This window comes from Pengzhenrongella sp., assembly GCF_036565025.1.
Taxonomy (GTDB): Bacteria; Actinomycetota; Actinomycetes; order Actinomycetales; family Cellulomonadaceae; genus Pengzhenrongella.
Genome location: NZ_DATCNW010000139.1, coordinates 1 through 51,421, shown reverse-complemented (window position 1 = coordinate 51,421; position 51,421 = coordinate 1). Strand labels below are relative to the sequence as shown.

General features: G+C 71.8%; 49 protein-coding genes, 3 tRNA genes, 1 other RNA gene and 1 riboswitch. Of the genes, 25 read left to right on the top strand and 28 right to left on the bottom strand.

Going from position 1 to position 51,421, the window contains the following annotated elements; translation table 11 throughout:
- The first annotated feature begins 607 nt into the window (after positions 1-607).
- Positions 608-3,808, top strand: coding sequence for a glycoside hydrolase (locus tag VIM26_RS08225; RefSeq protein WP_331950009.1), 3,201 nt, complete (start codon positions 608-610; stop codon positions 3,806-3,808).
- Between the two features lie 55 nt (positions 3,809-3,863).
- Here VIM26_RS08225 and VIM26_RS08220 read toward each other — a convergent pair whose 3' ends face one another.
- Both VIM26_RS08220 and VIM26_RS08215 read right to left on the bottom strand, forming a co-directional pair.
- The gene (locus tag VIM26_RS08220) at positions 3,864-4,808 is read right to left on the bottom strand and encodes an NADP-dependent oxidoreductase (protein ID WP_331950007.1); all 945 of its coding nucleotides are present in this window, start codon (positions 4,806-4,808) and stop codon (positions 3,864-3,866) included.
- 73 nt (positions 4,809-4,881) lie between these two features.
- Positions 4,882-5,601 (bottom strand): GTP cyclohydrolase II, encoded by a 720-nt coding sequence (locus tag VIM26_RS08215; protein ID WP_331950005.1) that lies wholly within the window; start codon positions 5,599-5,601, stop codon positions 4,882-4,884.
- Between the two features lie 95 nt (positions 5,602-5,696).
- Here VIM26_RS08215 and VIM26_RS08210 point away from each other — a divergent pair, with 95 nt between their 5' ends.
- Entirely contained in the window at positions 5,697-6,179 is a 483-nt protein-coding gene (locus VIM26_RS08210; RefSeq protein ID WP_331950003.1) for a MarR family winged helix-turn-helix transcriptional regulator, read from the top strand.
- Between the two features lie 54 nt (positions 6,180-6,233).
- On the opposite strand, the gene VIM26_RS08205 is transcribed toward VIM26_RS08210, so the two are convergent.
- On the bottom strand, positions 6,234-7,793 hold the full coding sequence (locus tag VIM26_RS08205; protein WP_331950001.1) for a PQQ-binding-like beta-propeller repeat protein: 1,560 nt from the start codon (positions 7,791-7,793) through the stop codon (positions 6,234-6,236).
- A gap of 256 nt (positions 7,794-8,049) precedes the next feature.
- On the opposite strand from VIM26_RS08205, the gene VIM26_RS08200 reads away from it, so the two are divergent.
- Positions 8,050-8,196, top strand: a complete 147-nt coding sequence (locus VIM26_RS08200) for a hypothetical protein (protein WP_331949999.1) — start codon at positions 8,050-8,052, stop codon at positions 8,194-8,196.
- Here VIM26_RS08200 and VIM26_RS08195 read toward each other — a convergent pair.
- The gene (locus tag VIM26_RS08195; RefSeq protein ID WP_331949997.1) at positions 8,174-8,662 is read right to left on the bottom strand and encodes an ArsR family transcriptional regulator; all 489 of its coding nucleotides are present in this window, start codon (positions 8,660-8,662) and stop codon (positions 8,174-8,176) included. The two genes, VIM26_RS08200 and VIM26_RS08195, sit on opposite strands and share 23 nt — an antisense overlap.
- A 244-nt stretch (positions 8,663-8,906) precedes the next feature.
- On the opposite strand from VIM26_RS08195, the gene VIM26_RS08190 reads away from it, so the two are divergent.
- Positions 8,907-9,425 (top strand): DUF302 domain-containing protein, encoded by a 519-nt coding sequence (locus tag VIM26_RS08190; protein WP_331949996.1) that lies wholly within the window; start codon positions 8,907-8,909, stop codon positions 9,423-9,425.
- A 190-nt stretch (positions 9,426-9,615) separates the two neighbouring features.
- Here the strand turns inward: VIM26_RS08190 and VIM26_RS08185 are convergent.
- Both VIM26_RS08185 and VIM26_RS08180 read right to left on the bottom strand, forming a co-directional pair.
- Positions 9,616-9,688, bottom strand: a tRNA-Asn gene (locus VIM26_RS08185).
- 23 nt (positions 9,689-9,711) lie between these two features.
- Complete coding sequence (locus tag VIM26_RS08180) at positions 9,712-10,221, bottom strand: hypothetical protein (RefSeq protein WP_331949994.1); 510 nt, start codon at positions 10,219-10,221, stop codon at positions 9,712-9,714.
- Between the two features lie 90 nt (positions 10,222-10,311).
- Here VIM26_RS08180 and VIM26_RS08175 point away from each other — a divergent pair.
- Positions 10,312-10,385: transfer RNA gene (locus VIM26_RS08175), tRNA-Ile, on the top strand.
- A 47-nt stretch (positions 10,386-10,432) separates the two neighbouring features.
- On the opposite strand, the gene VIM26_RS08170 is transcribed toward VIM26_RS08175, so the two are convergent.
- A complete protein-coding gene (locus VIM26_RS08170; protein ID WP_331949992.1) occupies positions 10,433-10,990 on the bottom strand; it encodes a hypothetical protein in 558 nt (185 codons plus the stop codon).
- A gap of 456 nt (positions 10,991-11,446) precedes the next feature.
- Positions 11,447-11,520, top strand: a riboswitch (cyclic di-GMP riboswitch).
- Positions 11,521-11,543: 23 nt separating this feature from the next.
- Here VIM26_RS08170 and VIM26_RS08165 point away from each other — a divergent pair.
- The 3 genes from VIM26_RS08165 (at position 11,544) to VIM26_RS08155 (ending at position 13,021) form a co-directional block, all read left to right on the top strand.
- Positions 11,544-11,777 (top strand): BldC family transcriptional regulator, encoded by a 234-nt coding sequence (locus tag VIM26_RS08165; protein ID WP_331950013.1) that lies wholly within the window; start codon positions 11,544-11,546, stop codon positions 11,775-11,777.
- 139 nt (positions 11,778-11,916) lie between these two features.
- Positions 11,917-12,402: a peptide deformylase gene (gene def / locus VIM26_RS08160; RefSeq protein WP_331949990.1), complete on the top strand. Its 486-nt coding sequence runs from the start codon at positions 11,917-11,919 to the stop codon at positions 12,400-12,402.
- Positions 12,403-12,517: 115 nt separating this feature from the next.
- A complete protein-coding gene (locus VIM26_RS08155) occupies positions 12,518-13,021 on the top strand; it encodes a DUF3145 domain-containing protein (protein ID WP_331949988.1) in 504 nt (167 codons plus the stop codon).
- A 189-nt stretch (positions 13,022-13,210) separates the two neighbouring features.
- On the opposite strand, the gene fabF is transcribed toward VIM26_RS08155, so the two are convergent.
- The 5 genes from fabF to VIM26_RS08130 all read right to left on the bottom strand — a co-directional run bounded on the left by fabF (position 13,211) and on the right by VIM26_RS08130 (position 18,141).
- On the bottom strand, positions 13,211-14,458 hold the full coding sequence (gene fabF, locus VIM26_RS08150) for a beta-ketoacyl-ACP synthase II (RefSeq protein ID WP_331949986.1): 1,248 nt from the start codon (positions 14,456-14,458) through the stop codon (positions 13,211-13,213).
- Positions 14,459-14,561: 103 nt separating this feature from the next.
- A complete protein-coding gene (locus tag VIM26_RS08145; RefSeq protein WP_331949984.1) occupies positions 14,562-14,813 on the bottom strand; it encodes an acyl carrier protein in 252 nt (83 codons plus the stop codon).
- A gap of 62 nt (positions 14,814-14,875) precedes the next feature.
- On the bottom strand, positions 14,876-15,880 hold the full coding sequence (locus VIM26_RS08140; RefSeq protein ID WP_331949982.1) for a beta-ketoacyl-ACP synthase III: 1,005 nt from the start codon (positions 15,878-15,880) through the stop codon (positions 14,876-14,878).
- Positions 15,877-16,860, bottom strand: coding sequence for an ACP S-malonyltransferase (locus tag VIM26_RS08135; protein WP_331949980.1), 984 nt, complete (start codon positions 16,858-16,860; stop codon positions 15,877-15,879). The genes VIM26_RS08140 and VIM26_RS08135 overlap by 4 nt, the downstream gene beginning before the upstream one ends.
- A gap of 78 nt (positions 16,861-16,938) precedes the next feature.
- Positions 16,939-18,141 carry a helix-turn-helix domain-containing protein gene (locus tag VIM26_RS08130; RefSeq protein ID WP_331949978.1) on the bottom strand — a complete coding sequence of 401 codons (1,203 nt, stop codon included), beginning with the start codon at positions 18,139-18,141 and terminating at the stop codon, positions 16,939-16,941.
- 124 nt (positions 18,142-18,265) lie between these two features.
- Here VIM26_RS08130 and VIM26_RS08125 point away from each other — a divergent pair, with 124 nt between their 5' ends.
- Positions 18,266-18,952, top strand: coding sequence for a hypothetical protein (locus VIM26_RS08125; RefSeq protein ID WP_331949976.1), 687 nt, complete (start codon positions 18,266-18,268; stop codon positions 18,950-18,952).
- 288 nt (positions 18,953-19,240) lie between these two features.
- Here the strand turns inward: VIM26_RS08125 and aceE are convergent, their stop codons facing one another.
- Complete coding sequence (aceE, locus tag VIM26_RS08120) at positions 19,241-21,985, bottom strand: pyruvate dehydrogenase (acetyl-transferring), homodimeric type (RefSeq protein ID WP_331949974.1); 2,745 nt, start codon at positions 21,983-21,985, stop codon at positions 19,241-19,243.
- A 287-nt stretch (positions 21,986-22,272) separates the two neighbouring features.
- Here aceE and VIM26_RS08115 point away from each other — a divergent pair, with 287 nt between their 5' ends.
- From VIM26_RS08115 to VIM26_RS08100, 4 genes are all read left to right on the top strand, one after another.
- Positions 22,273-22,701 carry a DUF3052 domain-containing protein gene (locus VIM26_RS08115; protein ID WP_331949972.1) on the top strand — a complete coding sequence of 143 codons (429 nt, stop codon included), beginning with the start codon at positions 22,273-22,275 and terminating at the stop codon, positions 22,699-22,701.
- Between the two features lie 8 nt (positions 22,702-22,709).
- Positions 22,710-23,177 carry a peroxiredoxin gene (locus VIM26_RS08110; protein WP_331949970.1) on the top strand — a complete coding sequence of 156 codons (468 nt, stop codon included), beginning with the start codon at positions 22,710-22,712 and terminating at the stop codon, positions 23,175-23,177.
- Positions 23,178-23,213: 36 nt separating this feature from the next.
- A tRNA-Val gene (locus tag VIM26_RS08105) sits at positions 23,214-23,287 on the top strand.
- Positions 23,288-23,306: 19 nt separating this feature from the next.
- On the top strand, positions 23,307-24,653 hold the full coding sequence (locus VIM26_RS08100) for an acyltransferase (RefSeq protein ID WP_331949968.1): 1,347 nt from the start codon (positions 23,307-23,309) through the stop codon (positions 24,651-24,653).
- A gap of 99 nt (positions 24,654-24,752) precedes the next feature.
- Here VIM26_RS08100 and VIM26_RS08095 read toward each other — a convergent pair whose 3' ends face one another.
- The 3 genes from VIM26_RS08095 to VIM26_RS08085 are packed head-to-tail and all read right to left on the bottom strand — an operon-like array spanning position 24,753 to position 27,053.
- Positions 24,753-25,196, bottom strand: coding sequence for a hypothetical protein (locus tag VIM26_RS08095; protein WP_331949966.1), 444 nt, complete (start codon positions 25,194-25,196; stop codon positions 24,753-24,755).
- Positions 25,197-25,215: 19 nt separating this feature from the next.
- The gene (locus VIM26_RS08090; protein ID WP_331949964.1) at positions 25,216-25,803 is read right to left on the bottom strand and encodes a hypothetical protein; all 588 of its coding nucleotides are present in this window, start codon (positions 25,801-25,803) and stop codon (positions 25,216-25,218) included.
- Positions 25,800-27,053, bottom strand: a complete 1,254-nt coding sequence (locus VIM26_RS08085) for a serine/threonine-protein kinase (protein WP_331949962.1) — start codon at positions 27,051-27,053, stop codon at positions 25,800-25,802. Before VIM26_RS08085 ends, VIM26_RS08090 begins: the two co-directional genes overlap by 4 nt.
- 112 nt (positions 27,054-27,165) lie before the next feature.
- On the opposite strand from VIM26_RS08085, the gene VIM26_RS08080 reads away from it, so the two are divergent.
- The 3 genes from VIM26_RS08080 to VIM26_RS08070 are packed head-to-tail and all read left to right on the top strand — an operon-like array spanning position 27,166 to position 30,479.
- Positions 27,166-28,434: a Nif3-like dinuclear metal center hexameric protein gene (locus VIM26_RS08080; RefSeq protein ID WP_331950011.1), complete on the top strand. Its 1,269-nt coding sequence runs from the start codon at positions 27,166-27,168 to the stop codon at positions 28,432-28,434.
- Positions 28,431-29,180 (top strand): zinc ribbon domain-containing protein, encoded by a 750-nt coding sequence (locus VIM26_RS08075; protein ID WP_331949960.1) that lies wholly within the window; start codon positions 28,431-28,433, stop codon positions 29,178-29,180. The genes VIM26_RS08080 and VIM26_RS08075 overlap by 4 nt, the downstream gene beginning before the upstream one ends.
- Positions 29,181-29,183: 3 nt before the next feature.
- On the top strand, positions 29,184-30,479 hold the full coding sequence (locus VIM26_RS08070; protein ID WP_331949958.1) for a bifunctional RNase H/acid phosphatase: 1,296 nt from the start codon (positions 29,184-29,186) through the stop codon (positions 30,477-30,479).
- Positions 30,480-30,777: 298 nt separating this feature from the next.
- On the opposite strand, the gene VIM26_RS08065 is transcribed toward VIM26_RS08070, so the two are convergent.
- Positions 30,778-31,677: a peroxide stress protein YaaA gene (locus VIM26_RS08065; RefSeq protein ID WP_331949956.1), complete on the bottom strand. Its 900-nt coding sequence runs from the start codon at positions 31,675-31,677 to the stop codon at positions 30,778-30,780.
- A gap of 45 nt (positions 31,678-31,722) precedes the next feature.
- Positions 31,723-32,400 carry a TetR/AcrR family transcriptional regulator gene (locus VIM26_RS08060; RefSeq protein WP_331949954.1) on the bottom strand — a complete coding sequence of 226 codons (678 nt, stop codon included), beginning with the start codon at positions 32,398-32,400 and terminating at the stop codon, positions 31,723-31,725.
- A gap of 68 nt (positions 32,401-32,468) precedes the next feature.
- Between VIM26_RS08060 and VIM26_RS08055 the strand changes: the two genes are divergently transcribed.
- The 3 genes from VIM26_RS08055 (at position 32,469) to rnpB (ending at position 34,983) form a co-directional block, all read left to right on the top strand.
- Entirely contained in the window at positions 32,469-33,923 is a 1,455-nt protein-coding gene (locus VIM26_RS08055; protein WP_331949952.1) for a DHA2 family efflux MFS transporter permease subunit, read from the top strand.
- Positions 33,920-34,513, top strand: a complete 594-nt coding sequence (locus VIM26_RS08050; protein ID WP_331949950.1) for an NAD(P)H-dependent oxidoreductase — start codon at positions 33,920-33,922, stop codon at positions 34,511-34,513. Before VIM26_RS08055 ends, VIM26_RS08050 begins: the two co-directional genes overlap by 4 nt.
- A gap of 77 nt (positions 34,514-34,590) precedes the next feature.
- An RNA gene (gene rnpB / locus VIM26_RS08045) (RNase P RNA component class A) lies at positions 34,591-34,983 on the top strand.
- A 138-nt stretch (positions 34,984-35,121) separates the two neighbouring features.
- Here the strand turns inward: rnpB and VIM26_RS08040 are convergent.
- Both VIM26_RS08040 and VIM26_RS08035 read right to left on the bottom strand, forming a co-directional pair.
- The gene (locus VIM26_RS08040) at positions 35,122-36,582 is read right to left on the bottom strand and encodes an FtsK/SpoIIIE domain-containing protein (RefSeq protein WP_331949948.1); all 1,461 of its coding nucleotides are present in this window, start codon (positions 36,580-36,582) and stop codon (positions 35,122-35,124) included.
- 61 nt (positions 36,583-36,643) lie between these two features.
- On the bottom strand, positions 36,644-36,829 hold the full coding sequence (locus tag VIM26_RS08035; protein ID WP_331949946.1) for a hypothetical protein: 186 nt from the start codon (positions 36,827-36,829) through the stop codon (positions 36,644-36,646).
- 520 nt (positions 36,830-37,349) lie between these two features.
- Here VIM26_RS08035 and VIM26_RS08030 point away from each other — a divergent pair.
- Positions 37,350-39,143 carry a methyl-accepting chemotaxis protein gene (locus VIM26_RS08030; RefSeq protein WP_331949944.1) on the top strand — a complete coding sequence of 598 codons (1,794 nt, stop codon included), beginning with the start codon at positions 37,350-37,352 and terminating at the stop codon, positions 39,141-39,143.
- A gap of 203 nt (positions 39,144-39,346) precedes the next feature.
- Complete coding sequence (locus tag VIM26_RS08025) at positions 39,347-39,616, top strand: hypothetical protein (protein WP_331949942.1); 270 nt, start codon at positions 39,347-39,349, stop codon at positions 39,614-39,616.
- 84 nt (positions 39,617-39,700) lie between these two features.
- On the opposite strand, the gene VIM26_RS08020 is transcribed toward VIM26_RS08025, so the two are convergent.
- The 5 genes from VIM26_RS08020 to map form a co-directional block, all read right to left on the bottom strand.
- Positions 39,701-39,982, bottom strand: a complete 282-nt coding sequence (locus VIM26_RS08020) for a hypothetical protein (RefSeq protein ID WP_331949940.1) — start codon at positions 39,980-39,982, stop codon at positions 39,701-39,703.
- A gap of 60 nt (positions 39,983-40,042) precedes the next feature.
- Entirely contained in the window at positions 40,043-40,498 is a 456-nt protein-coding gene (locus VIM26_RS08015; protein WP_331949938.1) for a hypothetical protein, read from the bottom strand.
- Positions 40,499-40,649: 151 nt separating this feature from the next.
- Positions 40,650-41,438 carry an MBL fold metallo-hydrolase gene (locus tag VIM26_RS08010; protein ID WP_331949936.1) on the bottom strand — a complete coding sequence of 263 codons (789 nt, stop codon included), beginning with the start codon at positions 41,436-41,438 and terminating at the stop codon, positions 40,650-40,652.
- Between the two features lie 55 nt (positions 41,439-41,493).
- Complete coding sequence (gene ppgK / locus VIM26_RS08005; RefSeq protein WP_331949934.1) at positions 41,494-42,282, bottom strand: polyphosphate--glucose phosphotransferase; 789 nt, start codon at positions 42,280-42,282, stop codon at positions 41,494-41,496.
- Positions 42,279-43,151 (bottom strand): type I methionyl aminopeptidase, encoded by an 873-nt coding sequence (map, locus tag VIM26_RS08000; RefSeq protein WP_331949932.1) that lies wholly within the window; start codon positions 43,149-43,151, stop codon positions 42,279-42,281. Before map ends, ppgK begins: the two co-directional genes overlap by 4 nt.
- A 57-nt stretch (positions 43,152-43,208) precedes the next feature.
- Here map and VIM26_RS07995 point away from each other — a divergent pair, with 57 nt between their 5' ends.
- Positions 43,209-43,400 carry an SPOR domain-containing protein gene (locus VIM26_RS07995; protein ID WP_331949930.1) on the top strand — a complete coding sequence of 64 codons (192 nt, stop codon included), beginning with the start codon at positions 43,209-43,211 and terminating at the stop codon, positions 43,398-43,400.
- A 20-nt stretch (positions 43,401-43,420) separates the two neighbouring features.
- On the top strand, positions 43,421-43,822 hold the full coding sequence (locus tag VIM26_RS07990; RefSeq protein ID WP_331949928.1) for a nuclear transport factor 2 family protein: 402 nt from the start codon (positions 43,421-43,423) through the stop codon (positions 43,820-43,822).
- A 119-nt stretch (positions 43,823-43,941) separates the two neighbouring features.
- On the opposite strand, the gene panB is transcribed toward VIM26_RS07990, so the two are convergent.
- The 3 genes from panB to VIM26_RS07975 all read right to left on the bottom strand — a co-directional run bounded on the left by panB (position 43,942) and on the right by VIM26_RS07975 (position 47,784).
- Complete coding sequence (gene panB / locus VIM26_RS07985; protein ID WP_331949927.1) at positions 43,942-44,799, bottom strand: 3-methyl-2-oxobutanoate hydroxymethyltransferase; 858 nt, start codon at positions 44,797-44,799, stop codon at positions 43,942-43,944.
- A 22-nt stretch (positions 44,800-44,821) separates the two neighbouring features.
- Positions 44,822-46,522 carry an NAD+ synthase gene (locus VIM26_RS07980; protein WP_331949925.1) on the bottom strand — a complete coding sequence of 567 codons (1,701 nt, stop codon included), beginning with the start codon at positions 46,520-46,522 and terminating at the stop codon, positions 44,822-44,824.
- Positions 46,523-46,815: 293 nt separating this feature from the next.
- A complete protein-coding gene (locus tag VIM26_RS07975) occupies positions 46,816-47,784 on the bottom strand; it encodes a hypothetical protein (protein WP_331949923.1) in 969 nt (322 codons plus the stop codon).
- Between the two features lie 301 nt (positions 47,785-48,085).
- On the opposite strand from VIM26_RS07975, the gene glnA reads away from it, so the two are divergent.
- Both glnA and VIM26_RS07965 read left to right on the top strand, forming a co-directional pair.
- On the top strand, positions 48,086-49,420 hold the full coding sequence (gene glnA / locus VIM26_RS07970) for a type I glutamate--ammonia ligase (RefSeq protein WP_331949921.1): 1,335 nt from the start codon (positions 48,086-48,088) through the stop codon (positions 49,418-49,420).
- Positions 49,421-49,469: 49 nt separating this feature from the next.
- A partial coding sequence (locus tag VIM26_RS07965; protein ID WP_331949919.1) for a bifunctional [glutamine synthetase] adenylyltransferase/[glutamine synthetase]-adenylyl-L-tyrosine phosphorylase occupies positions 49,470-51,421 on the top strand: 1,952 nt, incomplete at its 3' end.

Here is a 51,421-nt window from a genome sequence, read left to right as displayed (position 1 = left end):
GTTTTGGTGCACTTTCGCTGCACAGAGCGCTGCACTGAGGTCGAGCAGGCGGACTGGCCGGCGGGTCGTCGGTACGCGGGTCGGTGATCGAGCGGGATGGCACGCGTCGAACTCGGAGAGTTGCCTCGATCTCGGACACTGGCTGTCTGACGAACTCGCGTGAGATCGGCGAACAGCGTCGGCGAACCCCGATCCGCACGCATCGGGACCTCGGCGCCGTTGCGAAGCACCTCAGTGCCTCCGCGAAGCAACTCAGCGCCACGCTCAACGACCCACGGATCGGTCAGGAGAGCCACAACAACTCACGGTCCGGCGCTCAAATCGACCGTCAAGACTTTCCGCTTGAGATTGGCGGGCAGATTCGTTGTCGGGTCCGGGCCGAGATCTGATTCGGAGACAAGGGTCCTGAGCACCGGCCTGAGCTGCGGACCGCACCGGCGACGACGCGCCGGGTGACTTGACCCCCGACTCAACGCTGTGCGAAGGTATTTGCGATCCAGAATGTTTACGTAAACATCAGGTCAGAATCCGACGCCGAGTGACTCGACGTCGGCCGATGAAGCTCGTCACAACCCATCGCAGCGTTGCCATGGAAAGCAGATCATCGATGAAGCGACACCTCCGTTCCCGGCGACTCCTCGCTGGCCTGAGCGTCACCGCACTCGCCACGACGGGCCTGGGCCTGTCGGGCGCGGCCGGCGCCGCCGACCCGGCCGCCGGCGTCGGCCCCGCGAAGCCGGAGGTCGTCCACGTGCGGCTCGACCCCTCCTACCAGCAGCAGAAGTTCCAGGGCTGGGGCACCAGCCTGGCGTGGTTCGCGAACGCGACCGGCGGCATGCCCGACGAGATCCGCAACAAGCTCGCGGACATGGTGTTCGGCGCGGACGGCCTCAACCTGAACATCGCCCGGTACAACATCGGCGGCGGCAACGCCCCGGACGTCAAGAACTACCTGCGCCCCGGCGGAGCGGTCGAGGGCTGGTGGCAGGCGCCCGCGGGCACCACGCGCGCCGACGTCGACTGGTGGGACGCGAACGACCCCGCCGACTGGAACGCCGACGCCGACCGGACCCAGCGCTGGTGGATCGACAAGATCAAGGACCGGGTGGACACCTGGGAGGCGTTCAGCAACTCCCCGCCCTGGTTCATGACCAACAGCGGCTTCGTCTCGGGCGGCCTGGACTCGGGCGCCGACCAGATCAAGGAGTCCAGCGTCGAGGACTTCACCGCGTACCTGGTGAAGGCGGTCGAAGAGCTCGAGCTGGCCCACGGGATCAAGGTCGCCGCGATCGACCCGTTCAACGAGCCGAACACGAACTACTGGAGCACGCAGCTCGACGCAGCCGGGAACCCGACCGGCGGGGGCCAGGAGGGCGCCCACGTGAGTCCCGAGATGCAGCAGAAGGTGATCCGGGCGCTGGCCGCGCGGCTCGCGGGAGCGAACACCGACGCGGTGATCTCCGCGATGGACGACACGAACCCCTCGAACGTCGCCAAGAACTGGAACACCTACCCGGCCGACGTGCGCGCGCTCGTCGCGCAGCTGAACACGCACACCTACGGCACCGGCGGCCGCACCACCGTGCGCGACCTGGCGAAGGCCGCGGACAAGCCGCTGTGGATGAGCGAGTTCGGCGGCAGCTGGGGCAACAGCCAGAACTTCACGTCGATGGACTCCGGCGTCGGCATGGCCCAGCACATGATCGACGACCTGCGCGAGCTCGAACCGTCCGCGTGGGTGTTCTGGCAGCCGGTAGAGGACTACAACAACATGAAGCCGGACGGCCAGGGGTGGCTCGGGGCCAACTGGGGGAGCATCCAGATGCCCTTCGACTGCACCGCGGCGGACACCCTCGCGACCTGCCCGATCCACACCAACACCACGTACGACACCGTGCGGAACTTCACCCACAGCATCCGCCCAGGTGATCACCTCATCAATGTCAACGACACGTCGAGCGTCGCGGCGGTCGGCGCCGACGGGACCTCGGCCACGGTCGTGCACGTCAACCACTCGGCGGCCACGAAGACGGTCGACCTCGACCTGTCCGGCTTCGGTCGCATCGCGCCGCGCGCCACGGTGACGGCGGTGACCACGAGCACCGGCGGGGCGCTGGTCAAGGGCAGGCCCGTCCGCATCACGGACACGCACGCGTCGATCCAGGTCCCGGGGGAGTCGGTCACCACGTTCCTGGTCGAGGGCGTCAGCGGCATCGCGAAGGACGCGCCGCTCGTGCTCTCCGGCCACGTCTACCGCCTGCAGGGCGTGCAGAGCGGCAAGTCCCTCGCGCCGGTCGCGGCCGGCGCCGCCATCCGCAGCACCGACCCGGCGGCGGCCGACCAGCTGTGGCGCCTGACGAAGCTGGCGCGCGACGACAGCAACCGTGCGCGGTACTCGGTGGTCTCCGCGACGACCGGGCGGCAGCTCGCCGTGCGCGACGGTGCGATCGTGCTCGAGGGGGCCCAGCGGAGCCCCGACGATGCCGCGCAGTGGATCCTGTCCACGACCGGCGACCGCACCTGGACGCTCGTCAACGTCGCGTCCGGGCTGCTGGCCGAGGTCGGCGGCCAGGCCACGGCCGACGGCGCGCCGGTCACCGCCTACCTGCCGGGCTCGGGTCCCAACCAGCGTTGGACGATCATCGACGAGACGGTCCTGCGCACGACGCCGGTCGAGTCGTTCACCTCCCCGGGCACCGCGCCGGCGCTGCCCGCCACGGTCGCCCCGGTGTTCCGGGACGGTGCCCGCGGCGATCTGCCGGTCCGGTGGGTTCTCCCGTCGGATGCCCGCTGGGCGACACCGGGGACGGTCCAGGTGGCCGGAACCGCGACCGATCCCCTCGGGCGGACCGTCAAGGCGTCCGCAACCGTTACCGTCGACACGATCGTGGCGACCCTGCCCGCGAGGGCCAAGGCCTACGTCGGCGGGCAGCCCGTGCTCCCGGCGACGGTCACCGGGGTCGGCGCGTCAGGCGCCGAGGTCTCGCTGCCGGCCACCTGGAGCACGGCACCGGCCGGTGCGTTCGACGCACTCGGCGTCGTCCCGCTGGCCGGTGTCGCGCAGGTCCGCGGCGCCGACCCCGTCGCGGCGACGGTGCGCGTGCAGGTCACCGAGCCGGGCGAGCGGAACGCCGCGCTCGACGCCGGCACCGGGGTCACCGCCACGTTCACCGAGGGCGGCTACTTTCCCGCCGGAGTGGTGAACGGTGACCTCACCGACAAGGCCTGGTCGAACTGGGTGCCGGGAACCAAGGACGTCACCGACACCCTCACCGTCACCCTCCCGCGCGCCGCCGACCTGACCCACGTGACGACGCACTTCTTCCTCGACGGCGGGATGCGGAGCGTCGCGCAGAGCGTCCGCCTGCAGCTCCGCACGCCCGACGGCGGCTGGGTCGACGCGAGCGGCGATGTCCCGGTCAACCCCGACGGCGGGACGTCGTCGGTCATCGACCTGCCCGCTGCGGGCAGGACCGACGCCGTCCGCGCGGTGCTGACCGCGCGCCCCGGGGAGCACCTCACGGTCAGCGAGGTCGAGGTCTTCGCCAAGGCGCCCGGGGTGTCGGCGGACGCCGCGGCCGCTTCGATCGCGGTCGACGGCACCCCGATCCCCGGCTTCGACCCGAAGACGGCGACCTACACGGTCGACGTCGGACGCGCGAAGGGGATCGTCACCGCGGTCGCCGCCGACCCGTACGCGACGGTGAGCGTGCAGCAGGCCGACAGCTCCGGATCGACCGCGCTCGTCACGCTGACCAGCGAGGACGGCGGCCAGGTGCAGACCTACACCGTCCATCTCCTCCGGTAGCCGGCTGCCCGCCGGTCGGCCCTGCGGCCGGCCCGCGGACCTGCCGCCGCGCACGTCACGGCACGATGATCGTCTTGCCGGTGGCCTGGCTGGTGCGGGCGCGCGCGACGGCGTTCGGCACCTCCGCGAGCGGAACCTCGGCGTCGATCCGCACGCGGACCTGGCCTTGATCCGCGAGCACGGCGAGAGCCTCGAGGTCCTGACGGGTCGCGTTGTTGTAGAGGTTGACTCCCGTGAGTGCCAGGCTCGCGAGCCGTTCGGGTTCGGCGGCGCCGTTGGTGCTGACCAGGACGCCGCCGGGGCGCAGCAGGGCGGCGAACGGGTTCGCACCACCCGGACCGGTGATCAGGTCGAGCACGGCATCGATGCCGTCCGGGTGCGCAGCGCGGACCTGGTCGAGCGTGGGCGCGACGGTGAAGTCGACGATGTGGTCGGCGCCGAGGTCGCGCAGGTGCTCGGCCAGGTGGCCCGGCGCGGTGGCCAGCACCCGGGCTCCGCCGCCGGCGGCGAACTGGACCGCGGACTGCCCGACACCTCCGGAAGCCCCGTTGACCAGGATCGTGTGCCCCGGCGCGAGGGCGGCCGCCTGGACCGCCTGGTACGCCGTGATGCTCGCGGTGGGCAGTGCGGCGGCGACGGTGAACGGCACCCCGTCGGGGATCCTGGCCACCTTTCCGGTCTCGGCGACGACGACGTACTCGGCGAAGGAGCCCTGCCCCCGGGGCAGCCCCATGAACTGCCCGTAGACGCGGTCTCCCGGGTGGAAGTCGGTGACGTCGCTGCCGACCGCCGTCACGACGCCCGCGCCGTCGGAGCCCATGACGAAGGGAAAGGCGTGCTCGACCATTCCGTCGAGCGCTCCGTCGGCAACCTTCCAGTCGAACGGGTTCAGCCCGGCGGCATGGATTCGGATCAAGAGCTCGCCGGGTTCCGGCTCCGGCACGGGAATCTCCACCAGCTCCGGCTCGGCGCCGAAGCCTTTGATCACTACTGCACGCATCGCGTGTCTCCTTGGAGGTTGTCGAGGGTTCTGGGACGGGGTGGGCCGGCTGGCGTGCGGTCCGCTGGTGCGCTCAGCCGGCGAGGAAGGCCGGCTCCGGGGCGACCGGCAGCAGGATCGTGTGATGGGTGTGCTCGGCCTTCGCGTGCAGGTAGCGCAGGTTGCTCTCGCTGGCGAAGACCCCGGTCCGTACGGTGCGCCGGATCGGGACGCCAAGGTCGCGCAGCTGGGCCGCCTTGTCGGGATTGTTGGTGAGCAGGTCCACCCGGGTGATGTCCAAGGCGGCCAGCATCTGCGCCGCAGCGGTGTAGTCGCGCGCGTCCTCGGCGAAGCCCAGGGCGGTGTTGGCCTCATACGTGTCCAGCCCGGCGTCCTGCAGGGCGTAGGCGTCGAGCTTGTTGTACAGGCCGATGCCGCGGCCCTCCTGGCGCAGGTACAGCAGCACACCGCCGGACGCCGCGATCCGTTCGACCGCCTCGCGGAACTGCGGGCCGCAGTCGCAGCGGGTGGAGCCGAACACGTCGCCGGTCAGGCATTCCGAGTGCAGGCGCACCAGCGGGATGTCCCCGTCGGCCAGATCACCGAACCGCAGCGCGAGGTGCTCCTGCCCGTCGGCCAGGCCGTGAAAGGTCGTGACCTCGGCACTCGCGGTGTACCCGTCGGCGAAGCGCAGCGGGACCCGGACCTGCGTCCGAATCGTCGCGCCGCTGCGTGCATGGGGGGTGTCCGTCCCGATGTCGCTCCACGCCTCGGCGAGGGGACCGGCGATCGGGTCATTGACGAGGGACTTCATGGCTGCTCCCTGGAAGACAGTCGTTCGAATTTGAAGTATCACGGGAACGTAGCAGACCGTTCGAGTTTGAACAACCTTGTTGTAGGCTGGATTCCATGGCGAACCCGAACTGGCTCGACGAGGAGGAGATGCGCGCCTGGCGGGCGTTCATCGCCACGAGCGCGCTCCTGGATCGCCGCCTCGACCAGCAGCTGAGGGCCGACGCCGGCCTGTCCCATCTGCAGTACGGGATCCTGGTCCGGCTCTCAGCCGCCGACGGCCACGCCATGCGGATGACCGAGCTGGCCGACGATCTGCTGAACTCCAAGAGCGGGCTCACCTATCAGGTCTCCCAGCTGGAGAATGCGGGCCTGGTGGAGCGAGCCCCGTGCAAGGTCGATGTCCGCGGCGTCTACGCCGTCCTCACCGACAAGGGGCGCCAGCTCCTCGAGCGCGCAGCGCCCGGCCATGTCGACGCCGTCCGGGAGCTGTTGATCGACGTCCTGACCCGCGATCAGATCACCGCGATCGCCGACGGGTTGGGCGAGGCGTGCCGGCGCATGCTCGCCGGGGATGGAGCCCCCACGCCGGCGTCCTGACGACGCCGACGGGGTCCGCCTGAATGCTGACCTGACCCTCCGGGGGCTCGGGAGCTATCCCAGTGCGACGAAGAGGCTGTCGGACGATCCGGCCAGCTGCCCCGATGATCCGTACAGCCTTCCGTCGACCACGGACAGGAACAGTCCGTTCGGGATCGTGGTCTTCCAGCGCAGCCGACCGTCGTCCAGCCCATACGCGCCCAGCAGGGTCGCGCTGTGCCCGACATCGCCCACCTGGTCCTGCCCGAGCAGCAGGACGACCCGCCCGTCGGTGACTATCCAGCTGCTTGGCGAGGCCTTGACCTTGGTCGTCCAGACCGCCTTGCCCGTTCGTCCGTCGATCGCCTGCAGGGTGTCGGTCCCGGCCATGATGATCCGGCCGTCGACGACCGCTATCGGGCCGTCTGCGCCGCCCGGCGCGGTCCAGCGGTGCTTGTGGGACGCGCCGTCGTACGCGATCACGTGCTCCCCGTCGTCGGAGATCAGCAACAGCAGGTCGGCGAGCGAGCCATCGTCGGGCTGCACTCCCAACGGGTAGCCCTCCGCGGTGAATGACCGTCCGGTCGCGAGCTCGGTGATCTTCGTCGCCGGTCCGGCGTCGAGCCGCGCCGCGAAGAGCTTCCCTCCCGGCAGGGCGTCGATCCAACCGCCGGCGCCGGTCGCCGGGTCAGAGATGGCGGAGTGGAGGACCTTCCCGTTGCTCGAGAGCAGCCAGGACGAGTCGACGTTGGAGTCTTTGTCCGCGCCGAAGGCGCGCACGACGACGACCTGGCCGGCGACGTACGCCATGACCCTTGGTCTGCCGAAGTCATCCAGGGGTGCCCGGTCCGGGCTGGTGAAGGTCCAACGGTCGGCGGCGCCCAGCGCGTCCGTCCGCGTCACCCGGACGTGACCGTCCGGGTCGATCTGGCTGGTCACGAGGTCGCTGCCAAGGCGACTGACGACCGTCGTCGGCGGCGTCGGCTGGTCGAGAAGGACCGCGCCACTTCGCGCGTCGATCGTCAGCCGTCGGGCCTTGGTCACGAAGACGCCCGACCCTGCCACGCTGGATTCGAGCGTCTCTGACTCGTCCACGACGACGCAGACGATCACCTCCGGGCTCCCGGCCGCCGCCCGCGGGCGGGATGCTCGGGGCCAGGCGCACCGGGTACCGAACGTGACCTCACCGGGACCGCGTGCTGCGACCCGCCAGATCGTCTTGCCCGTCCCCGGAGCGAGGGCCACCACCGCGATGCTCCCGTCGGAGCGTTCTTCCACGGCGAGCAGGTGGCCAGCGAACGTTCCCTGGTCAGCGATCAGCGCGTCGTCGATGCGCCACAGCTCGTGCACGGGGCCGGCGAGCGGAGCGAGCATCCCGTCGACGTCGGCCAGTGCGTCCAGGCGAGCGCTCTCGCGTCGGTCGGCGACCACCAGGCCGACGCCGATGACCAGGGCCACGACGGCCGCGACCGGCCACCACCGGCGCACGCGGCGGGGCCACGCGGACATTTGCGAACCTCTGAGGCCGTCGAGCGGCCCGTCCGGGGCATCCGCGCCGCCCGAACCGTCCGGCGCGCCGTCGTGGGGCTCGTCGACGAGGACGACGTCCTGCATCTCCCGCCGGGACCTGCGCATGGCGTGACTTTACGCAGCGGATCGCCCGAGCCGGGCCGATGCCGGAATCCTTCGCAACGCGACGCTCACCACAGGCGCCGAGGCAAAGCAAAGGCCCCCTGTCCAGCGTTGCGTGCACTCCGCTTCGGCGAGTTCGCCGAGTTGCGTCGCCGAGACATCGACGTACGCCAGGCGGTCATACATGTGCGGAGGGGGGACACGCATCGGCTCGGAGATCGTCGTGGGCACCCCCAAGTCGACCGCAGTATTCCGCGACATGAGCATCCCCCCGCACCTGCTGCCCATGCTCAGGTCTCATCTGAACCGGTACACCGGTACTTGGCTCGACGCGCTGCTCTTCGCGGCCGTCGACGGGCGGCAGCTGAGCCCGAACAGGGGTGTCATTCGTGGTCGCTTCCGGTGAGATCGAGGGTGATCGACGGTTTGGCCTGAACATCGCGGAGGAACCCGCTGTCCGCGGCGGCCCACTCGGCAGTGCCGATCGTGGTGATCTGCACGGGGAGGTGCAGGGCGTCTTCCATGCGCGCATTCGCTCGGCGCAGGTCACTCCCGGGTGGCCCACCGATCACCAGGACGTCGACGTCGCGCGGTTGCGGGCCGGCATGGCCGAGGAATCGTGCGGCCCACGAGCCGAAGATCAGCGCCTGGTCGATCCCCGCGACTGGAGCGAGCTCGTCGCGGATGACGAGAACGGAACCGAATGACCGGGCGAGGATCGCCACGAGGGGCTGGTGGTACGGGCTCGAGACGTCAGCGGAGACCAGGCGCGCGCGCCCCACCCGGCGGTCTTTGAGCAGGCCTGCACCGATGAGCCGGTTGACCTCACGCAGGGCGTTCGGCGGGCGGATCCCAGCGAGCCCCCGCGACAAATTGAAGGCTCGGTAGGGCCATGACGACGAAGGCCGTCGTCGTCGTGGCGTTGATACCCCCAGGGGTATGATGACCCATCTGAAGTTGCCTACTCGGGGAGTCACTCATGTGTAGTCCTGCTCGTTGCGCGCGTTGCGGAAAGACCACCTGGACCGGTTGCGGCCTGCACGTCGATTCCGTCATGGCGAGCGTCCAGCCGGCCGAGCGGTGCACCTGCCGATGACACCCGAGAGGACCACGAGCATGAATTACGGCATCAGGACAACTCTGGACCAGCCCTTCACGCAGACCCTGAGGGCCGTTCGCGACGCGCTCCTCGGTCAGGGTTTCGGCATCCTGACCGAGATCGACATGGCGGCGACGATGAAGGCAAAGCTCGACGTCGACATCGCTCCGCAGGTGATTCTCGGCGCGTGCAACCCGCCGCTGGCCTACCGGGCGCTGCAGGCAGAGGAGTCGGTCGGGCTGCTCCTGCCGTGCAACGTCGTGGTGCGTTCGGCCGGCGGCGGGCGCACCACCGTCGAAGCCCTCGACCCGCATGTCATGGTCGCAGTCACGGGCAACGAACAGCTCGGTGCCGTCGCCGATGACGCGGCCTTGCGGCTGCGTGCGGCGTTGGGCAGCCTGGGCGGGGCGGCTGCCGTGCCGGCCGCTCAGGGCCGAACATCGGCCGGCGCGTCGTCCGACGCTCAGGCTGAGGACGTGCTGCCCGGATCTCAGGGCACACCTGCATCTGGCGCTGTGGCGATGCCACAACCGTGAGCGACCGTCGACGAGCCTGACATCCGTGCCGAACCGTGGGCCGAACGAGCGTGATCGAGCTCCCGTTCTGAGCATCGGGGCCTGCCCGCGCGGGTGGCACGCGCGCGGCTCTATTGCACGCCTATTGCACGCGGACGCAAAGCGAAGGCCCCTGACCAGCGTTTGCGATGGTCAGGGGCCTTAGATCTTGCTCCCTCGACTGGACTCGAACCAGTAACCGTCCGATTAACAGTCGGATGCTCTGCCAATTGAGCTACGAGGGATCGCGTGGAAAACTCTAACAGCCCTACAGGGGTAGTCCGGCCGCTCCGCGCACCCGGGCCTCCGCAGCCTCGACCAGCGCGGCGATCGCCGGGTCGGCGAGATCGACCTGCGTATTGCCGATCACCTGGGAGAACAGTAGCCCGTCCTCGCCTCGTCGCAGCGCCACCCGGACCTGCCGGCCGTGCGGGAGCTTCACCGTCTCGCCGTGCACGACCGAGGACTGCACCCGTTCGCGCAGCGCCCGGGCGAACGCCGGGTGCCGGTGGTCCACCAGCGGCAGGTCCAGCGTCCCGCCGTCGACCCACACGACCGTGATCGTCTGGGTGTCGGCGTCCAGGCTTGCCCGGTCGACGTCGGACCACGGTCGGCGCAGGATCTTCCCGTCGCTGCCCGCCGCGTAGAGCGCGAGCCGGGAGGCGATCGCCCAACCGCCCGTGATCTCGCCCGAGGCGATGACCCGGTCGCCGTGCGCGAGCACGAGGCGGCTCCGCACGGCGGGCGGAAGGGCGTTGGGGTGGGCGAACAGCGGCATGCCTCTACGATAGTGCGCCGCGCCGGTTCGATCACTTGGCGGCGCGCTGCATGGCGACCGCTGCTCTCCGAGTAGCCTGAGCGTTCGTCGGGGGCAGTAGCTCAGCCGGTCAGAGCAGCGGACTCATAATCCGTCGGTCGTGGGTTCAAGCCCCACCTGCCCCACCCCTTGCGGACCTGCCGGTGCACCCCGCCGGCCCGCGCTGGCGCACCTACCGGTACGGCCGCTCCTGGGCCCGCACGACGCCGGCCCGGATGCCCTCGAGAACCTCGACCACCTCGAGTTCGACTCCGAGATCCCGCAGCGCCTGTCCCTGCCAGGAGTTGCCCCGCAGATGCTCCACTGCGGCCTCGTCGGTCACACCGAGGATGACGCGGGGACGGTGCGGGAGCGTGGACGCGATCCAGTGCAGCTTGAGCGCCTCGTTCATCAGCTTGAGCTTGTGACCGCCCTTCGCTGCACCCTGGTGCGCCCAGCACTCGACGAGCACGGTCAGGTCGGCGTCGGCTCCGTCGACCTCCACCTTCGCGCCCGAGGAGTGGTACAGGCTCCGAGGCTCGAGAACCACGCCGAGCCGCTCGCCGAGGGCGTCCAGGATGTACCGCTCGGCGTTCCGCTGCTCCTTGGAGTCCCCGCCGCCACCCGGCAACGTGTGCGCCTGCTCAGGAGAGTGCACCTCGAACGCGGACGCGGGCTCGATCCCGGCGTGTTCGACGGCGGCGGCCGGTCTCGGCTCGCGGAAGGTGGTGGGGCGCTCGTCGTTGGTCACCGGCCGATGGTAGTCAGCCCTCGCCAAGGTTCCCCTCATCACGCCCGGCCGACTGCCGAAGGAGTCCATGAGGCCCGGTAACGCTCCGGCCGGAACCTCGCGATACGACCGAACGGGTGCTAATCGGGCGGGCCGTCACCCGTTCGGGAAAAGATCGGGCGCCTCATCCGCACAAGATGAGGCGCCCAACCCTGCGCAGTGGACCCGCGCCCACCCGCCCGGCTCGCGCCAGGACGTTGAACCGACTCTAAACGGGAATGCGCTGCTCCGCGCGGTGAACGGAGCTCCGAGCACTCGAACGGCAGACCCATACCGGCTCGAACCGAGACCTCCTCCCACCACCCCGGGCAAGGCGGTGCAGGACGGGAGAAACTGCCCCGGACCTCGGGTGAAACGTTGAAGAGCCACGTACGGCCCATTGCAGATATGTCCTGTTCGGGGCATGATGTCCCAGTCAGCGAAAAGGGGCAAACCCACCGAGAGGTGGGGACGCAAAGCCACGGGGCCTTCGGGCCAGCCGAGCTACCGAACGACAGGGAGAAAGTTCATGACAATGCCACTCACCTCCGGCAGTCCGAGTGATTCCAAGGCGACCGCACCCGACGCGCTCCTGACGCCGGCTGAGGTCGCTGCGATGTTCCACGTCGACCCGAAGACGGTCACCCGATGGGCGAAGGCCGGCAAGATCTCGGCGATCCGGACCCTCGGTGGTCACCGCCGGTTCCACGAGGTCGAGGTTCGTTCCCTGCTCAGGGGCGTACCTCAGCAGGCAGACCCGTCGCTGTAGATCTCTAGCTAGGCGACGTACGTAGGGGCGTGGACGCGGGTCGAACCGCGCCCACGCCCTTTGTGCGTCCCGGCCGTGGGTGCCGCCCATCGCTGTCGCCCTGCCACGGCGGCCATGCTGGTCATGGGAGGATCGAGCCATGGCGATGAGAGAGATCCGCACGGTCGGCGATCCGGTCCTGCGAACCCCGTGTGAGCCGATCACGACGATCGACGCCCGCGTTCGATCACTCGTGGAGGACCTCCTCGAGACGGTCGACCACGAGGGACGGGCCGGCCTCGCGGCGAACCAGATCGGCGTCAGCCTGCGGGCCTTCTCCTGGAACATCGAGGACGAGGTCGGGTACGTGCTCAACCCGACCGTCGTCGAGATCTCCGAGGACTACCAGGACGGCGACGAGGGCTGCCTGTCGGTGCCCGGCCTCTGGTACCCGACCAAGCGCGCCTGGTACGCGCGCGTCGTCGGCACGGACCTCGACGGCAAGGAGGTCTCCGTCGAGGGGACCGAGCTGATGGCCCGCTGCCTGCAGCACGAGGTGGACCACCTCGACGGGATGCTCTACCTCGACCGCCTCGAGCGCGCCGTCCGCAAAAAGGCGATGCGGGCGATGCGCGAGCAGCTGTAGCCGCCTCGCGCCCGGTACGGCATGATGAACGCAGCACGTCGCTCGCGGCGTGCCACCTCCCGTCAGGGATGAGGTCGTTGGGGAAGATGAACCTCGACCCGTCAGGAGGGACGACATGGCTGGTGGTGTCATCACCCGCGGTGTGCTTTTCGTGCACTCGGCGCCGCGCGCGCTCTGCCCGCATATCGAGTGGGCCGCCGGCGGCGTCCTTGGCGTGCGCGTAACCCTCGACTGGATCGAGCAGCCTGCGGCCCCCGGCATGTACCGGGCGGAGCGCTCCTGGCAGGGCCCGCAGGGCACCGGAGCGCTGCTCACCTCCGGCCTGCGCGGCTGGGCGCACCTGCGCTACGAGGTGACCGAGGAGGCGAGCCACGGCGCCGACGGCGCCCGGTGGAGCCATACGCCCGAGCTCGGCATCTTCCACGCCGCCACGGACGTGCACGGGAACGTCGTCGTGCCGGAGGACCGGATCCGCGCGGCCCTCGAGCACGGCCGGGATGCGTCCCGGCTCCGTGCCGAGCTCGGTCTCGCGCTCGGCCAGGCGTGGGACGACGAGCTCGAGCCGTTCCGCTACGCGGGCGCCGGCGCCCCCGTCCGCTGGCTCCACCGCGTCGGCTGACCCCACAACCGAGTTGTCAGCCCCAGCGCGGTCCCTGACGCGCGCTGGGGCTGACAACTCTCGCCGACCCAAACGTGTCAGCCCCAGCGCGGTCCCTACCGGGCGCTGGGGCTGACAACTGCTGGAGACACGACCGTCAGACCGTGCGCGGGCTGTAGCGCGCGCACGGTCTGACACGTCGGGGGAGAGCTAGGGGGAGGTCAGTACCAGGGCGACGTTGTGGCCGCCGAAGCCGAACGAGTTGTTGATCGCGGCGATCGGCCCGGACGGCAGCGGCCGGGGCGCGTCGCGCACCAGGTCGAGGTCGAGCGCGGGATCCGGCTGGGACACGTTGATCGTCGGGGGAGCGCTGCGGTCCCGCAGGGCGAGCAGCGTGAGGATCGTCTCCACGGCGCCGGCAGCCCCGAGCAGGTGGCCCATCATCGACTTGGTCGCCGAGAGCGCCACGTGGTCGGCCTCGGCACCGAACAGCGACCGGATCGCACGCGCCTCGATCATGTCGCCCATCGGGGTGCTCGTCGCGTGGGCGTTGACGTGCACGATGTCGTGCGGACTCACCCCGGCGTCGTCGAGGGCCTCCCGCATCGCGGCGGCCTGCCCGGCGCCGGTGGGCTCGGGAGCGGCGATGTGGTAGCCGTCCGAGCTGGTGCCCAGACCGGCGATCTTGCCGAGCACCCTGGCGCCGCGGGCAGCGGCGTGGGCCGCGCTCTCCAGCACGACGATGCCCGCACCCTCGCCCATCACGAAGCCGTCGCGGGTGATGTCGTAGGGGCGCGAGGCGCCGGCCGGATCGTCGTTGCGCGTCGAGAGCGCCTTCATGGCCGCGAACGAGGAGATCGGCATCGGGTGGATCGCCGCCTCGGTCCCGCCGGCGATCACGACGTCGGCCTTTCCGGTCCGAATCATGTTGACGCCGTAGGCGATCGCCTCGGCGCCGGACGCGCAGGCCGACACCGGCGCGTGCGCACCGGCGCGGGCGCCGAACTCGATGGAGATGTTGGCCGCGGAGCTGTTCGGCATGAGCATCGGGACGGTCAGGGGGAGCGCGCGCCGCGCGCCCTTCTCCCTGATCGTGTCCCAGGCGGTGAGGATGGTCCACGCCCCGCCGAGGCCGGAGCCGACGACGGTGGCGAGCCGGTCGCCGTCGACCTCGGGGGAGCCTGCGTCGGCCCACGCCTCGCGCGCCGCGATCATCGCGAACTGCGCGGAGGGGTCCATCCGCTTGGTCTCCTGGCGGGTCAGGATGTCGGCGGCGGGTACCGCGAGGGTGCCGGCGAAGGCGACCGGGATCTCGTACTTGACGGCCCAGTCGTTGTCGAGGGTGTGTACTCCGGAGCGGCCCGCGAGCGCGGACTTCCACGTGCTGTCGACGTCCCCGCCAAGCGGCGTGGTGGCGCCGAGTCCGGTGACGACGACGTCGTCGGATGCGCTGGTCATGGCTGCTCCTTTGGAGGGCGGGGGGTGAGGATCCGGGTCGGTCGGGCGCTCACCGGATGACAGTGGAGCGCCCGACCGCGGGACGAGCGGGGTGCGGGCGAAACTACGCCTGCTGGGCGCCCGCGATGTACGTGATGACGTCGCCCACGCTCGCGAGGTTCTTGACCTCGTCGTCGGGGATCCGCACGCCGAACTTCTCCTCGGCGAGGGTGACGATCGTCATCATCGACAGCGAGTCGATGTCGAGGTCGTCGGTGAAGGACTTCTCGGGCAGGACGGAGTCCGCGGGCAGGCCGGTCTCCTCGCTGACGATCTCGGCCAGTCCGGCCAGGATCTCCTGCTCGTTGTGCGCCATCGTTGTCTCCTTGCGTTAGGTACGGGGTGTCACGCGGGGTGTCACTGTGACGGTGAAGTCTCTCAGGGCAGAACGACGACCTGCGCCGCGTAGACCAGTCCGGCTCCGAAGCCGATCTGCAGCGCGAGCGCGCCGCTGGACACCTGGCCCTCGTCGAGCAGGCGATGGGTGGCGAGCGGGATCGACGCCGCGGACGTGTTGCCGGTGTCAGCAATGTCACGCGCGATCACGACCGACTCGGGCAACTTGAGCTGCTTGATCATCAGGTCGATGATCCGCATGTTCGCCTGGTGCGGGATGAAGGCGTCCAGATCCTCGGCGGTGATGCCGGCCGCGTCCAGCGCCTTCTGCGCCACGGGCGCCATCTGCCAGACGGCCCACTTGAACACGGTCTGGCCGTCCTGGCGCAGCGTCGGCCAGTCGGCGCCGTTGTCGCGGACGTCGAGCCAGGAGTGGGTTTGGCGGATCGCGTTCGCCTGTCCGCCGTCTGAGCCCCACACGGTCGGCCCGATGCCGGGCGTGTCGGAGGGGCCGACGACGGCGGCGCCGGCACCGTCCCCGAGCAGGAACGAGATCGACCGGTCGGTCGGGTCGATGAAGTCGCTCATCTTCTCAGCGCCGACCACCAGCACGTGCCGCGCGGTGCCGGCACGCACGAGGGCGTCGGCCTGCCCGATCGCGTAGCAGTACCCGGCGCACGCCGCCGAGACGTCGAAGGCGGCGGCCGGGGTGGCCCCGATCCGGTCCGCGAGGAACGCGGCCGCGGACGGAGTCTGGCGGAAGTGGGTGGTGGTCGAGACGATCACGGCGTCGATGTCCGCGCCGGTGAGACCGGCGTGCGCGAGCGCGGCGTTGGCGGCGCGCTCGGCGAGGTCGAGCAGCTCGGTGCCCTCGGCGGCCCGGCTGCGGGTGACGATTCCGGTGCGCTGGCGGATCCACCCGTCGGACGAGTCGATCGGTCCGGCGATGTCGTCGTTGGTGACCTGGAGCTCACCGCGTGCGGCGCCGAGGCCGAGGATGCGCGTGTGGGCCGGTCCGGTCGCCTGGGTCAGGGTCGCTCGAGTCACGAGAGGATCTCCTGGGAGTCGGTGCTGCGAGATTGGGTGGATCCGCCGTGGCGGCGGACGAGTTCGCGGGCCGCGTCGAGGTCGGCGGGCGTCTTGACGGCCACCGTCTCCACCCCCGGAAGGGTACGCCTGGCCAGCCCGGCGAGAACACCTGCGGGTGCGAGCTCGAGCAGCCCGGTCACGCCCAGCTCCTGCAGCGTCTGCTGGCACAGGTCCCAGCGCACCGGGTTCGCGACCTGCGCCACCAGGCGCGCGAGCGCCTGCGTGCCGGAGGTGACCGCGGCGCCGTCGGCGTTGGAGAGCAGGGTGATCGTCGGGTCGGCGGGCTCGATCGTGGTCGCCCGGCTCGCGAGCTCGGCGACCGCCGGCGCCATGTGGGTGGTGTGGAAGGCGCCCGCGACCTGCAGCGCGATCACCCGGGTACGGGCCGGCGGGTCCTGCGCGAGGGCCGCGAGGGCGTCGAGCGTGCCGCCCGCGACGACCTGGCCGGCGCCGTTGACGTTCGAGGCGGTCAGGCCCAGCTCGGCGAGCCGCGCGAGCACCTCGGCGGGGTCGCCGCCGAGCAGGGCGCTCATCCCGGTCGGGGTGACGGCGGCCGCGCGGGCCATCGCGGCACCGCGGACGGCCACCAGGTCGAGGGCCTCGCGCTCGGTGAGGACGCCCGCGATCGCGGCCGCCCCGAGCTCGCCTACCGAGTGACCGGCGACCGCGTCGACGCCGGCCGGGCTCGCCGGGCCGCCGTCGTCGGCCGGGTCGAAGACCGCGTGGAAGGTGAGCAGGGCGCTCGCGACGAGCAGCGGCTGCGCCACCGCGGTGTCCCGGATCGTCTCGGCGTCCGACGTCGTGCCGTGGCCGGCGAGGTCCTGCCCGACGACGTCGGAGTACCCGGCGAGGCGACCGGAGAGCCCGGGCAGTTCGAGCCAGGGCGCGAGCATGCCGGGTGACTGGGCACCCTGACCGGGACAAACGACAACGAGCATGCGTCCACTGTGTCGAACCTTGCGCTCCGCAACGAATCACGACCCACACGAAGGATTCGAGCAGGTCTTGTGGGATGTCTACAAAGCGGCGTCGAGCCGGCCGAGCGCTAGCGCGGTCTGGAGCACGTAGGACTCGCGCGGGTTGTGCGGGTCCCAGCCGGTCACCTCGGCCACCTTGCGCAGGCGGTAGCGCACCGTGTTCGGGTGCACGTAGAGCTCGCGCGCGGCCGCCTCGAGCGAGCGCCCACCCTCGAGGTAGGCGGAGAGCGTCTCGAGCAGCGACCCCGTGCTGGCGAGCAGCGGACGGTAGGCCTGCTCGACGAGGGTCCGGCGCGCCGAGGCGTCCCCGGTCAGCACGCGCTCGGGAAGCAGGTCGTCCGCGGAGACCGGGCGCGGCGCCCGCGCCCAGGCGGGCGCGGCGACCAGGCCGGCCAGCGCGGCGCTCGCGGAGCGGGCGGAGTCCGCGAGGTTCTGCACAGTAGGGCCGATGACGACCGGGCCCGGACCGAACCGGGGGAGCAGCGAGGCGGCCGCGGCCTGCAGGTCTCCCGTGCCGCCGAGGAACACCACCAGCCGGTCGCCCTGGATGCCGACGAGCCCGTCGTCGGCCGCGCGGCGGGCGGCCCGCCGCAGGTCCGCGGCCCGCACGTCGTCCAGCGTCGAGCCGGACGTGCCGACCATCACCAGGGTGGAGCCGCGTCCGGACCACCCGAGCGCGGCGACCCGGGAGCGCAGGTTGTCGTCCGCCTCGCCGCGCGCGAGCGCGTCGACGACGAGCGCCTCCAGGCGGGCGTCCCACGCGCCGCGCACCTCGGCGGCCCGCGCATAGACCTCGGCGGCCGAGAAGGCGACCTCGCGGGAGTAGCGCAGCACCGCCTCGCGCAGGTCGCGCTCGCCGCCCGGGGACGCGAGCTGGTCGCTGTGCGCCTCGACGACGTCGACGATCACGCGCACGAGCTGCAGCGTGTGCTGCAAGGAGATGGACCGGGTGAGCTCCGGTGGGGCGCCGGCGAAGATCTCGCTGACCCCGTGCGGGGTGCCGGTCGGGGTGGCGTACCAGGTCACGAACGCGTCGATGCCGGCCTGCGCGACCAGCCCGACCCACGACCGGTGCTCCGCCGGAAGCGTCCGGTACCACGACAGGTCCTCGTCGAGGCGGCGCATCGCGGCCGCGCTGAGCAGGCCGCTGCCGTCGCGGAGGCGCCGCAACGTGTCCGGTCCGGTGGGGGTGCCCGACGCCGTCGAAGCCGCCGACGTCGTCGAGAATGGCTGCGCTGTCATCCTCGGAGCATACGGCGGGGCTTGTAGGGAACGGACAAACTCCTCGACCGGTCGGCGGTGGCTGGTTGCGCACTCGGGTGCGGTTTTCGGGGTCGGGCGTCCATCCAACGGCTATGGTCATTTCATGGCTCTGCTCCCTCGCCTGCGTCAATTGATGCGGCGCCCCTTGTCGGCGTCCAAGGTCGGCGCGCGCCGGCCGACGAAGACGGCCCGACGAGGTGACACCCTCCACGAGGACGCGCTGCGCTCGATGCTCAGCGACGATCCCAACAACGTCCGTGCGTTCCAGGCGCTCGCAGCGATCGTCAGCCGACGCGCCGCAGAGACCGGGCCCGACGGCGACCCGCTCACCGGTGCGGCCGACCCGAGCGCCAAGCAGCGGGCTGCAGATTTGGCTGTCTGGTCGCTCGGCGAGGAGCTCGCCGGACACCCGCGCGCCTGGTACCCACTGGTCGAGCTCGCGCGCCTGTCGGTGCGCGACGACCACAAGGGCACGCTGCGCCGCCTCGCGACGGCGGCCGAGCGGGACCCGACCGGCGAGGCGCTCGCGGAGGGTCTCGCGGTGCTCCGCAACGCCGGGCTCCCGGCGGACGCGCTCGGACTGGGCATCGGTCACTGGCGCCCGCGTGAGCAGACCCCGGAGATCGGCCGGCACATCGTGTACGCCGCCCTGGAGGCGGATCGCCCCCTCGAGGCGAAGCAGCACCTGAAGTCGCTCGACCTCTACCCGGACCAGGACGCGATCGCCCCCCTCCGCGCCGAGCTCGAGCGCGCCGTAGCCGACGCCCAGCAGCACGCCACCGGCGCCTAACTCCCCCCACTCGCACGTTGTCAGCCCGAGCGCGCCCCCTGGCCCGCGCTCGGGCTGACTCATGTGCCCGCCCCCGAGTTGTCAGCCGTAGCGCGCCCCCTGGACCGCGCTCGGTCTGACACGTGCGCTCGCCCGCCTGGTTGCGGGGCCGGCGGGCGCGAGTTCGCCGTTTGCTGTCGAGTTCGTCGATCGAGAACGACGAACTCGCGTACGAAACGGCGAACTCGAGACGCAGCAGGGCCCCCGACGGGAATCCGTCGGGGGCCCTGCTGCGTCTCGCTCAGGCGGTCAGGAGTCTCCGCCTGCGCTGCCGGACGTGCCGGCGGTGACGTCGTGCAGGCGGTACCGCTCGATCGCCTTGGCCGGGGCGTCCGAGGAGACCTTCCCGTCCCGGGCGAGCTGCTGGAGCACCCGGACCGCGGTCGACGGACCGTCGATCTTGAAGTGCCGGCGCGCGGCCGGGCGGGTGTCGGAGAACCCGAACCCGTCCGCGCCGAGCGTGGCGTACGTGCCCGGGATCCACTGCCGCACCTGGTCCGGGACCATGTGGTCGAAGTCCGTCGTCGCGACGAACGGACCCTCCGCACCGGCCAGCTTCTGGGCGATGTACGCCTCGCGCGGCTCCTCGCCCGGGTTCAGGAACGCCTGCTGCTCGGCGGCCAGGCCGTCGCGCCGCAGCTCGTTCCAGCTGGTCACCGACCACACCGCGGCGCGAACGCCCCAGTCCTCGGCGAGCAGCTTCTGGGCCTCGAGCGCCCACAGCACCGCGACCCCCGAGGCCAGGATCTGGGCGCGCGGCCCGTCGCCGTCGGCCGGGGAGATCAGGTGGATGCCGCGCAGGATGCCCTCGACGTCGACCCCCTCGGGCTCGGCCGGCTGGAGCATCGGCTCGTTGTAGACCGTGAGGTAGTAGATGACGTTCGGGTCCCGCGCCTCGTCGGGCCCGTACATCCGCTGCAGGCCGTCGCGCACGATGTGCCGGATCTCGTACCCGTACGCCGGGTCGTAGTGCACGACGTGCGGCATGGTCGCCGCGAGCACCGGGGAGTGGCCGTCCGCGTGCTGCAGGCCCTCACCGGTCAGCGTGGTGCGGCCCGCGGTGGCCCCGATCAGGAACCCGCGCGTCATCTGGTCGCCGGCGGCCCAGAACTGGTCGCCGGTGCGCTGGAACCCGAACATCGAGTAGTAGAAGTAGAACGGGATCAGCACCTCGCCATGGGTGGCGTACGAGGTACCCACGGCCTGGAAGGCCGACGCCGATCCGGCCTCGTTGATGCCCGTGTGCATGATCTGCCCGGACTCGGACTCCTTGTAGGAGAGCATCATCTCGCGGTCCACCGCGAGGTAGTGCTGGCCCAGGGTGTTGAAGATCTTCGCCGTCGGGAAGATCGCGTCCAGGCCGAACGTGCGCGCCTCGTCCGGGACGATCGGCACGATGCGGTGGCCGATCTTCTTGTCCTTGACCAGGTCCTTGAACAGCCGCACGAGCGCCATCGTCGTGGCGACCTCCTGGTGCCCCGAGCCCTTCGCGAGCAGGTCGTAGGTCGACTCCGGGGGCAGTTCGACCGGGGCGTAGTTGGTGCGCCGCTCGGGCACGAAACCGCCCAGGATGCGACGTCGCTCGAGCATGTACTGGATCTCGGGGGAGTCCGGGCCGGGGTTGAAGTACGGCGCGTGGAACTCGTCCTCGTCGATCTGCTCGTCCGAGATCGGGATGTGCAGGGAGTCCCGCAGCACCTTGAGGTCGGCTTCCTTGAGCTTCTTCATCTGGTGCGTGGCGTTGCGCGCCGCGAAGCCCGAACCGAGCCCGTAGCCCTTGACGGTGTGCGCCAGGATGACCGTCGGCTGCCCGGTGTGCGCGGTGGCCGCGGCGTAGGCGGCGTAGATCTTGCGGTAGTCGTGCCCGCCGCGCTTGAGCTCCCAGATCTCGTCGTCGCTCATGTTCTCGACGAGCTGCTTGGTCCGCGGGTCGCGGCCGAAGAAGTGCTCGCGCACGAACGCGCCGTCGTTGGCCTTGTACGTCTGGTAGTCACCGTCCGGGGTGACGTTCATCAGGTTGACCAGCGCGCGGTCCTTGTCGGCGTTGAGCAGCTTGTCCCAGCCGCGGCCCCAGACGACCTTGATGACGTTCCAGCCCGCGCCCCGGAACTGGGCCTCGAGCTCCTGGATGATCTTGCCGTTCCCGCGGACCGGGCCGTCCAGGCGCTGCAGGTTGCAGTTCACCACGAATGTCAGGTTGTCCAGGTTCTGCTGGGCGGCCTGCTGGAGCATGCCGCGGCTCTCCGGCTCGTCCATCTCGCCGTCGCCGAGGAACGCCCAGACGCGCTGCTGGGAGGTGTCCTTGATGCCGCGGTTGTGCAGGTAGCGGTTGGTCCACGCCTGGTAGATGGCCGACGACGGCCCGAGGCCCATCGAGACCGTCGGGAACTCCCAGAAGTCGGGCATCAGGCGCGGGTGCGGGTAGGACGGCATCCCGCCGCCCGGGTGCGAGAGCTCCTGGCGGAACCCGTCGAGCTGGTGCTCGGTGAGCCGGCCCTCCAGGTACGCCCGCGCGTACACGCCCGGGGACGCGTGTCCCTGGAAGAAGACGTGGTCGCCGCCGCCGGGGTGGTCCTTGCCGCGGAAGAAGTGGTTCATGCCGACCTCGTACAGCGTCGCCACGGACGCGTAGGACGAGATGTGGCCGCCGACGGCGATGCCCGGGCGCTGGGCGCGGGTCACCATGACCGCGGCATTCCAGCGGATCCACGAGCGGTACCGCCGCTCGAGCACCTCGTCGCCCGGGAAGTACGGCTCCTCGTGCACGCCGATCGTGTTGACGTACGGCGTGTTGATCGACGTCGGGATCGCCACGTTGCGTTCCCGAGCGCGCCTGAGCAGGTTCAGCAGAACGTACCTTGCCCGCGGACCGCCCCGGTCCTCGATCAAGCCGTCCAGGGATTCTAGCCATTCGCCGGTCTCTGACGGGTCGATGTCGTCAACCTGGCTGAGCAGACCGTTGATGAGCGGTCCTGTCTCTTCGAACGAAGCCACGAGCGCTCCTAGCGTGTCGTCTGCAAGTGAGGCCGATCGGCCCCGATGCATCCTCGGACCGAGTCCGTCGGGCGCCGTTCGCCCGCGTGCTTCGGTAGGTAGATTCATTCTGTGACCTTTCGCTGGCGAAGTCACACCGGGGGGCCTTTAGTCCCGCGTGACGCTCGTGACACCGTCCGCCGGTCACGCTCCTCACCCCGCCCCACCGCGAGGTGGGCTAGCGTGTGCGAAAAGTAGATTCGGGCCCGCGAGGGCCGACGGCAACAAGAAGGGAACGGGTCTTCACTGTGGCTTCCAGCGCGACCCCCATCGATGGCGCTCCGGCGTCGCAGGGCGCGAGCCGGCTCGGGTTCACAACCGGCCAGGTGATTCAGGAGTTCGGTTGGTCGGACGATGTCGACGACGAGCTGCGCACCACGCTCGAGGCGATCACGGGAACCGAGCTCGTCGACGAGGACTATGACGACGTCACGGACGGCGTCGTGCTGTGGTGGCGCGAGGACGACGGCGATCTCACCGACGCCCTCGTCGACGTCCAGACCGTGCTCGACGACGGCGGGCTGATCTGGGTGCTCACCCTCAAGCCCGGCCGTCCCGGCGCGGTGAGCCACAGCGAGATCCAGGAGGCCGCCACGACGGCGGGCCTGCATGCGACGAGCACCTTCCTGATCGCGTCCGACTGGTCCGCCACCAAGCTCGGCGGTCGAGGCCGCTGACCGCGGTCGTGGGCGACACGGGCACCGTGCGGGTCGGCGAACCCGCCCCGGACTTCACCCTCTCCGACACGCACGGCACCCCCGTGCGGCTCTCGGAGCTGGCGGGGACGCCGGTGGTGCTCGTGTTCGTCCCGTTCGCCTTCACCCGCACCTGCACCGGTGAGCTGTGCGAGCTGCGCGACAACATCGGCGACTTCGACGCCGCCGGGGCGCGGCTGCTCGTGGTCTCGTGCGACCCGGTCGCGTCGCTGCGGGCCTGGGCGGAGCAGGAGGGTTTCGGCTTCGACCTGCTCTCCGACTTCTGGCCGCACGGCGCGGTCGCGAGCGCGTACGGCGTGTTCGACGCCGACCGTGGGCGCGCGATCCGCGGCAGCTTCCTCATCGACGCTGCCGGGATCGTGCAGTGGACCGTCGTCAACCCGTCCAGCCAGGCCCGCGAGCTCGCGGCGTACCGGGCGGCGCTCGCAACGCTCTGAGCGCCGGCGCCGCCCGGTAGGCTTGCGGCGCGACGAGGGCCTGTAGCTCAGCTGGTTAGAGCGCCGCGTTTACACCGCGGAGGTCGCCGGTTCGAACCCGGCCGGGCCCACCCCTGTACCCTGGCTGGGATGCCAGCACACCAAGCCACGTCCGTCGCGCCCCGGCAAGCACCGTCCTGGGGTCGGCGACTGGTAGGCATCGAGGGCCTGCGCGGGATGGCCGCACTGACGGTGATCGCCTTCCACGTCGGGCACCTGACCACCCCGCAGGTCGCCACGGTGGGCCAGTTCCACGTGCTCCAGTACTTCAACCAGGGCCTGACCCTGTTCTTCGTGCTGTCCGGCTTCCTGCTGTTCCGGCCGTTCGTCTCCTCGCTGATCGCAGGCTCGCGTCGACCGACCGCGCGGCGGTTCTGGACCAACCGGGCGCTGCGGATCTTCCCCGCCTACATCGTGATCGTGCTCGTGGTGAACGCCCTGGGCTTCTCCAAGACGCCGAACGCCGGCGTCGAGCACCCCTACGGCGTGGTCCATGGCTGGCAGCTGCTGATCGACACCCTCCTGCTGCAGGGCCTGCAGCCGATGACCCTGCGCACCGGGATCGAGGTGGCCTGGACCCTGAGCGTCGAGCTCAGCTTCTACCTCGTGCTGCCCGTGCTCGCCGCCGTCGGCTTCTGGCTCGCCCGACGCCGGCTGCCCGCTCTCGTCGGTGCGCTGACGCCGCCGCTCGTGCTGCTCGTCGGGGCGCTCGCGGGCCGGTACCTGCTCTTCGAGAAGCTCCAGGGGATGGGCCCGGTCGACGCCTTCGCGGCGCAGTGGGGGCCGACCTGGACGGCGGTCGTCGCGCGCAGCCTGTTCCTGCACGCGGACCTGTTCGCGTACGGGATGCTCGCGGCCGTGCTCTACGTGCTGATCGAGAGCGGCCACATCCGGCGCCGGGCCGTGCGCTGGATGCGCCCGTTCTTCGCGCTCGGCGCGCTGCTCGCGCTGTACGGCTTCTTCCAGGGCTGGGGCGGCGCGTACGGCGACGGCCTGGTCGCGATCACCGCCGCGCTGATCCTGCTGACCGCCGTCGTGCCGGGCCGCAACGACAAGCCCGGGATCCTCGGGTTGTTCCTCGAGCTGGCCCCCGTGCGCTGGTTCGGCCTGATCTCGTACAGCGCGTACCTGTGGCACCTGCCGATCATCCGGTGGGTCCAGACGAACCTGCCGGCCGCGCAGGACTCCCGGCGCGGGTTCCTGCTCTCCCTCGCGCTGGTGCTGGTGCTCACGACGGCGTTCTCGGCTCTCACCTACTACGCCGTCGAGACCCCCGCGCTGAAGCTCAAGGCCTGGTTCATGGCACGCGCGAAGCTGCGCCGGGCCGAGGCCGAACCCGAGCAGGCGCCCGCCGCGGACCTCGTTCCGGTCGCCACACCCGACGCCGAGTCGGAGGCCGGCGCCGCCGACCCGAAACCGGTCAACGTCGGCGTCTGAGCCGGCGATCGCGCCGGCCGACGAGCCGCGCGCGGGCGAGATCTGCGGCTGAGCAGCCGTCTCGAGCAGCAGGTTCTGCGCACTCGGCGGCGAGCCGGCTCAGTCCTTGTGCTTGCGGTGCTTGCCGGGACTCGGACCGTCTTTCGGGGTGGGCCCGGCTTGCTCCTCGGCCGCCGCCGCCGCCGCCGCAGCCGCGGCCTCGTCCGCTCTGGCCTGCTCGGCGGCTTGTGCCTGTGCACGCTGGCGCTCGAGCGCGGTGAGGTCCGCGGAGACCTCGGTGATCGAGGACTCGATGAGATCCTGACGTTCGACCGAGAGCTCGCCGTTGCGCCGGGCCGCCGCGACGTGCCTGGTCAGCGTGGCGAGCGCGGTTCGGGCGAGCGGCACGTTGCCGCCCGCGGACGCCCGGGAGACCGCGAGGACGTCCGCCTGCAGCCGGGTCGCGACGTCGCCGGTCAGGTCGGGCGCGGCGCACCCGCCCAGCAGGCTCGCGGTGACGAGGACGGCCACGGCGGCCGACGACGCCCGGGTGCGACGGTTCACGGGTTCACGCTCCCTTGCCCTAGCCGACGGGTGCCGTGGTCGGCGTCGGCGTCGGTGCGACGGTCGGCGCCGTCGTCGGTGCCACGGTCGGCGTCGTGGTTGGTGCCACGGTCGGCGTCGGTGTCGGGGACTTGTTCGCGTCCGCGTTCTTCTTGTCCTGCTTCTGCTGGGCCCGCGCGGCCTTGGCGGCATCCTCCGCGGCCTGTGCGGCGGCGTCGGCAGCTGCCTGGTTGGCCGCGGCCTTGTCGTCGGCTGCCTGGTTGGCCGCGGCCCTGTCGGCGGCGTCCGCGGCGGCCTGCGCATCCAGTGCGGTCAGGTCGGCCGTGACGAGGGCGATCGCCAGCTTGATGCGGTCCTGGCGCGCGGCGGACAGCGAGTTGGCCTTTCGGGCCGCGTTGACGTGCTTGGTCAGCGCGTTGAGCGCGCTGTGCGCGCGCGACAGGTTCCCGGCGGCGGACGCCTTGGAGACCGCCAGGACGTCGGCCTGCAGCCGGGTGGCCGAGCCGGCGGCGAGGTCCGGAGCCGAGCCGGCACACCCGGTCAGGATGCCCATCGCCACCACGACGGTCGCGGCGATCGATACCGCGCTCGTGCGTCGGGCGGTCACGGGTTCACGCTCCTTTGCAGATCCTTCAGATGCTGGCCGAGCTGACCGGTCACGGCGGGGTAGCTGGGCGCGGGTGCGGGCGTCGCGTCCGGTCGGTTCAGGCCGAACCACAGCCCGACGCCGACCACCGCGGCGATGACGACCGACGCGACGATCACCCTCGTGCGCCGTCGTCCGGGCCTGGCGGGTGCCGGGTGGTCCGCCGGCTCCTGCTCCCGGTCGGACAGTGCCAGGGATCCCCAGGGTGGCGTCGAGGTCCCCTCAGGAGGCGCCGTGAGGACGCGCGTCGACCCGTCGTCGGACGAGGCTGCCCCCGTGGCGGACAGGACCTGCGTGGCGCCGGTCGGGGGCAGGGTCAGTGCGAAGGGGGTCGCCAGCCGGGTGGCCGGATCGTCCTCGATCTCGCCGGTGAGGGCCCGCAGCGCGCGGCTGGCCTCGTCCGCCGTCGGCCGGTCGGCGAGGTTGCGGGCCGTCATGGCGGTCAGCACGGAGGTCCACGCGGGCCCCAGGTCCGCCGGGACCTCCGGATTGCGGTTCAGGCGCGCGACGGCCGACTCCAGCGAGGTGCCCGGGAAAGAGCGGACGCCCGTCATGCACTCGAGCAGCACGAGGCCGAGCGCGTACACGTCGGTGGGCGGCCCGGGCGAGGTGCCGATGGCCTGCTCCGGGCTCATGTAGTTCGGCGTCCCGATCAGCAGGCCGGTCGCGGTCAGGTGCGCGTCGGTGATCAGCCGGGCGATCCCGAAGTCGGTGAGCTTCGTCCACGGCGTGATCGTGGTGGAGCGTCCGGCGTCGGGCAGCAGGATGTTCGCGGGCTTCACGTCGCGGTGCACGATGCCGGCCTCGTGGATGTACGCGAGCGACTCGGCGACGTGCGCGCCGATCGTCGCGGTCTGCTCGCGCGGCAGCGCGCCCTTGGCCAGGCGGTCGCCGAGCGAGGGCCCGGCGACGAGCTCCATCACGAGGAAGGCGTGGTTCGCGCCGTCGGAGAAGGCGTCCGCTCCCGCGTCGAAGATCGTCACCAGCCCGGGATGGTTCAGCCGGGCGAGCAGGCCGATCTCGCCCTTTTGGCGCTCGTCGAATCGCGCCTCGGTGGCTCGGTCGCGGAACACCTTGATCGCGACGTCGCGACCGAGCAGCGTGTCGCGCGCGAGGTATACGTCGGCCATGCCGCCGGAGCCGAGGTGCGAGACGAGTTCGTACCGCTCGGCGAGCAAGGCCGGCTCGGTGGTCGGGGGGTTTGTGCTCACGGCACCTCCGTAGGTCGGCGCCAAGCATGACAGCAGTCGGGGCGTATCCTCTCCGCGCTCCCTGCCCGGACGCTCTGGCCGGGGCGGTAACGTGCGACGCGTGAGCTCCCCGATCGCGCCGCCGCCCGCCGCTTCCCGCCCGACGACGGCGTCCCGCCCGACGTCGGTCTCGACGCTCGCCGACGCCGTCGCCGCGCTCGAGCGGCGCTATCCGCCGGCCACGGCGGAGTCGTGGGACGCCGTCGGGCTGGTCACGGGGGAGCCGGCCCAGCCGGTGCGCAAGGTGCTGTTCGCCGTCGATCCGACCGCCGCCGTCGTCGAGGAGGCGATCGTCTGGGGCGCGGACCTGCTCGTGACGCACCACCCACTGCTGCTGCGCGCCGTGCACTCGGTCGCGGCGACGTCGTTCAAGGGCGCGCTGCTGCACCGGCTGATCCGCGCGGGCGTCGCGCTGCACGTGGCGCACACCAACGCGGACGCGGCGGCCGGCGGGGTCGCCGAGGCGCTCGCGGATGCGGTCGGTCTGGTCGACCTCGGCCCGCTGGTCGCGGCGCCCGCCGAGCCGCACGACAAGCTCGTCGTGTTCGTCCCGGTGCCCGACACCGAGCGGGTCATCGACGCGCTCGCGGCCGCCGGTGCGGGCCGCATCGGGGAGTACTCCCGGGTCGCGTGGAGCACGACCGGCGTCGGCAGGTTCACCCCGTCCGAGGTCGCCGCGCCCGCGATCGGGAGCGCAGGCGTCCGCGAGCAGGTGGCCGAGGACCGGGTGGAGATGGTCGTCCCGCGCCGGCTGCGCGCCGCCGTCGTCGCGGCGCTGCGCTCGGCCCACCCCTACGAGGAGGTCGCGTTCGACCTCGTGCAGATCGCCGCGCAGGGTGCCGCGACCGGGATCGGACGGGTCGGCCGGCTGCCCGAGCCGATGACGCTGCGGGCGTTCGGGACGCAGGTCGCGGCGTCGCTCCAGGCCACCGAGCAGGGGGTGCGGCTCGCGGGCGACCTCGACGCGCAGGTCTCGCGGGTGGCCGTCGTCGGCGGCTCGGGGGACTCGCTGTTCGACGCCGTGCGGGCCGCGGGCGTCGACGCGTACGTCACCGCGGACCTGCGCCACCACCCGGCCAGCGAGCTGCGCGAGCGTGCGGAGTTCGAGCAGCGGGCGATCGAGTGGTCGGGCCTCGGCGCGGCGTCCGGGCCCGCGCCCGCGACGCCGTTCCTCGTCGACGTGGCACATTTCGCGAGCGAATGGCCCTGGCTCGAGCGGGCGGCGGCCGACCTCGTGGCGGATCTCGCCGTGCGCGGCACTACGGTGGTCTCGCGCGTCAGCACGCTCCGGACGGATCCGTGGACGGCGCGCATCCCCTCCCCGGAAAGGACCGCCCCGTGACGACCGCACCGCTCGACGACCAGCGTCGCCTGCTCGATGTCCAGGCGCTGGACACGCGCGCGGCCCAGATCGCCCACCGCAAGCGCCAGCTGCCCGCGCTGATCAGGCTCGCCGAGCTCGACGTGCGCCTCGCCGACGTCGACACCTCGCGGGTCGCCTCGCGCACCGCGCTGAACGACATCCGCCGCGAGCTGACCAAGGCCGACAGCGACGTCGAGCAGGTGCGCTCGCGCGTCGCGCGCGACCAGGCCCGCCTCGACTCGGGCACCGGCACCGCCAAGGACCTGCAGGCGATCACCAGCGAGCTCACGGCGCTCGGTCGCCGCCAGGCCGAGCTCGAGGACGTCGAGCTCGACGTGATGGAACGCCTCGAGGCGCACCAGACCGCGCTCGCCGAGCTCGACGCCGCCGCTGCGGTGATCGTCGCGCAGAAGGCCGAGGCCGAGGCCGAGCGCGACGCCGAGTACGCCGTGCTCGACGCCGAGCTGGCCACCCTGGAGGCCGACCGCGCCGTGAACGCCGCGAACCTGGACGAGGGGCTCATCAAGCTCTACGACAAGCTGCGCGGCCAGCTCGGCGGCCTCGGTGCGGCCGCGCTGCGCGGGCGGCGCTGCGAGGGCTGCCGCCTCGAGCTCAACCCCAGCTACGTGCAGTCCATCCGCAAGGCCGAGCCGGACCAGGTCGTGCTGTGCGAGGAGTGCGGGCGCATCCTGGTGCGCCTGCCCGAGCCGGCCGCCAGGGTCTGACCCGTGCCCGAGGCCCGGCTCGTCGTTGAGGCCGACGGCGGCTCGCGGGGGAACCCGGGCCCGGCCGGGTACGGCGCGCTGGTCCGCGATCCGGCGAGCGGGCGGGTGCTCGCCGAGCGCGCCGAGTACCTCGGCATCGTCAGCAACAACGTCGCGGAGTACTCCGGCCTGGTCGCCGGGCTGCGGGCCGCGGTCGAGATCGACCCGGACGCGTCGATCGACGTCCGTCTGGACTCGCGGCTCGTCGTAGAGCAGATGTCCGGGCGCTGGAAGATCAAGCACGAGGACATGCGACGCCTCGCCGAGCGGGCCCGCGCGATCCTGCCGCCCGAGCGGGTGTCCTACACCTGGGTGCCGCGCGCGGAGAACGGCGCCGCGGACGCGCTGGCGAACGCCGCCATGGACGGGCAGACGGCGATCGTGCGGGACTACTGGCGCGACGCGGCCGGCGACGCGTCCGGCGACGCGGGTGCCGATGCGGGCGCCGACGTTGGCCGCGACGCGGGTGCCGCGGAGGCCCGTGACCTCGGCGCGGTCGACGCGGACGCTGTCGAGCTGCCCGGCGGCGAGGTGTCCGGCGGTGACACCCGGGCCGGCGAGGTGCACGCCGTCGTCCCCGAGCGGGTCGCGACCGGTGCACCGATCCGGTTCGACGACGCCCTGCCCGTCACCATCGTGCTGGTCCGGCACGGGGAGACGGCGCTGACCGTGAGCAAGGCGTACTCCGGCTCGTCGGTGCCCGGCCCGCCGCTGACCGACCGAGGCCGCGAGCAGGCCGCACGGGCGGCCGAGCTCGTCTACCGGATCGGCCGGGACGTGTGGGGCGACGTGCCCGATCCGAGCGAGCTGCTCGCCTCGCCCATGGTCCGCACCCAGGAGACCGCGGCCGCCATCGGGCGCCGGCTCGGACTGCCGGTGCGGACCGAACCGCTGTTCGCCGAGTGCGACTTCGGGGAGTGGGAGGGCCTGACCGCCGCGGAGATCGAGCGGCGCTGGCCCGGCGACCTCAAGCGCTGGCACGACGACGCGAGCTTCCGCGCCCCCGGCGGGGAGTCGATCGAGGACGTCGGGGTCCGCATGCGCGCCGGCCTGGGCGCCGTGCGAGCGGCCGGGGTCGGCCGGACGGTCGTCGTCGTCACGCACTCGGTCTCGGTGCGCTCGGCGGTCGGCGTCGCGATCGGCGCGAACTCCTCCGCGTGGGCCCGGATCCGCGTCGCCCCGGCCTCGGTGAGCATCATCCGACTCTGGTCCGACGGCACGAGCGAGGTCACGGTAGTAGGCGCCCCCTCCGAAGTCTGAGACTCCGTCCGGCCGCAGACTGCGCACATCCGTGTTCCCTGCGCACATCGGATGTGCGCAGTCCGCACCGATGTGCGCAGTCTGCGGGTGGGGGAGCGGGCGCAGCCGCCCATACCGGTCCGGGGTCACCCGTCATGCAGCGGCGCGGCGGCCTGATCGCGCCGTCGCCGGGCTTCGGTTTCGGGTCTGGGCCGCAAACTGCGCACATGCGTGACTGCTGCGCACATCCGATGTGCGCAGTCCGCACCGATGTGCGCAGGCTGCGGAAACTGGGCCGCCGGCCGGGCTAGGTGGGTGGCTAGGTGACGGTCAGGGTGAGGAGGTGGGGGGTCCGGGCGCTGGTGGGGTCGGACAGCTCGGCGTCGAGGAGGTCGACGCCGATCAGCTCGCGGGCTGCGTCGAGGAGTTCGAGTGGGGTGGTCGGCTCCGGCCCGGGGCGCACCAGCAGGTGCCGGATCAGGACTCCGCGGGTGTGCTTGGCCGAGTGCGAGACGACGGTTCGCCGCCCGGCGAGCTCGCGCAGCACGCGCACCGCGACCCAGCGAGCTCCGCCAATAGGCGGCAACGACCGCGTCGACCCGGCCGTGCCCGTCGGCGTCGACCCGGCCGTGCCCGTCGGCGTCGACCCGGCGGTGCCTGATGGCGTCGACCCGGCCGTGCCCGACGGCGGGCGCCAGGCGGCCACGTACGGAGCCGAGCGGCAGTCGACGATGAGCTCCCCGGCGATGGCTCGCGGGTCGAGCTCGACGGCCAGCAGCGGGCGCCAGGCCCGCGCGAGCGGCCCGACCCCGGGCAGGTCGGTGCCCATCGAGAGCCGGTAGGCGGGGATGCGATCGGCGGGCCGCACGAGGCCCCACAGCGCCGAGACGATCCGGATCGAGTCCTCGGCGCGAGCCCGGGCGGCGTCGTCGGGCAGGTCGGCCAGGCCGGCGGCCGCGTAGAGCACCCCGGAGTAGACCGACGACGCCGCGGCGGATGGCCCCGTGCGCAGGTGCCGATTGGCCGCGACCTCCGCCAGCAGGCTGGGCCCGACGCCGAGCACCGCGGCGGCATCGCGCCGCGCGCTTGCCTTGGCCAGGGCCCGGAGCACGACGGACCGGTGCTTGGTGAGCCCGGGGGAGCCGAGCGCCGCGAGGTCGACGGGCGCGCCGTCGTCGGGCGCGGTCTTGGATTCGGAGGGCGGGAGGAGCACGAGCACGCCCGGAACCCTAGCCGGGCGCGGGCGACGGACCCGCCGCTCCGTTCACGGCGCGGTGGCCGGCGGCGGGCCCAGATAGCCGTGCAGGAACGTGCGGACGCCCGCGGTGACGATCTCGGTGACCTCGGACTCCTCGAACGGGATCGCGCCGAAGTAGGAGCGGCTGGTGAGCTCCGAGCCGACGAGCAGCACGAAATGGGTCGCCGCGCGGTCGGCGTCCCCGATCGCGAGGCGCCCCTCGTCGGCGAGCCGGCGCAGGCGAAGGGCGAGCTCGCGATGGACCCGCCGCGGTCCGGTCTCCTGCCACGCGTCGAGCCCGGCCTGCGGGAAGTGCCCGACCTCGGCGTTGATCTGGCGGACCAGTGCGAAATGGTCGGTGAACTCGGCCATCGGCTTCGTCCAGGCGCAGCCCAGGGCGACGAGGTCGGCCTCCAGGTCTGTGACCCGCTCGAGGTAGCGGTCCAGCAGCCCGATCTGGGCGGCGGCGACCCGGGTCGCGCTCTGCTGGATGACCGACAGGAACAGCTGCTGCTTGTCCTCGAAGTGGTTGTAGATGGTGCGCGTGGAAACGCCCGCCTCGGCCGCGATCGCGTCGATGCTGGCGCGCGTGTAGCCGTCCCGTCCGAACACGACGAGGGCGCCCTGGGTGATCGAGGCGCGCTTCTCCGCGAGCCCCCGGCGCTCGCGGGGTGGGGTGGGCGGCGGCACGTCCTGGCTGGTCATCGCGAGTCTCTCCAAAGAATTGCAGTCATCGTTTTACTTGTTGCCATGCACGTTGTACTTTACCGGACATGAGCCCACCGACGACAGCGCCGCCCGTGCCCGACCTGCTGGCGATCCCGGCGTCGGTCTGGGGCATCGCGGCGGTCGTGACGTTCGGGTCCTTCATGTCGGGGCTGGACGCCTCGCTGGTGAACGTCGGGCTGGACACGATCGGCCGCCGGCTGGACGCGCCGCTCGCGACGACGCAGTGGATCGCGAGCGGCTATCTGCTCGCCCTGGCCGCGGCCCTCCCGGCGTCCGGCTGGCTGAGCCGGCGGTTCGGGGCCGGCCGAGGGTGGCTGTGGTCGCTGGGCGCCTTCACGGCGGCGTCCGGGCTTTGTGCGCTGGCCCCGAGCATCGGCCTGCTCATCGCCGGTCGCGCGCTCCAGGGCGTCGCGGGCGGGCTGCTCGTCTCGACGGGCATGACGGTCCTGGCGGGGGCGGCCGGGCCCGAGCGGATGGGCCGCGTCCTGAGCATCACCGGAGTCCCGACCGTGCTCGCCCCGGCGCTCGGGCCGGCCGTCGGCGCGCTGCTCCTCGCGCATCTGTCCTGGCAGTGGTTGTTCGGAATCAACCTGCCGGTCGGCGTCCTGGGTGTCGTGCTCGGGCTGCGATTCGTACCGCGCGGCGAGCGGGCCCCGGCGTCCCGGCTCGACGTGTCGGGGCTCGTCCTGGTGGCTGTCGGCCTGCCGCTCGTTGTCTTCGGGATCACCGAGGCGGGCTCCCGCGCCACCCTCACGGCCGCGCCCGTGCTGCTGGCCCTGCTCGGCGGCACCGCCGCGCTGGTCACCTTCGGGCGCCGGTCGCTGCGCCGCGAGCACCCGCTGCTCGATCTGCGCGTGTTCACCAATCGGGTGTTCGCGGCCGCCTGCGTCGAGCTGTTCTTCGGTGGTGCGGCCCTGTTCGGCGGGCAGGTCGTGCTGCCGCTGTACTTCCAGCTGCAGCGCGAGCGGCCGATCGTCGAGACCGGGCTGCTGCTGCTGCCGTTCGGCCTCGCCGCCGCGGCGACGTTCCCGATCGCCGGGCGACTGACCGACCGGTTCGGCGGCGGCCGGGTGGCTGCCGTGGGGCTGGCGGTGACCGCGGTCGCGACGGCACCGATGGGCTGGCTCCCCGCCGACGTCGGCCTGGTTCCGCTGGAGGCGCTGCAGGTCCTGCGCGGCGTCGGGCTGGCGCTCTCGGGGGCGCCGGTGGTCGCGGCCGCGCTCGCCGCCGTCGCCCGGCACCAGCTGGCCGACGCCATCGCCGAGATCAACATCCTGTCGAGGGTCGGCGGGGCGCTCGGCGGCGCGCTGCTCGTCGTCGTCCTCACCAGCAACTTGAACCAGGGGGTTCGCGGCGTCGCTGCGACCACCGCTTTCCAGACGACCTTCTGGTGGATGACCGGCGCGGCGCTCGCCGCGCTCGCCGCCGCCGGCTGGCTCGTCGTCGAACAACATCGCTCTCACGTCCGAACCTCACACGAGATGGAGCACCACCCATGACCCGGATAGCAATCATCGTCGGCAGCACCCGCCCCGGCCGCCGGGCCGACGCCGTGGCCCGCTGGGTCCACGACGTCGCCGCCCTGCGTGACGACGCGACGTTCGAGCTCGTCGACCTCGCCGACTTCGACCTGCCGCTCCTCGACGAGCCCCAGCCTGCGGCGTTCGGCCCGCACTACGAGCACGCCCACACCCGGGCGTGGTCCGCCGCCATCGCGTCGTTCGACGGCTACGTCTTCGTCACGCCCGAGTACAACCACTCCACGTCCGGCGCGCTGAAGAACGCGATCGACTTCCTGTACACGGAGTGGAACGACAAGGCGGCAGGGTTCGTCGGCTACGGGCTCCAGGGCGGCGCCCGGGCGGTCGAGCACCTCCGCCTGATCGCCTCGGAGCTGAAGATCGCGGACGTCCGCGCCCAGGTCGCCCTGTCGGTGTTCACCGACTTCGAGGGCGTCCGCGTGACCCCGGGCGTGCACCAGGCCGCGTCGCTCGAGACCATGCTGGACGAGCTGGTCGCCTGGTCGGACGCCCTGCGGGTGGTCCGAGCGCCGGCCGTCGCCGAGCTCAGCCGCGCCGCGTCGGCCTGAGCGGGCGGCCGGCGTCGGCCCGGCGTCGCCCCGGCGTCGGCCCCGGCCCCGGCGGCGGGCTAGGCTGGGCACGCGGATGAGCTGGCTGGGCGGCCGCGTTCCCCATGACTTCGGTCGCGGGGGCCGAGGAACGTCCGGGCTCCGTAGGGCAGGGTGGTGGGTAACTCCCACCCGGGGTGACTCGCGGGAAAGTGCCACAGAGAACAGACCGCCACGCTGGCCCGCAAGGGTTCGCGGGGTAAGGGTGAAACGGTGGCGTAAGAGACCACCAGCGTGCCGGGTGACCGGTGCGGCTAGGCAAACCCCACCCGGAGCAAGGTCAGACAGAGAGTGCTTGAGGGCGGCCCGCCCGAGCTCTCGGGTAGACCGCTGGAGGCGTGCGGCAACGTACGTCGTAGATGGATGGTCGCCACCCGCGCGGGGGTAACCCTGCGCGGGTACAGAACCCGGCGTACAGGCCAGCTCATCCGCACCTCAGCGAACGTTCCCCCGGAAACGCTGTGTCCGCACGCGAACTGCGAGACGTTCTCGTGGTTGTCGCCTTGCGGCGACAACAACTCCCAGTTCGCGTGCGGCGCCGGACTCTGGAGGCCCGACGGGCGAGCGCGTCACCCGGTCACGGTCCACCGGGGCGCCGGCTGGCGGTCCTGCGCATACCTCCCGGCCCGGTCGCTGAGCACGCCGACGTCGGTGTCCTGGACGTGGGTGAACCTGACTCGAACCGGGTCCCGGACTCCCTCGAGGCTGACGTACCCGACGCCGGGCAGCTCCTCGGGGATCTGATCGCAGAGTGCGCCGCGGTCCCGGGCGCCCGGGCCGAAGACCAGGGCGACCTGGGCGGCGTCGGTCATCCGTAGGCCGATACGGGTGGGGAACAGGGCGCGCAGGTCCGCGACCTCCTTGGGATCCTGCACGGACCCGATCACGGTGACCCCCGCCGCGCGCCCCTGGGACAGCAGCAGCGACAGCGCGGCCGCGATGCGGGCCTTGCTCTCCCGGTCGACGAGGTAGGACGTCAGGTTCGCGAGCTCGTCGATGACGACGACGATCAGCGGATCGGCGCTGGTGGGGGTGTGCAGGCGCGAGACCCCGCGCAGGGACCGCTGGCGGCGGCGCATGACCGCCACCTGCTCCTCGAGCGCGTCGGCGAACTCGGCTTCGTACGCCGAGCCGGAGTCGGGGTCGCCGTAGACGAACCGGGCGAACAGCCGGCGTCCGAGGGCGAGCTCGACCCCGCCCTTCGGGTCCAGGGCGACCACCTGCACGAGCCCGGAGCCGATGCCGGGAGCCAGGGCGGACAGGATCGACCAGATCACTGAGCCCTTGCCCGAACCCGTGGCGCCCGCGACGAGGACATGGCTGCCGAGCAGCCGCAGCCGGTAGACCGTGCCGTCCTCGCCGAGGGCGACCGGCAGCGCGCTGAGGTCGGGCGGCCCGTCGGCGTCGGACTGGTCGAACGGGGCGATGTCGTCGACCAGCGGGTCGCGGACCAGCATCCACAGGACCAGGTCGTGCGGACGGTCCGGCACGATGCGGACCCGGCACCCGGTGACCCCGAACGTCTGAGCCAGACCCTCGGCCGCCGCGGTCCAGGTCTCGACCGTCTGACCGGGCATCATCCGCACGTGCACCAGGTCCATGTCGCCGCTGATCCGCACCCGGAGCAGGCGGGGCAGGTGATGGGCCCCCGCGTGCTGGACCGAGAGCTTGCTGGTGATCATCGCGCCCGGCCAGCGACCGCGATAGACGCGCGACTCGCGCCAGAAGCCACGGATCCGCGCGACGACGTCCTCCTCGAAGGAGTCCCGCCACCGGACCCGCCAGGTCACCAGCGCGGCCACCCCGGCGAGCGCCAGGATCGCCACGACGAGCCGGACGGAGGGCACCTGCGTCATCACCACGACCAGCACGATCGAGCCGGTCAGGATCCAGTGCCGGAACAGGAACCCGAACCCGGCAGCGATCCGCCCCAGGAACCACATCGAGATGAACGTCGACATCGAGACCTTCGGCGCGTTCAGCTGCAGCGGGAAACCTCTGCCGAACCGAACCCCGCCCAGGCGACTCATGTCGCCACGGCGGGCGCGACCGACCGATCGCCGGTCTGCTCCCGTGCCGGGTCCCGAGCGGTCACAGCGACGTTGCCTGGGACCACACCCAATTCCCGATGTTGGACAGGGAGTTGTTCACCACGGGACCCGCCGCCGTGGAGCCGAGCACGAGCCCGAAGATCACACACACCAATGCCCCACCGGCGTGTACCTTGCCCGCGCGGATCAACGCCAGCACCGCGATGGCCAGCAGTACTGCCGTCACGGCGACGCTCATCGCGCGACCCCCGCCCGGGTGGCCGCAGACGAGCCGGTGCCCGCCGATTGACTCGTCCGAACGTGGGTGCCGAAGCCAAACGGCTGAACCTTGATCGCCATGCCATCCACCTCTTGGTGTCGGGGTCGGTACCCACGCAGCGCTCTTCCGAGCTCGTGGGGTTGGGGCAAAGACTACCGATTCGATCCGGCCGGACCCCGTCGCGCGCGCGGGCGGGGCGGCCCCGGTTCGACCGGCTTTCCGTCACCGCCGGCCCCGAGCGATGCGGTGCACGCCCGGATTCGGCGATCCGCAACCGATTCGCTCGATCGGCACACGCAGTTGCCTCATTTCCTGCAGGAACGCACCGATGTGGGCGAGAGGATCGCGTAGGACCTAAGTCCCGGTGACCGCAGACGAGAGGCACATCGTGTCGCAGGATCATGCACGAGTCGGGCCACCATCGGAAGCCGGGCCGGGTGGGCGTCAGCAGGGCGCGGGGCGGATCGCGTCCGGTGTGCTGTCCCGCATGCGACTGAGCGCTCGCCTCGGGCTCCTGGTGGGCGTGCTGCTCATCCCGACGTTCGTGGCGACCTGGTCGTTCGCCGGCGTCATGGGCTCCCAGGTGGCCTTCTCCGCCGCCGAGCGCACCGGCATGACGGTCCTCTCGCCCGCCCTCGCGGCGCTCACCGCGACCGCCATCGGCGAGACCCCCGACCTGGGCGCTGTTCGAGCAGCGGTCACGGCCGAGCCAGGCCTCGACCTGGGTGCGGCGATGTCCGCCGTCGACGGCCTCGAGGCCGCAGCGACGACGCCGGCTGGGCGGGCAGCGCTCGGCGCCGCGCTGGTCGATCTCGTGACCGCGGCGGGTAACAGCTCGAATCTGATCCTCGACCCGGACCTCGACTCGTTCTATCTGATGGACGCGCTCGTCGTGCAGGTCCCCAAGGCGCTGCTGATGGGCGCACAGGCGGCGCTGCCGCCGACCGGCACCCCGGAGCTCCGGGTCGCCACGCAGGCGGTGCTCGCCGGACAGCTGGCGAGTGCCGCCGCCGCGATGAAGTCCGACGTCGAGACCGCGTCAGCACGTACCGTGGACGGCGCCGTCGGCCGAGACACCCAGGGCCTGACCGCGGCCGCAGGCGTGGTCAACGAGCTTGCCTCGACGTTGACGGCAAGCCTCGGCCACCCGCTGGGCGCGGATCCGGCCGCGGCCGGCCGCGCGACCGGCCAGGGCGCCGTCTCCGTAGGGGTGGCGCTGGACCGCCTGCTCGCCACGCGAATCGCCGGCCTCTCCGAGCGCCGATCCACCACGCTCGCAATCACGCTGGCCTGCCTTCTGGTCGCGCTGCTCTGGGCCGCCGCAGTGGTCGCGAGCTCCCGCCGGGACGTCGGGCTCGCGCTGGGGAGCATTCAGGCGATCGCGCGCGGCAATCTGCTCGATCTTTCCGTCCCGACCGGACGCGACGAGCTGGGCGACATCGGGCGGGCCATCTCGACGGCTCGGGCGTGGCTCCGGGAAACGATGGCTGGGGTCTCCGCGACGGCCCAGACCGTGGGTGCGGCCGCGGGTGAGCTTTCGGCGTCGAACTCCAAGGTGGCCTTCAACGCGGAGGCGACCACCACGCAGGCGGGCGTCGTGGCCGCGGCCGCGGAGCAGGTGAGCCGAAACGTGCAGACGGTGGCGGCGGGAACCGAGGAGATGGGGGCCTCGATCCGGGAGATCGCGCAGAACGCGAGCGAGGCGGCAACGGTGGCAGGTCGCGCGACGGGCGTGGTGTCCTCGACGAATGAGATCGTGACGAAGCTGGGGCTCTCGTCGGCGGAGATCGGCGCCGTGGTCAAGGCGATCACGTCGATCGCCGCGCAGACGAACCTGCTCGCCCTGAATGCGACGATCGAGGCGGCGCGCGCAGGTGAGGCAGGCAAGGGCTTCGCGGTCGTCGCCGGCGAGGTCAAGGAGCTCGCGCGGGAGACCGCGCGGGCCACGGAGGAGATCACCCGGCGGGTCGAGGCGATCCAGCTCGAGACCGCCGACGCCGTGGCGGCGATCGGCGAGATCAGCGCGATCATCGTGCTGATCAACGACTACCAGCTGACCATCGCGAGTGCGATGGAGGAGCAGACCGCCACGACCAACGAGATGTCCCGATCCGTGGCCGAGGCGGCCAACGGCTCCGGGGAGATCGCGGCCAACATCACCGGCGTTGCCTCGTCCTCCACGAGCTCGAGCCGTCTCTTCGGCGAGATCGATGCGTCCGTCGGCAATCTCGCCCGCCTGTCCGTTGACCTGCGCGAACGTGTCGCCGCCTTCACGTACTGACAACGGCGCGCCGATCGTTACATCCGTGAAACGTGTCAACGGGCATGTGGTATGCGATGGTGAGGGCCACACATTCAGGGGGCCGAATGTTAACCAGGGGACAGCGTCGTCGCCGCATTACCGGGGATCGCGTGGACTGCGCGAGCCAGCTCGAGGATTTGGTGCGCGGGCTTGCCGCGCATTTCGATGTTCCGGAGCCAATCGTGCTCCCGTGGCCTGCCACCGGCGAGGTGCACCAGCTCGGACGGTACTCCCGTGGGTTCGACGGCGGCCGGATCACGCTCTGGTACAAGGCGCTGCACGCGGGAAACATCCACACCGTGCTCGCGCACGAGTTCACCCACCATCTCGACTACGAGCGTGGCACCTACCGCGGGCTCGACCCGGAGAACCTGCACGGGCGCGTGTTCATCGAGAGTTGGCGCGAGGTCGAGGAAGCCCTCGACGCCCTGCGGCAGGCCGCCGCCGCCTGACCCGCTCGCCGAGAAGTCGAAAATCGCCCGTCGGACTCGATCCGGACGGGCGATTTTCGACTTCTCGGCGTTACTGCCGGCGAACTACTGGCAGGACTCGCAGTCGAGCGCGTCCTGCGGGTCGATCGGGCAGGCGATCCCGTCGATGATCTCGAACTCGGCGCGCGGAAGGTCCTCGGGAAGGACGAACGCCGGCAGGACGTACGCCGACAGGTCGTCCGCCGACAGGTCGTCCGCCGACAGGTCGTCGGCCGGCAGGTCGTCGGCCGGCAGGGCGTGCGTGGGCGAGGCGTCGATGCGCCAGATGGCGCGCGCGACGTCATCGGGCGAGACGTACGCGCGCGAGAGGAGGGTGTCCGTTGTCATACCGGGATAACGCCCCGGCGCGCGGGTTTCATCCGCAGCCGGGCGGTCTGCGAGGCCCGTTCAGAGCTCGTCGCCGCCGGCGGATGCGACCCAGAGGTACACGTTGCGGCCGGTCTCGCTCGCCGCGGTGAGCAGGGCGATGATCGACGTGACGAGGGGGAGCGCGGAGCGCGGCGTGAGGTCCAGGTCCTCGTCGGCCGCCCACTCCGAGGCGACCTCGCCGGGCAGCTCGACGTCCTCGGCGCGACCGAGCTCGACCAGGACCTCGCGCAGGAACGACGGCACCTCGAACAGCGACTCGCGGTCGAGGTCGACCTCTTGGAGCTCGAGCTCACCGTTGCCGTACTGCACCGCGCGCGCGGCGATCTCGCCGAGGACCTCGAGGTCGAGGGCTTCCACGCCGGACAGGTCGAGGGCCGCGTCCACGGCCTTCGGCTCGCGCCCGGCGTCGCGGGCATCGGCGCGCGCGAGGGCGCCGGTGTGGTCGGCCACGAAGAGCTCGGATCGAACGGTCATGACGGGGCTCCCCAGGAACGGAACGCGGCGCGCTGCGCGACGCGCGCGAAGCCTATCCGCCGGCGCGACGCGGGGCGCACCGCCCCCACCCGCAACGTCCGAGCGTTGACGTCCTATAGGACGTCAACGCTCGGACGTTACGCGGGGTGGGTCAGGCGCCGTGCAGGCGCGCGAACTGCAGGGCGTGCTCCTGCGCCAGCCACGGAGTCTCCGCCCGCGCATCCGTGCACGGGTGGCCCGCCTCGAGCTCGTCCAGGTAGGCCCGGTCCTTCGCGAGGCGTCGGCCCATCTCGCGAACGTCACCCACGTGACCGTGCCCGGGGAGGAGCACCTCGATGCGGTGCTCGCGCGCGGCGGCCTCGAGCGCGTCGAGCCCCGCGCGGTAGTCCGCGACGGGGTCCGCCGCGTCGACGTCGAGCAGGGGGATCTCCTCGTCGCAGAGCATGTCCCCGGAGAGCAGCACCCCGCCGGCCGGCAGCACGAGCCCGGCGTGCCCCGGGCAGTGCCCCGCGAGCGGGACGACGACGGCGCGCGGACCGTCCCACGGGATCTCGCCCGCGCCGTCCGGCAAGGGGGTCAGCCGGCCGGTCAGGTCTCGGTCGTGACCGGGCGCCGCCGCGTCGGCCTCGGCGAGCACGTGCGGTCGGGTGGCGTGCGCGTGGGCCGCGCCGCGGGGGGTCGCCCACCGCGGGCCGTCGCCGAGCGCGCGCGCCCACAGCACGTGATCCCAATGCGGGTGGGTCGAGAAACCGGCCACGACCGACCAGCCGCGCTCGCGGATCGCCGTCGCCAGCCCGGCGATCTCCGCGACCGTGATGCCGGGATCGACCACCAGGCACGCGCCGTCGTCGGCGACGACCACTGTGCTGAGCGACCTCCAGATCACGGCGGTAGCGGTCCACACCCCGGGCGCCACCTCGGTCAGCTCGCGGGCCGTCACTCGACCGGTCCGTTCGCCACGCGAGTCGCGCCCGGCCCGATCCCCGTGCGCCGGCTCAGCGGTTCTGCTCGGCGCGTGCCGCGAGGGCCGCCGCGCCGACGATCCCGGCCGCGTTCCGCAGCTGCGCGGGCACGATCGGGGCCCGCAGGTGCAGCAGGGGCAGGAACTTCGCGTGGTTCTTGCTGACCCCGCCGCCGACGATGATCCGGTCCGGCCACAGCAGGTCCTCGAGCACGCCGTAGTAGCGCTGCAGGCGCTGGGCCCACTCCTCCCAGCTGAGGTCCTCGCGGTCGCGGGCGCCGTCCGACGCCATGGACTCGGCGTCGCGCCCGTCGATCTCGATGTGACCCAACTCGAGGTTCGGGACCAGCACGCCGTCGACCACCATCGCGGTGCCGATGCCGGTGCCGAGGGTCGTCACGAGGGTCACGCCCGTCGAGCCGCGGGCGGCCCCGTACCTCGCCTCGGCGAACCCGGCGGCGTCCGCGTCGTTGAACGCGACCACCTTGCGGCCGAGCGCCTTGCCCATGACGGTCTCGATGTTCGTCCCGATCCAGGACGAGTCGACGTTCGCCGCGCTGCGGGCCACGCCGTGCTGGACGACCGCCGGGAACGTGATCCCGACGGGCACGTCGAGCGGGAGGTCGAACGAGGAGATCACCTTCGCGACGATGTCGGCCACGTTCTCCGGTGTCGAGACGTCGGGGGTCGCGATCCGCACGCGGTCGGCGGAGAACTCCCCGCGCGCGAGGTCGACCGGCGCGCCCTTGATCCCGCTGCCGCCGATGTCGATGCCGAAGGCGACCGATGGGGTGGACTTCTTCGTCCCAGGGTTCTGGCTCATGGCGAGGTCAGGATCTCCGCTCCGGTTTGGGTGACCAGCAGGGTGTGCTCGAACTGTGCGGTGAGGGCGCCGTCGGCCGTCAGGACCGTCCAGCCGTCGTCCCACATGGTCCATTCGTGGGTGCCGAGCGTGAGCATCGGCTCGATCGTGAAGACCATGCCGGGCTTGATCTCGGTCGCGTACTCCGGGGCCGCGTCGTAGTGCGGGATGACCAGGCCCGAGTGGAAGGCCTCGCCGACGCCGTGGCCGGTGTAGTCCCGCACGACGCCGTAGCCGAACCGCTGGGCGTACTTCTCGATCACGCGTCCGATCACGTTCACCTCGCGACCCGGGACGACGGCCCGGATCGCGCGGGCCAGCGACTCGCGGGTGCGCTCCACGAGCAGCGCCGCGGACTCGCTGATCTCCCCGACCGGGAAGGTCGCGTTGGTGTCGCCATGCACGCCGCCGATGAAGGCGGTGATGTCGACGTTCACGATGTCGCCGTCCACCAGCACGGTGGAGTCCGGGATCCCGTGGCAGATCACCTCGTTGACCGAGGTGCACAGCGACTTGGGGTAGCCGCGGTAGCCGAGGGTGGACGGGTACGCGCCGTGCCGCACGAGGTACTCGTGGCCGATCCGGTCGAGCTCGTCGGTCGTGATGCCGGGGGTGACGGCCCGGCCGACCTCCGCAAGGGCGCGCGCCGCGATGCGGCTCGCCACCCTGATCCGGTCGACCGTCTCGGGGGCGACGACGTCGCTGCCCTCGAATGCCTTGGGTCCGGGTCGGCCCACGTACTCCGGGCGCGCGATGGAGCTGGGCACGGAGCGGCGGGGGCTGATCACCCCCGGCGTGATGGGCCGGCTGGTGGTGCTCGCTGTCGCCATGACTGGCAGTCTACGGACCATAGGAGCCCGGTTGCGGGCACGAGGTGGAGGTGCGTCATGGCAGGTGCGGACGAGTCCGGCGAGTTCTGGTTCAACGCCAGGACGAAGCAGATCGAGGAGGGCCACCAGAGCTCGTGGCGGGACCTGATGGGGCCCTACCCGAGCAGGGAGGCCGCGGCCCACGCCCTGGAGCAGGCGGCGGATCGGACCAAGGCCTGGGACGAGCAGGACGAGCGCGACACGACCTGACCGGTCGTTAACCTTCGCGGATGACCTCAGTCGCTGAGCAGTTGAAGGACGCTGAGCAGTTGAAGGACCTCGAGCGCACCCGGCTGCGGGCGCTGGTCGACGCCGACGCCCCCGCCCTGGATGCGCTGCACACCGCGGACTTCGTCCTGGTCAACCCCGGCGGGGGCGCGTGGTCGAAGGAGGAGTACATCGGGGGAGTCGTGTCGAGGCGGATCAACTACCGCCGTTTCGAGGCGATCTCCGAGATCGAGGCGATGGTGGACGGCAACCTCGCGGTGCTGCGCTACCGGTCCGCGATCGACATCCACATCCAGGGCGAGGGCGGCCGCCCGCTCGAGTGCTGGCACCTGGACTGCTACCGGCGGGTTGCGCCGGATGCTCCGTGGCAGGTGGTCTGGTCACAGGCGACGGAGACCGAGTAGCCCGCCGAGTCGCGCAGTTCACCGACGGCACGCTAACGTCCGAGCGCTGACGTCCTATAGGACGTCAGCGCTCGGACGTTGCGAGTTGCGAGTTGCGGCGTGGCGCCGGCCGGGGGTGGCTACTTGGGGAACGAGTGGGCGAGATCGGGGAAGGTGCCCGTGCGGACCTCGTCGGCGTAGGCGGTTGCCGCCGCGCGCAGCGCAGCCCCGACCTCGCCGAAGTGCTTGGCGAACCTCGGCGCCCAGTCGCCCATGCCGGCCATGTCCAGCCAGACGAGCACCTGACCGTCGCAGTCCGGTCCCGCCCCGATCCCGATCGTCGGGATGTGCAGGACCTCGGTGACGCGCGCGGCGAGCGGCGCCGGCACCATCTCCAGCACGACGGCGACCGCACCGGCCTCCTGGAGCGCGACGGCGTCCGCGGAGAGACGCTCGGCGGCGTCGTCACCGCGGCCCTGCACGCGCGGGCCGCCGAGCAGGTTCTCCGACTGCGGAGTGAAGCCGAGGTGCCCGAAGACGGGGATCCCCGCGTTGGTGAGCATCCGGACCTGGGCCGCGACGCGGCGGCCGCCCTCGAACTTGACCGCGTGCGCACCGCCCTCCTTGAGCATCCGGACCGCCGTCGCGAGCGCCTGCTCCGGGGATGCCTCGTACGAGCCGAACGGCAGGTCGGCGATCACGAGCGCGCGCTTGGCCGCGACCGAGACCGCCCGCACCGCGGGGATCAGCTCGTCCACGGTGACCGGGATGGTCGTCTCGGCGCCGTGCATCGTGTTCCCGATCGAGTCGCCGATCAGCAGCATGTCGATTCCGACCTCGTCGAAGATCTTGGCGGTCGGGTAGTCGTAGGCGGTCAACATGGTGAGCCGGTCGCCGCGTTCCTTGGCCTCGCGCAGGTGGTGCACCCGGACGCGCTTGGGTGCGGGTGCGGCGGGGCGCGGGGAGGTCGCGGGCGTGCCGGCGGCGGACTCAGTCATCGGTGCGGCTCCTGGTAGGTGCTCACGGCTCGCGCCATAGCGTCGTGATGGGCAGCCTACGGTCCCGGCCAAAGGCGAGCCCGGTGACCTTCGGACCGAGCGGGTACTGGCGGCGCTTCCACTCGGCACGATCGACGAGGGTGAGGACCTTGTCCACGATCTCCGGGTCGAACCCGCGGGCCAGCAGCTCGACCCGGCCCTCCGCGTGCTCGACGTACGCGTCGAGGACCCGGTCCAGCAGCTCATACGGCGGCAGCGAGTCCTGGTCGACCTGGCCGGGGCGCAGCTCGGCCGACGGCGGTTTGGTGATCGAGCTCTCCGGGATCGGCGGCAGCTTGCCGACGTCGAGCGCGGCGTTGTTGCGCCACCGGGCCAGCGCCCACACGCGCGACTTGTCCACGTCCTTCAGCGGCGCGTACCCCCCGACGGCGTCCCCGTAGACGGTCGAGTAGCCGACCGCGAGCTCGGACTTGTTCCCGGTCGCGAGCACGAGGTGGCCCTCGGCGTTCGCCAGGCCCATCAGGATCACGCCGCGCATGCGCGCCTGCAGGTTCTCCGCGGCGACGCCCTCGAGCCCGAGCTCGGCCTCGAACACGTCGACCATCGGCTTGATCGGCTGGATGCGGTAGTCGGCGCCGATCCGCTTGGCGAGGTCGGCGGCGTCGTCCTTGGAGTGCTCGGAGGAGTACCGCGATGGCATCGAGACGCCGACGACGTGCTCGCCGCCGATCGCGTCCGCCGCGATCACCGCGACCAGTGCCGAGTCGATCCCGCCGGACAGGCCGAGCGCGACCGAGCCGAAGCCGTTCTTGCGCAGGTAACCGCTCAGGCCCGCGACGACCGCCTTGTAGATCGCCTCGTCGGGGTCGAGGTCCGGGGCGATCTCGGGCCCGGTGCGGGGGATGGCGGCGGCGGGGGCGGAGGCGTCGCCGGTCGCGCCCTCGAGCGTGGCGTCGGGCAGGTCCCACAGGAGCAGGTGCTCGACGAGCTGCGGAGCGCGGGCCAGCAGGTCGCCGTCCGCGTCGACCACGAACGAGCCGCCGTCGAACACGAGGTCGTCCTGGCCGCCGACCATGTTGACGTAGGCGACCGGCGCGCGGACCTCGCGGGCCCGGCGAGCGGCCAGCTCGGTGCGCAGGTGGACCTTGCCGTCCTCGAACGGAGAGCCGTTGATGACCAGCAGCAGGTCCAGGTCGGCATCGGCCATCGCGGCGACCGGGCCGCCGTCCTGCCAGATGTCCTCGCAGATCACCAGGCCTATCCGCCGCCCGTGGACGTCGAGGACGCACGGCTCGGTGCCCGAGGCGAAGATCCGGAACTCGTCGAACACGCCGTAGTTCGGCAGGTGGTGCTTGTCGTAGCGGGCCTGGACCCGGCCGTGCTGGATCACCACGGCCTGGTTCGTGGGGCGCGCCGGCGCGGCGTCGTGCTCGCGCGTGGTCCGCTCCCCGACGCTCCCGACGACGACGACGAGCTCGCCCAGCCCCTCCTGCGCCAGCCCGGTCGCGATCGACTGCAGCGCAGCCTCGGCGCCGCGCCGGAACGAGGCCCGCAGCGCGAGGTCCTCGATCGGGTACCCGGTGACGGTCATCTCGGGGAACGCGACGACGTCGGCCCCGGCCTGCGCCGCCCGCCGGGTCCACTCGAGCACGGTCCGGGTGTTGCCCGCGAGATCGCCGACACACGTGTCGACCTGGGCCAGCGCGATGCGCACATTCACCATGCCCCGACCCTATTGCGCCCCGCCCCCCGCCAGTTCCGCGGTCCGCGCGGAGGTGCGGGAGGCGTGGGTCCGGTGCGGTCGTCTCCGTCGGTGCCCGGTCCGATGCCTGCTCATGAGGCTTCGGACCGCTGGGTGTATGGCTGGGTGTATCGAGAGTGCACCTCCCGGTGCATTTTCGATACACCCAGCCATACACCCAGCCCCAATTGGGGACGTCCGGCCTGATACGGCATGTTTCGGGAGCAGACTTGGGCGCCCCGGGCAATGTGGCGCGTCGGAAATTCAACGGGGTGTCAGATCCGGCCAGGTCCGCGCGGCGTCATCGAGACGGCAGGACGCGGCATGCCCGCGCGAGCGGCATGTGCCCGTTCGATCCGGCCTAGGACCTGTCGTCCGTTGGTCAGGATCTCGTGCGGAGTGACCGCGAGGCGGCTGATCCCGTACTCGGCGAAGACACTGTCGACGCGTACGGTCCGGTCCCAGTCGGCTGACGCGGAGTGGTGCTTGGCGGAGTGGACCTGGACGGCGAGGCCGACGTCGTCGAACCAGGCGTCCGGAGAGGGCAGGACCGTGCCGTCCGAGGCTCGCAGCTCGGGGTTCGGCCACGCTTTCGGGAGTACCGGACTGGTTCCGAGCAGGTCGAGAAGGTCGACCTCAGCGACCGACCACGCGCCACTGCGGGCCGTCGCGATCGCCCGCCGAAGAATGCCTGAACCACGGTGGGCGCCGGCGCCGAGCTCGTGCTCGAGGTCTTCGGGTCGCAGCAGGCGCCGCTGGAGCGCTTCGATCACGACGGCGTCCGCCGAACGTTGCGACCGGGCCCCGCGGGCCGCGTCCGCGACAGCACGCGTGAGCGGCGCGATTCGGACGATTCCGCGGCACACCGCGGCCGGCGCGATGCGTTTGCTCCGGGTGGCGACGACGAACCCCGACCGTCGCGCGGCCAGATTCCCTGGCACTTGCATGTGGACGCGACCGTCGTCGATGACCGACGCGATCCCATGCCATCGTGCGGCCGTCGCTCCGCTCACCCTGGCCTCGGGGCCGCACATGAGCTGCGCCGCGACCAGACGCTGATCGAGGTTGAGCGGGCCGGTGAACAGGGCCACCACCCCAGGAAGCACGTGTCGCCACGATCGCTGAGCCCTGTGCCGCACGGCGGCCGACGTGATGCCCGCGGCGGTGAGCTGGGATCGCGTGACGAGCCCGCTCTGAAAGCTCGCGATGGACGCGAGCTCGGGTGGGAGGTCGGGGGAACCCATAGGTGGATATTGCCGGAGCCGGAACGCTCACGCGCTCGGCGCGGCGGCTCCCGGTGGACGGGCACGCGATCATCGAGCCTGTGGACGCATAGCCATCCTGGGCCCGCCGTCGATGGCCACCGGGCTGGGTGTGTCGCTGGGTGTATCCGATGCGCACCCCCAGGTGCACGCCCGATGCGCCCACCCATACACCCAGCGTCCGGGACGCCGTCGGGCAGCCAGCACGCTCCCCGCACGGCCTCACCGAGACCGCCGCCGGGGATGTCACCAACCCGAAACCTTTATCGGGCAGGATGGGGGCATGGACAGGCAGCAAGAGTTCGTGCTCCGCACGGTCGAGGAGCGGGACATCCGCTTCGTCCGCCTCTGGTTCACCGATGTGCTCGGGATCCTCAAATCCGTGGCGATCGCGCCCGCGGAGCTCGAGTCGGCGTTCTCGGAAGGGATCGGCTTCGACGGGAGCTCGATCGAGGGCCTGACGCGGGTGTACGAGGCGGACATGATCGCTATGCCCGACCCCACCACGTTCCAGATCCTGCCGTGGCGCGGCGAGCGGCAGGGCACCGCGCGGATGTTCTGCGACATCCTCACCCCCGACGGCGAGCCGTCGCTGGCCGACTCCCGCAACGTGCTCAAGCGCGCGCTCGCGAAGGCGAGCGACCAGGGGTTCACGTTCTACACGCACCCCGAGGTCGAGTTCTACCTCTTCGAGAGCAGCGACCTGTCCAAGCCGCTCGTCCCGGCGGACCAGGGCGGCTACTTCGACCACGTGCCGCGCGGCACGACGCACGACTTCCGGCGCTCGGCGATCGGGATGCTCGAGTCGATGGGGATCTCGGTCGAGTTCTCCCACCACGAGGCCGGGCCGGGCCAGAACGAGATCGACCTGCGCTACGCCGACGCCCTGACCACAGCGGACAACATCATGACGTTCCGCACGGTGGTCAAGGAGGTCGCGCTCGAGCAGGGCACGTTCGCGTCGTTCATGCCCAAGCCGATGGCGGACCACCCCGGTTCGGGCATGCACACCCACCTGTCGCTGTTCGAGGGCGACCGCAACGCGTTCGCCGAGCCGGGCGCGCAGTACGAGCTGTCCAAGGTCGCGCGCAACTTCATCGCCGGCCTGCTCAGGCACGCGCCGGAGATCACCGCGGTCACGAACCAGTTCGTGAACTCCTACAAGCGGCTGTGGGGCGGCGCCGAGGCGCCGAGCTACGTCTGCTGGGGCCACAACAACCGTTCCGCGCTGGTCCGGGTCCCGATGTACAAGCCCGGCAAGTCGAACTCGAGCCGCGTGGAGTACCGCGCGCTGGACTCGGCCGCGAACCCGTACCTGGCCTTCGCCGTGCTGCTCGCCGCCGGCCTCAAGGGCGTCGAGGAGGGCTACGAGCTGCCCGAGGGCGCCGAGGACGACGTCTGGGAGCTGACCGACGCCGAGCGCCGCGCGGTCGGCATCGAGCCGCTGCCGCAGTCGTTGGACCAGGCGATCTTGATCATGGAGCGCTCCGAGCTCGTCGCCGAGACGCTCGGTGAGCACGTCTTCGACTTCGTGCTGCGCAACAAGCGCCAGGAGTGGGACGACTACCGCGGGCAGGTCACGCCCTACGAGCTGCGGCGGTTCCTGCCGATCCTGTGAACCCTGGACGCGGTGCACCCCTTTCGCACGACAGAGCTACCGTGAGCGCGTGAGCACCCGCGGCGGCACCCTGGCCGGCCGGCTCACCCGGCTCGGATTCGCTGACGTCAGGCGTGCCCAGAGCATGCTGGCCGACGCCGACCTGGTCGCCGTCGTCGGCGACGTTACCGACGACGACGTGGCGGGACTGGTCGGCGCCCTCGGTGAGGTGGCCGACCCGGACCAGGCGCTGCTCGCCCTCGCCCGGATCGCCGGATCGGTCCGCGAGAACCCCGCCCAGCGCACGCTGCTCGCGGGGCTGCTGAGTCGCGGCCTCGAGCGGGACCGGCTGCTCGCCGTCCTGGGTGCCTCGGTCGCGCTCGGCGACACCCTCGCCGCGCACCCCGACCAGCTCGACGTGCTCGCCGACCTGACTCCCGGCATCGGTGTGCAGGTCGCCGAGGTGCGCGCCGAGCTGCTCATCTCCGTCGGGGCGGACCCCGACGCCGAGGTGCCGGTGGCCGACGTCGTCGGCCCCGCCGGGTGGGACGTGATGCGCCGGGCCTACCGCCGACGGTTGATGCGCATCGCCGCAACCGACCTCACGAGCACCGACCCGCTGAGCCGGCTGCCGGGGGTCGCGGCCGCGCTCGCGGACCTCGCGGCGGCCGCGCTCGAGGCCGCCCTCGCGCTCGCGCGCGCCGAGCTCGACGACCACGGAGCCGGGGTGCGGCTCGCGGTCCTGGGGCTGGGCAAGACCGGCGGGCGCGAGCTGAACTACGTGAGCGACGTCGACGTCATCTACGTCGCCGAGCCCACCGATGCGGTCACCGAGGAGCACGCGCTCGCCGTCGGCGCCCGGCTCGCGACCAGTCTCGCGCGCGCCTGCGCCAACCCGTCCGGCGAGCCGGCCCTGTGGCCGGTCGACGCCGCGCTGCGCCCCGAGGGCAAGAACGGCCCGCTCGTGCGCACGCTGTCGAGCCACCGCGCGTACTACGAGCGCTGGGCCAGCACCTGGGAGTTCCAGGCGCTGCTCAAGGCCCGGCCGGTCGCGGGGGACCGCGCGCTCGGCGAGGCGTACGTCGCCGCGATGAACCCGCTGGTCTGGTCCGCGGTCGAGCGGGAGAACTTCGTCTCCGACTCCCAGGCGATGCGCCGCCGGGTCGAGCAGAATGTCCCGGTCGCCGAGGCGGACCGCCAGCTCAAGCTCGGCGTCGGCGGGCTGCGGGACGTCGAGTTCACCGTCCAGCTGCTCCAGCTCGTGCACGGGCGCGCGGACACCTCGATCCGCAGCCCCAGCACGCTGACCGCGCTCGCCGCGCTCGCCGCGGGCGGCTACGTCGGGCGCGAGGACGCCGCGCGCCTCGCCGTCTGCTACCGCCTGCTGCGCGCCCTCGAGCACCGGATCCAGCTGCACCGGCTGCGCCGCACCCACCTCATGCCGACGTCCGACGCCGACCTGCGGCGCCTCGCCCGCTCGATCGGGATGCGGGCCGAGGGCGCCAACGAGCTGATGGAGCGCTGGCGCAGCACGCGCCGCGAGGTCCGCGGGCTGCACGAGGCGCTCTTCTACCGACCGCTGCTGCCCGCGACCGCGCAGCTCTCGACGGCGGAGGCGGCCCTCGCGCCCGACGCCGCCCGCGCGCGGCTCGCCGCCATCGGCTACCGCGACCCGGCGGGCGCGCTGCGGCACATCGTGGCCCTCACCGAGGGCGTCTCACGCCGCGCGGCGATCCAGCGCCAGCTGCTGCCCGTGATGCTCGGCTGGTTCGCCGAGGGCGCCGACGCCGACGCCGGCCTGCTCAACTTCCGGCGGCTGTCCGACACCCTCGGCACCACGCACTGGTACCTGCGCCTGCTGCGCGACTCGGGCACCGCGGCCGCCCGCCTCGCGCGGGTGCTGTCCACCTCGCGTTACGTCGCGGAGGCCCTCGCGCGCTCCCCGGAGTCCGTGGCGTGGCTGGCCGACGACGCCGAGCTCGCCCCGCGCTCTCCCGAGCGCCTCGCCGCCGAGGCCGACGC

Bases quoted from the DNA above. Each gene is read 5' to 3' on its own strand.
- VIM26_RS08055 (WP_331949952.1), top strand. From the start codon at position 32,469: ATGAGCCCACCGACGACAGCGCCGCCCGTGCCCGACCTGCTGGCGATC.
- VIM26_RS08180 (WP_331949994.1), bottom strand. From the start codon at position 10,221: ATGCCGCTGTTCGCCCACCCCAACGCCCTTCCGCCCGCCGTGCGGAGC.
- fabF (WP_331949986.1), bottom strand. From the start codon at position 14,458: ATGACCAGCGCATCCGACGACGTCGTCGTCACCGGACTCGGCGCCACC.
- VIM26_RS08100 (WP_331949968.1), top strand. From the start codon at position 23,307: ATGCCAGCACACCAAGCCACGTCCGTCGCGCCCCGGCAAGCACCGTCC.
- VIM26_RS08135 (WP_331949980.1), bottom strand. From the start codon at position 16,860: ATGCTCGTTGTCGTTTGTCCCGGTCAGGGTGCCCAGTCACCCGGCATG.
- VIM26_RS08215 (WP_331950005.1), bottom strand. From the start codon at position 5,601: ATGAAGTCCCTCGTCAATGACCCGATCGCCGGTCCCCTCGCCGAGGCG.
- VIM26_RS08210 (WP_331950003.1), top strand. From the start codon at position 5,697: ATGGCGAACCCGAACTGGCTCGACGAGGAGGAGATGCGCGCCTGGCGG.
- VIM26_RS08050 (WP_331949950.1), top strand. From the start codon at position 33,920: ATGACCCGGATAGCAATCATCGTCGGCAGCACCCGCCCCGGCCGCCGG.
- VIM26_RS08145 (WP_331949984.1), bottom strand. From the start codon at position 14,813: ATGGCGCACAACGAGCAGGAGATCCTGGCCGGACTGGCCGAGATCGTC.
- VIM26_RS07990 (WP_331949928.1), top strand. From the start codon at position 43,421: ATGACCTCAGTCGCTGAGCAGTTGAAGGACGCTGAGCAGTTGAAGGAC.
- def (WP_331949990.1), top strand. From the start codon at position 11,917: ATGGCGATGAGAGAGATCCGCACGGTCGGCGATCCGGTCCTGCGAACC.
- panB (WP_331949927.1), bottom strand. From the start codon at position 44,799: ATGACTGAGTCCGCCGCCGGCACGCCCGCGACCTCCCCGCGCCCCGCC.
- VIM26_RS08060 (WP_331949954.1), bottom strand. From the start codon at position 32,400: ATGACCAGCCAGGACGTGCCGCCGCCCACCCCACCCCGCGAGCGCCGG.
- VIM26_RS08125 (WP_331949976.1), top strand. From the start codon at position 18,266: ATGGCTCTGCTCCCTCGCCTGCGTCAATTGATGCGGCGCCCCTTGTCG.
- VIM26_RS08130 (WP_331949978.1), bottom strand. From the start codon at position 18,141: ATGACAGCGCAGCCATTCTCGACGACGTCGGCGGCTTCGACGGCGTCG.
- VIM26_RS08225 (WP_331950009.1), top strand. From the start codon at position 608: ATGAAGCGACACCTCCGTTCCCGGCGACTCCTCGCTGGCCTGAGCGTC.
- VIM26_RS08205 (WP_331950001.1), bottom strand. From the start codon at position 7,793: ATGCGCAGGTCCCGGCGGGAGATGCAGGACGTCGTCCTCGTCGACGAG.
- VIM26_RS08190 (WP_331949996.1), top strand. From the start codon at position 8,907: ATGAATTACGGCATCAGGACAACTCTGGACCAGCCCTTCACGCAGACC.
- VIM26_RS08155 (WP_331949988.1), top strand. From the start codon at position 12,518: ATGGCTGGTGGTGTCATCACCCGCGGTGTGCTTTTCGTGCACTCGGCG.
- VIM26_RS07980 (WP_331949925.1), bottom strand. From the start codon at position 46,522: ATGGTGAATGTGCGCATCGCGCTGGCCCAGGTCGACACGTGTGTCGGC.
- VIM26_RS08020 (WP_331949940.1), bottom strand. From the start codon at position 39,982: ATGACAACGGACACCCTCCTCTCGCGCGCGTACGTCTCGCCCGATGAC.
- map (WP_331949932.1), bottom strand. From the start codon at position 43,151: ATGGCGACAGCGAGCACCACCAGCCGGCCCATCACGCCGGGGGTGATC.
- VIM26_RS08200 (WP_331949999.1), top strand. From the start codon at position 8,050: ATGAGCATCCCCCCGCACCTGCTGCCCATGCTCAGGTCTCATCTGAAC.
- VIM26_RS08165 (WP_331950013.1), top strand. From the start codon at position 11,544: ATGCCACTCACCTCCGGCAGTCCGAGTGATTCCAAGGCGACCGCACCC.
- VIM26_RS08040 (WP_331949948.1), bottom strand. From the start codon at position 36,582: ATGAGTCGCCTGGGCGGGGTTCGGTTCGGCAGAGGTTTCCCGCTGCAG.
- ppgK (WP_331949934.1), bottom strand. From the start codon at position 42,282: ATGAGCCAGAACCCTGGGACGAAGAAGTCCACCCCATCGGTCGCCTTC.
- VIM26_RS08030 (WP_331949944.1), top strand. From the start codon at position 37,350: ATGCGACTGAGCGCTCGCCTCGGGCTCCTGGTGGGCGTGCTGCTCATC.
- glnA (WP_331949921.1), top strand. From the start codon at position 48,086: ATGGACAGGCAGCAAGAGTTCGTGCTCCGCACGGTCGAGGAGCGGGAC.
- VIM26_RS07995 (WP_331949930.1), top strand. From the start codon at position 43,209: ATGGCAGGTGCGGACGAGTCCGGCGAGTTCTGGTTCAACGCCAGGACG.
- VIM26_RS08015 (WP_331949938.1), bottom strand. From the start codon at position 40,498: ATGACCGTTCGATCCGAGCTCTTCGTGGCCGACCACACCGGCGCCCTC.
- VIM26_RS08220 (WP_331950007.1), bottom strand. From the start codon at position 4,808: ATGCGTGCAGTAGTGATCAAAGGCTTCGGCGCCGAGCCGGAGCTGGTG.
- VIM26_RS07975 (WP_331949923.1), bottom strand. From the start codon at position 47,784: ATGGGTTCCCCCGACCTCCCACCCGAGCTCGCGTCCATCGCGAGCTTT.